57 protein-coding genes (2 of these 57 cut by a window edge) are annotated in these 54,955 nt (G+C 74.2%); 21 read left to right on the top strand and 36 right to left on the bottom strand.

The window, feature by feature from the left end; all coding sequences use genetic code 11:
* From IG94_RS0105305 to IG94_RS0105280, 6 genes are all read left to right on the top strand, one after another.
* Positions 1 to 310: the 3' portion of an ATP-binding protein gene (locus tag IG94_RS0105305; protein WP_372459472.1), read on the top strand. 80 nt of this gene lie to the left of the window's left edge; the window shows 310 of its 390 coding nt (coding positions 81–390); the start codon falls outside the window, past its left edge; it ends in the stop codon at positions 308 to 310.
* 28 nt (positions 311 to 338) lie between these two features.
* Positions 339 to 887 (top strand): hypothetical protein, encoded by a 549-nt coding sequence (locus IG94_RS0105300; protein WP_031031767.1) that lies wholly within the window; start codon positions 339 to 341, stop codon positions 885 to 887.
* A 211-nt stretch (positions 888 to 1,098) separates the two neighbouring features.
* Positions 1,099 to 2,868, top strand: a complete 1,770-nt coding sequence (locus IG94_RS0105295; protein WP_031031765.1) for an ABC transporter ATP-binding protein — start codon at positions 1,099 to 1,101, stop codon at positions 2,866 to 2,868.
* Positions 2,869 to 3,049: 181 nt separating this feature from the next.
* Entirely contained in the window at positions 3,050 to 3,316 is a 267-nt protein-coding gene (locus tag IG94_RS0105290) for a DUF5133 domain-containing protein (RefSeq protein ID WP_031031763.1), read from the top strand.
* Positions 3,317 to 3,610: 294 nt separating this feature from the next.
* The gene (locus IG94_RS0105285) at positions 3,611 to 4,111 is read left to right on the top strand and encodes a hypothetical protein (RefSeq protein WP_031031761.1); all 501 of its coding nucleotides are present in this window, start codon (positions 3,611 to 3,613) and stop codon (positions 4,109 to 4,111) included.
* Between the two features lie 124 nt (positions 4,112 to 4,235).
* A complete protein-coding gene (locus IG94_RS0105280) occupies positions 4,236 to 4,445 on the top strand; it encodes a hypothetical protein (protein WP_031031758.1) in 210 nt (69 codons plus the stop codon).
* A 66-nt stretch (positions 4,446 to 4,511) separates the two neighbouring features.
* On the opposite strand, the gene tgmB is transcribed toward IG94_RS0105280, so the two are convergent.
* The 3 genes from tgmB to IG94_RS0105265 form a co-directional block, all read right to left on the bottom strand.
* On the bottom strand, positions 4,512 to 5,495 hold the full coding sequence (gene tgmB / locus IG94_RS0105275) for an ATP-grasp ribosomal peptide maturase (RefSeq protein WP_031031755.1): 984 nt from the start codon (positions 5,493 to 5,495) through the stop codon (positions 4,512 to 4,514).
* A 16-nt stretch (positions 5,496 to 5,511) separates the two neighbouring features.
* On the bottom strand, positions 5,512 to 5,703 hold the full coding sequence (gene tgmA / locus IG94_RS0105270) for a putative ATP-grasp-modified RiPP (RefSeq protein WP_031031753.1): 192 nt from the start codon (positions 5,701 to 5,703) through the stop codon (positions 5,512 to 5,514).
* Positions 5,704 to 5,822: 119 nt separating this feature from the next.
* Positions 5,823 to 6,149 (bottom strand): YkvA family protein, encoded by a 327-nt coding sequence (locus IG94_RS0105265; RefSeq protein WP_031031750.1) that lies wholly within the window; start codon positions 6,147 to 6,149, stop codon positions 5,823 to 5,825.
* Between the two features lie 206 nt (positions 6,150 to 6,355).
* Here IG94_RS0105265 and IG94_RS0105260 point away from each other — a divergent pair, with 206 nt between their 5' ends.
* Positions 6,356 to 7,837 carry a hypothetical protein gene (locus IG94_RS0105260; protein ID WP_107060437.1) on the top strand — a complete coding sequence of 494 codons (1,482 nt, stop codon included), beginning with the start codon at positions 6,356 to 6,358 and terminating at the stop codon, positions 7,835 to 7,837.
* Positions 7,838 to 7,940: 103 nt separating this feature from the next.
* Here IG94_RS0105260 and IG94_RS0105255 read toward each other — a convergent pair whose 3' ends face one another.
* From IG94_RS0105255 to IG94_RS0105240, 4 genes are all read right to left on the bottom strand, one after another.
* On the bottom strand, positions 7,941 to 10,070 hold the full coding sequence (locus IG94_RS0105255) for a xanthine dehydrogenase family protein molybdopterin-binding subunit (RefSeq protein WP_043482964.1): 2,130 nt from the start codon (positions 10,068 to 10,070) through the stop codon (positions 7,941 to 7,943).
* A 26-nt stretch (positions 10,071 to 10,096) separates the two neighbouring features.
* Positions 10,097 to 11,089 carry an FAD binding domain-containing protein gene (locus IG94_RS0105250; protein ID WP_031031742.1) on the bottom strand — a complete coding sequence of 331 codons (993 nt, stop codon included), beginning with the start codon at positions 11,087 to 11,089 and terminating at the stop codon, positions 10,097 to 10,099.
* A complete protein-coding gene (locus IG94_RS0105245; protein ID WP_031031739.1) occupies positions 11,086 to 11,649 on the bottom strand; it encodes a (2Fe-2S)-binding protein in 564 nt (187 codons plus the stop codon). Before IG94_RS0105245 ends, IG94_RS0105250 begins: the two co-directional genes overlap by 4 nt.
* Positions 11,650 to 12,005: 356 nt before the next feature.
* Positions 12,006 to 13,163, bottom strand: coding sequence for a hypothetical protein (locus tag IG94_RS0105240; protein WP_107060436.1), 1,158 nt, complete (start codon positions 13,161 to 13,163; stop codon positions 12,006 to 12,008).
* A 194-nt stretch (positions 13,164 to 13,357) separates the two neighbouring features.
* On the opposite strand from IG94_RS0105240, the gene IG94_RS0105235 reads away from it, so the two are divergent.
* The 5 genes from IG94_RS0105235 to IG94_RS0105215 all read left to right on the top strand — a co-directional run bounded on the left by IG94_RS0105235 (position 13,358) and on the right by IG94_RS0105215 (position 16,629).
* Entirely contained in the window at positions 13,358 to 14,152 is a 795-nt protein-coding gene (locus IG94_RS0105235; RefSeq protein WP_031031733.1) for an SDR family NAD(P)-dependent oxidoreductase, read from the top strand.
* Positions 14,153 to 14,411: 259 nt separating this feature from the next.
* Positions 14,412 to 14,816, top strand: coding sequence for a hypothetical protein (locus IG94_RS0105230; RefSeq protein WP_031031730.1), 405 nt, complete (start codon positions 14,412 to 14,414; stop codon positions 14,814 to 14,816).
* On the top strand, positions 14,813 to 15,598 hold the full coding sequence (locus IG94_RS0105225) for a hypothetical protein (protein ID WP_031031728.1): 786 nt from the start codon (positions 14,813 to 14,815) through the stop codon (positions 15,596 to 15,598). Before IG94_RS0105230 ends, IG94_RS0105225 begins: the two co-directional genes overlap by 4 nt.
* Before the next feature lie 38 nt (positions 15,599 to 15,636).
* The gene (locus tag IG94_RS0105220) at positions 15,637 to 16,164 is read left to right on the top strand and encodes a roadblock/LC7 domain-containing protein (protein ID WP_031031725.1); all 528 of its coding nucleotides are present in this window, start codon (positions 15,637 to 15,639) and stop codon (positions 16,162 to 16,164) included.
* Between the two features lie 90 nt (positions 16,165 to 16,254).
* Complete coding sequence (locus tag IG94_RS0105215) at positions 16,255 to 16,629, top strand: roadblock/LC7 domain-containing protein (protein WP_031031722.1); 375 nt, start codon at positions 16,255 to 16,257, stop codon at positions 16,627 to 16,629.
* 82 nt (positions 16,630 to 16,711) lie between these two features.
* Here the strand turns inward: IG94_RS0105215 and IG94_RS0105210 are convergent, their stop codons facing one another.
* Positions 16,712 to 18,076: an FAD-dependent oxidoreductase gene (locus IG94_RS0105210; protein WP_031031720.1), complete on the bottom strand. Its 1,365-nt coding sequence runs from the start codon at positions 18,074 to 18,076 to the stop codon at positions 16,712 to 16,714.
* A 326-nt stretch (positions 18,077 to 18,402) separates the two neighbouring features.
* On the opposite strand from IG94_RS0105210, the gene IG94_RS0105205 reads away from it, so the two are divergent.
* The gene (locus tag IG94_RS0105205; RefSeq protein WP_031031718.1) at positions 18,403 to 19,878 is read left to right on the top strand and encodes an MFS transporter; all 1,476 of its coding nucleotides are present in this window, start codon (positions 18,403 to 18,405) and stop codon (positions 19,876 to 19,878) included.
* 19 nt (positions 19,879 to 19,897) lie between these two features.
* Here IG94_RS0105205 and IG94_RS41505 read toward each other — a convergent pair whose 3' ends face one another.
* On the bottom strand, positions 19,898 to 20,044 hold the full coding sequence (locus IG94_RS41505) for a hypothetical protein (protein ID WP_164711433.1): 147 nt from the start codon (positions 20,042 to 20,044) through the stop codon (positions 19,898 to 19,900).
* Positions 20,045 to 20,197: 153 nt separating this feature from the next.
* Here IG94_RS41505 and IG94_RS40200 point away from each other — a divergent pair, with 153 nt between their 5' ends.
* Complete coding sequence (locus IG94_RS40200; protein WP_070389931.1) at positions 20,198 to 20,371, top strand: CsbD family protein; 174 nt, start codon at positions 20,198 to 20,200, stop codon at positions 20,369 to 20,371.
* Positions 20,372 to 20,488: 117 nt separating this feature from the next.
* Here the strand turns inward: IG94_RS40200 and IG94_RS0105190 are convergent, their stop codons facing one another.
* The 3 genes from IG94_RS0105190 to IG94_RS0105180 form a co-directional block, all read right to left on the bottom strand.
* Positions 20,489 to 21,331, bottom strand: coding sequence for a chitosanase (locus IG94_RS0105190; RefSeq protein WP_031031716.1), 843 nt, complete (start codon positions 21,329 to 21,331; stop codon positions 20,489 to 20,491).
* Between the two features lie 133 nt (positions 21,332 to 21,464).
* A complete protein-coding gene (locus IG94_RS0105185; RefSeq protein WP_211269652.1) occupies positions 21,465 to 24,212 on the bottom strand; it encodes a SpoIIE family protein phosphatase in 2,748 nt (915 codons plus the stop codon).
* Positions 24,213 to 24,300: 88 nt separating this feature from the next.
* Positions 24,301 to 26,838, bottom strand: coding sequence for a SpoIIE family protein phosphatase (locus tag IG94_RS0105180; protein ID WP_031031713.1), 2,538 nt, complete (start codon positions 26,836 to 26,838; stop codon positions 24,301 to 24,303).
* A gap of 471 nt (positions 26,839 to 27,309) precedes the next feature.
* On the opposite strand from IG94_RS0105180, the gene IG94_RS0105175 reads away from it, so the two are divergent.
* Positions 27,310 to 27,738: an ATP-binding protein gene (locus IG94_RS0105175; protein ID WP_031031710.1), complete on the top strand. Its 429-nt coding sequence runs from the start codon at positions 27,310 to 27,312 to the stop codon at positions 27,736 to 27,738.
* 4 nt (positions 27,739 to 27,742) lie between these two features.
* Here IG94_RS0105175 and IG94_RS0105170 read toward each other — a convergent pair whose 3' ends face one another.
* Entirely contained in the window at positions 27,743 to 28,108 is a 366-nt protein-coding gene (locus IG94_RS0105170) for an STAS domain-containing protein (RefSeq protein ID WP_031031709.1), read from the bottom strand.
* 213 nt (positions 28,109 to 28,321) lie between these two features.
* Between IG94_RS0105170 and IG94_RS0105165 the strand changes: the two genes are divergently transcribed.
* Entirely contained in the window at positions 28,322 to 28,600 is a 279-nt protein-coding gene (locus IG94_RS0105165) for a hypothetical protein (protein WP_031031707.1), read from the top strand.
* A 52-nt stretch (positions 28,601 to 28,652) separates the two neighbouring features.
* Here the strand turns inward: IG94_RS0105165 and IG94_RS0105160 are convergent, their stop codons facing one another.
* Together IG94_RS0105160 and IG94_RS0105155 are read right to left on the bottom strand one after the other, a co-directional pair.
* Complete coding sequence (locus IG94_RS0105160) at positions 28,653 to 30,233, bottom strand: glycerol-3-phosphate dehydrogenase/oxidase (protein WP_031031703.1); 1,581 nt, start codon at positions 30,231 to 30,233, stop codon at positions 28,653 to 28,655.
* Positions 30,230 to 30,847 carry a TetR/AcrR family transcriptional regulator gene (locus IG94_RS0105155; protein WP_031031699.1) on the bottom strand — a complete coding sequence of 206 codons (618 nt, stop codon included), beginning with the start codon at positions 30,845 to 30,847 and terminating at the stop codon, positions 30,230 to 30,232. The genes IG94_RS0105160 and IG94_RS0105155 overlap by 4 nt, the downstream gene beginning before the upstream one ends.
* Positions 30,848 to 30,919: 72 nt before the next feature.
* Here IG94_RS0105155 and IG94_RS0105150 point away from each other — a divergent pair, with 72 nt between their 5' ends.
* Both IG94_RS0105150 and IG94_RS0105145 read left to right on the top strand, forming a co-directional pair.
* Positions 30,920 to 32,515, top strand: a complete 1,596-nt coding sequence (locus IG94_RS0105150) for an FAD-binding oxidoreductase (protein ID WP_031031696.1) — start codon at positions 30,920 to 30,922, stop codon at positions 32,513 to 32,515.
* A gap of 71 nt (positions 32,516 to 32,586) precedes the next feature.
* Positions 32,587 to 33,468, top strand: coding sequence for a diacylglycerol kinase family protein (locus tag IG94_RS0105145; RefSeq protein WP_031031694.1), 882 nt, complete (start codon positions 32,587 to 32,589; stop codon positions 33,466 to 33,468).
* A 167-nt stretch (positions 33,469 to 33,635) separates the two neighbouring features.
* Here the strand turns inward: IG94_RS0105145 and catB are convergent, their stop codons facing one another.
* The 20 genes from catB to IG94_RS0105040 form a co-directional block, all read right to left on the bottom strand.
* A complete protein-coding gene (catB, locus tag IG94_RS0105140; protein WP_031031691.1) occupies positions 33,636 to 35,915 on the bottom strand; it encodes a catalase CatB in 2,280 nt (759 codons plus the stop codon).
* Between the two features lie 140 nt (positions 35,916 to 36,055).
* A complete protein-coding gene (locus tag IG94_RS0105135; protein ID WP_031031688.1) occupies positions 36,056 to 36,310 on the bottom strand; it encodes a hypothetical protein in 255 nt (84 codons plus the stop codon).
* Between the two features lie 208 nt (positions 36,311 to 36,518).
* Positions 36,519 to 38,414, bottom strand: a complete 1,896-nt coding sequence (locus IG94_RS0105130) for a DUF2264 domain-containing protein (RefSeq protein ID WP_031031686.1) — start codon at positions 38,412 to 38,414, stop codon at positions 36,519 to 36,521.
* Positions 38,411 to 39,442, bottom strand: coding sequence for a hydroxyacid dehydrogenase (locus tag IG94_RS0105125; protein WP_031031684.1), 1,032 nt, complete (start codon positions 39,440 to 39,442; stop codon positions 38,411 to 38,413). Before IG94_RS0105125 ends, IG94_RS0105130 begins: the two co-directional genes overlap by 4 nt.
* Entirely contained in the window at positions 39,439 to 40,302 is an 864-nt protein-coding gene (locus tag IG94_RS0105120) for a carbohydrate ABC transporter permease (RefSeq protein WP_031031681.1), read from the bottom strand. The genes IG94_RS0105125 and IG94_RS0105120 overlap by 4 nt, the downstream gene beginning before the upstream one ends.
* The gene (locus IG94_RS0105115) at positions 40,299 to 41,291 is read right to left on the bottom strand and encodes a carbohydrate ABC transporter permease (RefSeq protein ID WP_031031678.1); all 993 of its coding nucleotides are present in this window, start codon (positions 41,289 to 41,291) and stop codon (positions 40,299 to 40,301) included. The genes IG94_RS0105120 and IG94_RS0105115 overlap by 4 nt, the downstream gene beginning before the upstream one ends.
* Positions 41,292 to 41,317: 26 nt before the next feature.
* On the bottom strand, positions 41,318 to 42,649 hold the full coding sequence (locus tag IG94_RS0105110; protein WP_031031676.1) for an ABC transporter substrate-binding protein: 1,332 nt from the start codon (positions 42,647 to 42,649) through the stop codon (positions 41,318 to 41,320).
* 126 nt (positions 42,650 to 42,775) lie between these two features.
* Entirely contained in the window at positions 42,776 to 43,870 is a 1,095-nt protein-coding gene (locus tag IG94_RS0105100; protein WP_031031673.1) for a substrate-binding domain-containing protein, read from the bottom strand.
* 169 nt (positions 43,871 to 44,039) lie between these two features.
* Complete coding sequence (locus tag IG94_RS0105095; protein ID WP_031031671.1) at positions 44,040 to 44,333, bottom strand: gas vesicle protein K; 294 nt, start codon at positions 44,331 to 44,333, stop codon at positions 44,040 to 44,042.
* A complete protein-coding gene (locus tag IG94_RS0105090; RefSeq protein ID WP_224222266.1) occupies positions 44,330 to 44,578 on the bottom strand; it encodes a gas vesicle protein in 249 nt (82 codons plus the stop codon). The genes IG94_RS0105095 and IG94_RS0105090 overlap by 4 nt, the downstream gene beginning before the upstream one ends.
* A complete protein-coding gene (locus tag IG94_RS0105085) occupies positions 44,575 to 45,408 on the bottom strand; it encodes a GvpL/GvpF family gas vesicle protein (RefSeq protein WP_043482953.1) in 834 nt (277 codons plus the stop codon). The genes IG94_RS0105090 and IG94_RS0105085 overlap by 4 nt, the downstream gene beginning before the upstream one ends.
* Positions 45,405 to 45,749, bottom strand: a complete 345-nt coding sequence (locus tag IG94_RS0105080; RefSeq protein WP_031031660.1) for a gas vesicle protein — start codon at positions 45,747 to 45,749, stop codon at positions 45,405 to 45,407. Before IG94_RS0105080 ends, IG94_RS0105085 begins: the two co-directional genes overlap by 4 nt.
* An 18-nt stretch (positions 45,750 to 45,767) precedes the next feature.
* The gene (locus IG94_RS0105075; protein ID WP_031031656.1) at positions 45,768 to 46,724 is read right to left on the bottom strand and encodes an SRPBCC family protein; all 957 of its coding nucleotides are present in this window, start codon (positions 46,722 to 46,724) and stop codon (positions 45,768 to 45,770) included.
* Complete coding sequence (locus tag IG94_RS0105070) at positions 46,721 to 47,284, bottom strand: hypothetical protein (RefSeq protein WP_031031652.1); 564 nt, start codon at positions 47,282 to 47,284, stop codon at positions 46,721 to 46,723. The genes IG94_RS0105075 and IG94_RS0105070 overlap by 4 nt, the downstream gene beginning before the upstream one ends.
* Positions 47,281 to 47,559 (bottom strand): gas vesicle protein GvpG, encoded by a 279-nt coding sequence (locus IG94_RS0105065; RefSeq protein ID WP_031031647.1) that lies wholly within the window; start codon positions 47,557 to 47,559, stop codon positions 47,281 to 47,283. The genes IG94_RS0105070 and IG94_RS0105065 overlap by 4 nt, the downstream gene beginning before the upstream one ends.
* Positions 47,560 to 47,562: 3 nt before the next feature.
* Positions 47,563 to 48,351: a GvpL/GvpF family gas vesicle protein gene (locus IG94_RS0105060; RefSeq protein WP_031031644.1), complete on the bottom strand. Its 789-nt coding sequence runs from the start codon at positions 48,349 to 48,351 to the stop codon at positions 47,563 to 47,565.
* Positions 48,348 to 48,872, bottom strand: a complete 525-nt coding sequence (locus tag IG94_RS0105055; RefSeq protein WP_031031642.1) for a gas vesicle structural protein GvpA — start codon at positions 48,870 to 48,872, stop codon at positions 48,348 to 48,350. Before IG94_RS0105055 ends, IG94_RS0105060 begins: the two co-directional genes overlap by 4 nt.
* A 36-nt stretch (positions 48,873 to 48,908) precedes the next feature.
* Entirely contained in the window at positions 48,909 to 49,226 is a 318-nt protein-coding gene (locus tag IG94_RS0105050) for a gas vesicle protein GvpO (protein ID WP_031031640.1), read from the bottom strand.
* A gap of 80 nt (positions 49,227 to 49,306) precedes the next feature.
* A complete protein-coding gene (locus tag IG94_RS0105045) occupies positions 49,307 to 50,002 on the bottom strand; it encodes a class I SAM-dependent methyltransferase (RefSeq protein WP_031031637.1) in 696 nt (231 codons plus the stop codon).
* Between the two features lie 90 nt (positions 50,003 to 50,092).
* Positions 50,093 to 50,893, bottom strand: coding sequence for an SDR family NAD(P)-dependent oxidoreductase (locus IG94_RS0105040; RefSeq protein ID WP_031031634.1), 801 nt, complete (start codon positions 50,891 to 50,893; stop codon positions 50,093 to 50,095).
* Positions 50,894 to 51,082: 189 nt separating this feature from the next.
* Between IG94_RS0105040 and IG94_RS0105035 the strand changes: the two genes are divergently transcribed.
* Both IG94_RS0105035 and IG94_RS0105030 read left to right on the top strand, forming a co-directional pair.
* Positions 51,083 to 53,185 carry a DUF1996 domain-containing protein gene (locus tag IG94_RS0105035; protein ID WP_078892164.1) on the top strand — a complete coding sequence of 701 codons (2,103 nt, stop codon included), beginning with the start codon at positions 51,083 to 51,085 and terminating at the stop codon, positions 53,183 to 53,185.
* A gap of 202 nt (positions 53,186 to 53,387) precedes the next feature.
* Positions 53,388 to 54,095 carry a lytic polysaccharide monooxygenase auxiliary activity family 9 protein gene (locus tag IG94_RS0105030; RefSeq protein ID WP_031031628.1) on the top strand — a complete coding sequence of 236 codons (708 nt, stop codon included), beginning with the start codon at positions 53,388 to 53,390 and terminating at the stop codon, positions 54,093 to 54,095.
* 71 nt (positions 54,096 to 54,166) lie between these two features.
* Here IG94_RS0105030 and IG94_RS0105025 read toward each other — a convergent pair whose 3' ends face one another.
* A complete protein-coding gene (locus IG94_RS0105025) occupies positions 54,167 to 54,742 on the bottom strand; it encodes a TerD family protein (RefSeq protein ID WP_031031624.1) in 576 nt (191 codons plus the stop codon).
* 206 nt (positions 54,743 to 54,948) lie between these two features.
* On the opposite strand from IG94_RS0105025, the gene IG94_RS0105020 reads away from it, so the two are divergent.
* On the top strand, positions 54,949 to 54,955 hold the 5' end (the start) of the coding sequence (locus tag IG94_RS0105020) for a BlaI/MecI/CopY family transcriptional regulator (RefSeq protein WP_031031620.1). It continues 380 nt past the right edge of the window; only the first 7 of its 387 coding nucleotides appear in the window; its start codon is at positions 54,949 to 54,951; the stop codon falls past the right edge of the window.

Here is a 54,955-nt window from a genome sequence, read left to right as displayed (position 1 = left end):
CGGCGACGACGCCGCTCTCGTGGTCACCGAACTCGTCACCAACGCCGTCACCCACGCGGTGCCGTCGGCGGCGGCCGGTGCGCCGGAGGTCAGGCTGGGCCTCGTACGGGACCCCGGTCACCTGACTCTGGCCGTCTCCGATTCCGGGGACAACGTGCCGGTGTTCGACCCGTCCGACGACGCCGCATTCGGCGAACACGGACGTGGCCTGGGCATCGTCGACGCCCTCGCCGAGGAGTGGGGCTGGACCCCGAGGCCTCCGGCGGGCAAGACGGTCTGGGCCAAGCTGCCGACCCGTCCCCTCATCTGACCCGACTGCCGCGGAAGGGCCCCACACCATGCGCAGCGCTCCGACACCCGAGCCGAGCATCCGGCGCACCGACCTTCACCCGCAGCCGCCCGGCGCGCCCCGCGCCGCCGCCCTCCTGGCGGGGCTGGACAGTGTGCCCTGGGGCGACATCCAGGACTCCAGCGGATCGGCGGCCGCCATCCCGCGGCTGCTCCGCAAGGTGGCCCGGGGCGACGCCGAGACCGCCCGCGCCGCACTCGGCGACCTGCGCAAGCGCATCTGCCAGTACGGATTCGTCGTCGAGCAGGCGACCGCCGCCACCGTCCCCTTCCTCTGGGAACTGGCGCAGCGGCCCCAGGTGAGCTGCCGGGCGCAGATCATCCAGCTGCTGAAGAACATCGCCGACGCACGGCAGTGGGAGACCACGGCCACCGCCTACCCCAAGCTGCTCAACCACCGGGAGAACCCGGTGGCGTGGGAGCGCGCGGCACGCCAGGCGGTCCGCGCCCGGCGCGGCGAGCTGGACCGGCTGCTGACCGAGGGCGACAGCGAGGTCGCACGGGCCACCACCGAACTCGCCCGCACACTCGGCGACTGAACCGGCCGCCCCGGGGACCCGGCGGCTGCCCGGAGACCGGGACCCGCGCCCTCCACGGGGGAGAAGGCGCGGGTCCCTTCCGAGGCGCCGGTCGACTGCGGCCCGACGGCACCTCCAGGACGCGGGACGGTGTGGTCATCGCCTGCCGACCGGGTAGGAAAGCGCGTGGAGAAAGCGCTTGCCCACCCTGGTCACCTGGAGGACCACGCCGATGGCGTCGTCGATGGAAAAGCCGCTCGATCACCGCTACCGGGGCGAACACCCGATACGCACGCTCGTCTACCTCTTCCGCGCCGACCGCCACCGGCTGGCGGGCGCGGTGCTCGTGTTCACCGTCAAGCACAGCCCCGTCTGGCTGCTTCCGCTCGTCACCGCGTCCATCATCGACACCGTCGTCCAGCACGGCCCGCTCGCTGATCTGTGGACCAGCACTGGCGTGATCATGTTCATCCTGCTGGTCAACTACCCGCTGCACCTGCTCTACGTCCGTCTCCTGTACGGCAGCGTGCGCCGCATGGGCACCACGCTGCGCTCCGCGCTCTGCACGCGCATGCAGCAGCTCTCCATCGGCTACCACGCGCGGGTCAGCGCAGGGGTCCTGCAGGCCAAGGTCGTGCGGGACGTGGAGACGGTGGAACAGATGGTGCAGCAGACCGCCGAGACCGGACTCGGCGCGCTCACCGTCCTCACCGGCGGACTGGTCATCATCGCCGTGCGCACCCCGGAGTTCCTGCCCGTCTTCCTCGTCGTCGTGCCGGCCGCCTCGCTGCTCGTCGCCCGGCTGCGGGCCCGGCTGCGCAGCCACAACGAGCACTTCAGGCACGAGGTCGAGACCCTGTCGTCCCGGGTGACGGAGATGACCCGCCTCATCCCCGTCACCCGCGCCCACGGCCTGGAGGGCAAGGCCCTGAGCCGCATGGACGGCACCCTGGGCCGCCTGCTCACCTCCGGCCTGCGCCTGGACCTCGTGAACGGCCGCTTCGCCTCGCTGTCCTGGGTCGTGCTCAACGTGGTGGGCGTCCTGGTCCTCGCGGGCGCCGCGCTGATCTCGTACCACGGCGTCTGGGGAGTCACCGCCGGCGACGTCGTCATGCTGAGCGCCTTCCTGACCACGCTCACCACCTCCACCACGACCCTGGCGGGGCTGGCCCCGGTCATCACCAAGGGCCTGGAGTCCGTCCGTTCGGTCGGCGAGGTCCTCCAGGCGCCCGAACTGGAGGAGAACGAGGGCAAGACGGAACTCACCGCCCTGCGCGGCGCCGTGGCCTTCGAGGGAGTCGGCCACGTCTACGAGAGTGACGGCCGGCCCGCGGTCGGCGACTTCACCCTGACCGTCGAACCCGGCGAGACGATCGCCCTGGTGGGAGCGTCCGGCGCCGGCAAGTCCACCGTCCTCAACCTGCTCATCGGCTTCCTGCGCCCCACCTCGGGCCGCCTCTTGCTGGACGGCACCGACATGACCGCCCTCGACCTGCGCACCTACCGGCGCTTCGTCTCCGTGGTGCCGCAGGAGTCCGTCCTCTTCGACGGCACGGTCCGGGAGAACGTCGCCTACGGCATGGACGACGCCGACGAGGAGTCGGTGCGCGGCGCACTGCGCGACGCCAACGCGCTGGAGTTCGTGGACCGGTTGCCCCGGGGCCTCGACACCCTGGTCGGGGAGCACGGGGCCCGGTTGTCCGGCGGGCAGCGCCAGCGCCTGGCCATCGCCCGCGCCCTGATCCGCGACCCCCGGGTGCTGATCCTGGACGAGGCGACCTCCGCCCTGGACACCCGCTCCGAGGCGCTCGTCCAGCAGGCGCTGGCCCGGCTGCTGCGGGGACGCACGACGTTCGTCGTGGCCCACCGGCTGTCCACCGTGCGGGGCGCCGACCGCATCGTGGTGATGGGCGAGGGCCGCGTCCTGGAGACCGGCACCCACGAGGAACTCATGGCCGGGGGAGGGGCGTACACGGCGCTGCACGGCGGGCAGGTCGCCTGACCGCGACCCCTGCCGTCCGCCCGGCCGTCGCACCCGCTCCCCACCGAGTCGTCCGCTGTTTCCGATGGCACTCGGACACCGGACGACGGAATCTGGTCAAACGTGCGCCGGCGCGTGCGCGGTGTGATTGTTCCGAGCGGGTCCGGGCATACGCAGCGAAAACCCGAGAGAGGGGCGCTTCGTGCTCGAGCCGGACCCGAAGGTCGTCAGGGAGTTGCTGACGCGGTACGCGTCGCTGCGGATCGCTCAGGCGGAACGGGAGACGCCCGCGGCCGCGAGGGAACTGGCGGACGCCAGTTACACGCTGTGCGTGATGATGGCGACGACCAGCGTGCACGACGCGGTGCGCAAGGCGGACGCGCTGCTGCTCGCCAAGGGGCGCACGGCCCCGGAGGCAGGCGCGGCGGCGGACCCCGAGGCCGAGAGCGGCCTGTCACTGGCCGTCTGACACAGCTGGACCGCACCTTCCCGGGCCCGCGTCGGGGCCGGCGCGCCACTCGCCGCGCCGATCCCCGTCGCGGGCCCGTCGTGTTCCTCCGCGCGCCGTCGGACGCTCCCGCCGAGTGCCCTGGTGGGAGCCCCGACAGCGGTGCCGGGACGGTGCCGCGCACGTGCTGGGGGAGTGCTGGCGAGAACCCGTTGGAAGCTGTCGTTTTCGCCCCTGGGCGATCACCCGGCGGATTTCTAGCGTTGCTTCCCGAGCACCGCACGCCGACCCTCCCGCCTCCCGGAGCCCCGAACGATGACCAAGATCCTGCTGTCCCTCCACGTCCTTGCCGCCATCATCGCCGTCGGCCCCGTCACCGTGGCCGCCAGCATGTTCCCGGCGGCCGCGCGGAAGGCGACGGCGGCCCTGCCCGCCGTCGTACCCGCGACCCCGGCCGCGAGTGCGGACACGGCCGGGGAGGCGGGCACGGTCCGGCTCCTGCACCGCATCTGCCGGGTCTACGCGGGGCTCGGCATCGCGGTGCCCGTCCTCGGCTTCGCCACGGCCGCCGCGATGGGCGTGCTGCAGGACGCCTGGCTCATCGCCTCCATCACGCTGACCGCCGTCGCCGCCGGTCTGCTCGCCGCCTTCGTCCTGCCGCGCCAGGAGGAGCTGCTGGAACAGCTCACCGGAGGGCGCCCCGTCGAGCGCGCCGCGACGGCCCGGCTGGCCATGTTCACCGGTCTGTTCAACCTGCTGTGGGCCACGGTGACGATCCTCATGATCGTGCGGCCCGGCTCCACCACGGGCGCCTGAGCCGACCGCGGACCGGACCGTCGTTCACATCCTGACGGAATGCGCACCGCGGCGTGAACGGACGCCTAGACTGCTCAGTCGCGCCTCCGAGCGGGGGCGGACGACACGAAAGGCGCGTTGACGGGTGTTCCAGGATTCCCCCATCTACGACCGACTCGTCGCCGAACGCGGTGACATTCCCGAGCAGGTGCGGCGGGACGCCGAGCGCGTGAGCAGGGAACTGGAGGTGGCGATGCGTCCGTTGCACGCGCCCGGGCACCTGCCCGGCGCCGAACGGCAGCCGTCGCCGGGCGGCGGCTGGCAGCGCACGGCCATGCTGCCCGGCCCGCGCTGACGGGCCGCCACCCGGGAGGCGCCCGGTAACGGCCCCGGGGCCGGCGCCCTCACACGTGAGGCCCGCTCAGCCCACTGCCGTGGCGCCCGGGGGCCCGGACGGCATCGCGTCGCCCGGCCCCGGCCGGGCCAGCCACTCGGCGATGGTGCGGGCGATCGGCTGGCCCGTGTCCACCTCGACGAAGCCGAACTGCCCCGACTGGTTGCACTCCAGGAACCACCAGGTGCCGTCCCCGTCCTCGGCGAAGTCGAGAGCGCCGTACGCCAGTTCCGCGGCCCGGAGATAGGACCGGACCGACTCGGCGACCCGCGGGGGGACCTCGACGGGCCGCCACGGCTCGGCCGACGCCGCGAAGCGCACGTCCACCTCGTCGGGATCCGGGTGCGCGGTCGTCTTGCGGGCGGCCAGCAGCTCGTCGCCGACAGCCGTCAGCCGGATGTCGGCACGTTTGGCGACCCGGCGCTGCAGCAGCGTCGGTCCGTGCGCGACGGCGGAGAAGTCGGCCTCGGGTGGAACCCGGCTGGTCGGCACCGCCAGGGGCGGGTCCTGCGGATGCGCACCCGAGACGGGTTTGACCACCAGGTCCGGATAGCGTTCGGCGAACTCCCGTGCCGCCCGCGGAAACGTCGTGATCAGCGTGGCGGGCACCGGCAGCCCGCACTGCTGGGCCAGCCGCAGCTGCCAGGGCTTGTAGCGGGCCCGGTGCGCGGCGTCGGGCTGGTTCATCCAGCGTGCCCCGCTGCCCCGGAGCATGCCGTAGAGGGCCTGGCCCGACTCCTCGGTCAGCCACGCCGACGGTTCGGCGGCCCGCGCGGCCGGGCCGCCCGGCCGGCGCAGCCAGACGGACCGCAGCCCGCCGATGCTCACCAGGCGCTCCCCGGCGGACAGATGGCCCCGGAAGGAGCCGTGCACGAACTCGCCCGAGAGCGCCACCGATTCGGTCAGGTCCGCGGGGTCCAGTCGGACCACCGGGACCGACGACGCGTTCAGGTGCACCACCACCATGTCGGCGGTGACGTCCTCTTCGCTGGTCAGGATCAGTACGGTCATTCCGGTCGGCCCGTGTTCAGTCGTCGAAGTGGGTCTTCGACCCCGCGGTGGAGGTCGTCGTGCCCAGCTCTCTCAGCAGGGCGTGGTCGCAGGCGGCCGCCCGCCCGTCCCACAACACGTTCAACTGCTGCCCGGAGTCGTAGACGTACGGAGTGGTCGCTTCCAACTCCACGGCCGGCCGGGCGTAGTTCAGCGCGAACGGTTGCATCGTCTCTCCCTGGTCGGTGCTCCCCGAAGTGGAGGACGGCCGCTGCGCGTCGCCTCCCGGTAGGCCGACTTTCGCCGGCTCCCAAGGACTTATACGATTCGAACGGGTGATTGGTTTCCTTACTTTGCGTAACCATCCGGCGGGCATGATCGTCCCCGCTGCAGGTCGACGCCACCGTTCGAGCCGCCCAGCGGGCCGCGCAGGGACCGCAGTGCGACGAACAACACACCGATGTCGTCGAGATAGACCGGATCGGGCAGCAGGTCCGCCGGGAGCACCAGATAGAGGACGGCACCCCAGAAGACCCAGCGCGGGCCCGTGGGAAGTCCGGCCCGCCTGAGGTCCCGCCGGGTGCGCACCAGCCGCACCAGGAGCGCCACGGCCCCTGCCAGGGCCAGCGCCGCCAGCAGCACCACCGCCACCAACACCACCGTGGTCGTGTCCACCGGGCCCTCCTCCTCGGCGCGCGGCGCGCGCCTCCTCCAGCGGATGCCCGCTCGGGGCGGCGGCAAGACCGGCGGCCGGGTCCTCTCATCCCTGTGGCCCACCCGGAGTGGCAGGGCGGCGTAGACGTGCTTAGTAATGGTCAGCACACAGCGCGTGTCGCATGTCGGGGACGCAGGGCGGCCGCACCCCAACACACGGAGAGATCATGACCACAGGCTCTTCATCACCCCGTTCGCCCGAGTACTCCATATCCGCCCTGGATCTGCCCACGGGCGAGACGACCACGACGACCGGTACGGCACGGCCGCCCGGCACGCGGCCGCGGACCACCGCCCAGCCGGACGGCCGGGACGCGGACGTCTGGGGGACCGGCCTGGACGACGACGACCTCCTCGATCTCGATCCCGATCCCGACCTGCGCGAACCCGAGTTCAGCGCCCCCGACCCCGCCGGCCGCGGGCTCCCCGGCGCCGACCGCCCCGGCCCCGGTGGGACGGCCGCACCGCGAGCGGAGGACCGCCGCGAGGCCCCCGAGGCAGACCCGGCGGACCGGGCGTACGGAGACCCCGTCGGTGACCTGGTACGCGCCGCCGTCGCCGACCGGCCGCTGGAGGAGGTCGTCGACCTCATCACGACGCTGGAGCAGTCCCCGAAATACGCGCAGGCCACCGTCGACGCGCTCCGCGCGGTCGGGGTCAACAGGTCCGTGGAGGACGTGACCCGGCTGGTCGGCCTGCTGACCAGGCCGCCGCGCCACCCGGACAGCGCGGACGAGGCGATCCGGGCCGCGGCGGAGAGCCGCTCCGTGGAGGACGTGACCAGGCTGATGGGCCTGCTGCACCGCACGTCCCTGGAACCGCACTGCGGGCAGGCCGCCGTACAGGCGGCGGCCACCGGGCGGCCCGTCGAGGAACTCGTCGAACTGATCGGCCGGCTCGGCGAGGACGGCCACGTACGCGAGGAGAGCCCCGACGCCCGGCAGTTGCGGGCGGCCCGCGACGCGGCCGAGGCCCCCGGGGCGGAGGACGCCGGTGAAGGCGACCAACACCCGCCGCGCGACGGCGTCTTCGCCGCCGCGGCCCGTCGGGGCCGCGAGCGCCGCGGACTCCGGCGCACCGGCCGCCGCGGCCCGGATGACGACCGGGCACAGGACCGTGCGGCCGACGGAAGTCCGGCGGCGCGCGACCGCGACCCGAATGCTACGGAGCGTGACGTTGGCATGAGTCGTCCGGCACGTGCCGATGGCAAGAAATCTCCGGTGCGCCGATCGGCCCGGGGACCGGCCTGGCCCGCCTGGCTCACCGTCGCCGTTCTCGCCGGATGCGGCGTGGCCTTCTTCCCCCTGCACCGCGCCGACGCCTCGGCCCGCGCCTACGGGGTCGCCCTCGGCCTGTCGGCACTCTGCCTGGTGCTGGCCCTGCTCCTGACGGTGCGCCCGGCCGTCCCGCTGCTCGCCGCGGCGGTCGTGGCACCGGCGGCACTGGCGGCGGCGAAGCTCTACGGCGGCGCGACGCCCACGGCACGGGTCTCCCCGGTCACCGACCTGGCCATGGCCCCCGCCTGGCTCGCCGTCGCCGTGGCCGTGGCCGCCGCGCTCGTCGCGCTGACGGCTCTGTGCGTACGGGTGGCCTCGCAGGACACCGCGCGGCGCCGGCCCGTCCGCCGCCGGGTGGCAGCGGCAAAGTAGCGGCGCCCGGAACACCGCGGCATCAGCGCCCGGACCCTGCGGCACGGTGTGGTCCGCGCCGGGAAGAAGGCCGCCCGGCGCGGACCACACCGCCGTGCCGCGCTCACACTCCCAGCGTGCCCGCGGGGTGCCCGTGCTCCAGCAGTGCCGTGAGCACCCGGTCGGGCGTGAGCGGCAGTTCGCGGAACCGGATGCCGGTCGCGTGGTGGACGGCGTTGCCGACGGCCGCCGCCGAGCCCACGATCCCGATCTCACCGATCCCCTTGCTGCCCATGGGGTTGAGGTGACCGTCCTCCTCGTCGATCCAGTGGGCCTCCACGGCCGCGACGTCGGCGTGCGCGGGCACGTGGTAGGCGGCCAGGTCGCGCTGGACGAAGTCGCCGAACTCCGGGTCCACCGTGCTGTCCTCGGTCAGCGCCATGCCCAGGCCCATCGTCATGCCCCCGATGAACTGGGAGCGCGCCGTACGGGCGTTCAGGATGCGCCCCGCGGCGAACACGCCCAGGAGCCGGGTCACCCGGACCTCGCCGGAGACGGTGTCCACGCCCACCTCGGCGAAGTGGGCGCCGAACGCGTGCCGGGCGTAGGGGCTCTCGGCGTCCACCGTCCCGGAGGTGTCGGCCTCGGCCGAGACCCCCTCGTCGGGCAGCGGCCCCGAGCGCTCCGCCAGCATTCCGGCCAACCGGGCGCACGCCTCGTGCACGGCCGACCCCCAGGACGCCGTGCCCGAGGAGCCGCCCGCCATCGGGGCGAACCCGATACCGCTGTCGGCGACCTCGATCCGCACCCGCTCCAGCGGGCTGCCCAGGGCGTCCGCCGCCACCTGCGCGAGCACCGTCCGGGCGCCCGTGCCGATGTCGGTGGCGTTGACCCGTACCAGGAAACCGCCCTCGGGCAGGGCCCGCGCCGACGCCACGCACGGCGACACCAGCACCGGATAGGTGGCCGAGGCCACCCCGCTGCCGATCAGCAGGGAGCCGGCGGCGCCGGAGCGGGGCCGCGGATCGCGCCCCTCCCAGCCGAAGCGGCGGGCGCCCTCGCGCAGACACTCCACCAGATGGCGGCTGCTGTAGGGCTTCCCGCTGTCGGGCTCGGTCTCCGGTTCGTTGCGGACCCTCAGCTCCACCGGGTCCACGCCGAGTTCGACGGCCAGTTCGTCCATGGCCGACTCCAGGGCGTACATGCCGGGGCACTCGCCCGGGGCCCGCATCCAGGAGGGCGTGGGTACGTCCAGCGCCGCCACGCGGTGGACCGTGCGCAGGGCGGGAGCGGCGTACATGACCCGCGCGGGGACCGCCGCCTGCTCCACGAACTCCTTGACCCGCGACGTGTGGGTCGTCACCTCGTGCACGAGCGAGGTGAGCCGGCCCCCGCCGTCGGCGCCGAGGCGCAGCCGGTGCAGGGTCGGGGCGCGGTGCCCGACCACGGCGGGCAGGTAGCGGCGCGGCAGCGCGACGGTCACCGGTCGCCCGGTGGCCCGCGCCGCCATCGCCGCGAGCACCACATCGGGGCGCGGCGTCCCCTTGGAGCCGAACCCGCCGCCCACGTGCTCCGCGCGCACCGTGATCCGGTCCTCGGCCAGCCGGAACAGGCGCGCCAGTTCCTTCTGCACCGCCGTGGTGCCCTGGCTGGAGGAGTGCACGACCAGCCGGTCGCCGTCCCAGTGCGCCGTGCTGGTGTGCGGCTCCATCGGGTGGTTGTGCAGCGGCGGCACCGTGTACTCGACGTCGACCCGGTGCGCCGAGGAGGCGAAGGCGCCGTCGGGGTCTCCGTGCTCGGTGGCGGCGGGGAAGCCTCCGTTCGCCGACTCGGGCACGTACGCCCCCGAGTGCGCGGCGGTGAGCGTCACGTCGTGGGGCTCGGTCTCGTAGGCGACCCGTACGGCGGCGGCGCCGGCCCGGGCCGCCTCCAGCGTCTCGGCCACCACCAGGCCCACGAACCAGCCCCGGTGCGGGACGTGCGGTCCCTGCAGTACGGACAGGGTCGGGTCGTCGGGGTCGCCGAGGCGGGGCGCGTTCTCGTGCGTGAGCACCGCGAGAACGCCGGGCAGCGCGAGTGCGGGAGCGGCGTCGACACCGGTGACCCGGCCGCGCGCGACCGTCGCCGGCACCGGCCAGGCCTGCGCGCGGCCCGGCGCGTCGTACTCGGCGGCGTACGGGGCGGCGCCGGTGACCTTCTCCCGCCCCTCCCGGCGCTCGACGGGAGCGCCCAGGACGGCATCGCTGGCGGTCATGGAGTCCTCCTCGTGGACGCCGGGGTTCAGGTCGTGGCCGGCGGGGCGAGCCGGCCCAGTACGTCCAGGGCGATCCGGCGGGCCAGCGGCACCTTGTAGGCGTTGTCCCGCAGCGGCTCGGCGGCGGCCAGTTCCAGGTCGAGGGCGTGCTCGAACGCCGCCGTCGTGGGCGCAGCGCCCAGCAGCGCGTCCTCGGCCCGCCGCGCCCGCCAGGGCCGGTGCGCCAGCGCCCCGAAGGCGATCCCGGCCCGCTCCACCACGCCGTCGGCCAGCTGCAGCACGACGGCGACGGAGGCGAGCGCGAAGGCGTACGACGCCCGGTCGCGCGCCTTGCGGTACGCCGAGGGAAGCCCGGCGGTGGCGGCCGGCAGGACCACGCCGGTGATCAGCTCACCGGCGTGGATCTCCGTGTCCCGCTCCGGGTGCATGCCGGGCAGCCGGTGGAAGTCGGCGGCGGGCACGCTCCGGGTGCCCTCGGGGCCCCGCAGCTCCACGTGCGCGTCGAGGGCGGCCAGCGCCACCGCCATGTCCGAGGGGTGGGTGGCGATGCACTGGTCGGAGTGGCCCAGCACCGCGTGGTCCCGGTGCACGCCCTGCAGGGCGCCGCAACCGGTGCCGGGCTCCCGCTTGTTGCACGGCTTGGACAGGTCCTGGAAGTAGGGGCAGCGGGTGCGCTGCAGCAGGTTGCCGCCGGTGGTGGCGGCGTTGCGCAGCTGCCCCGACGCCCCCGCGAGGAGCGCCTGGGACAGCGCGGGGTAGCGGTCGCGGACGACGGGATGGGCGGCGAGATCGCTGTTGCGGACCGTCGCGCCGACCCGCAGCCCGCCGTCGGGCAGCTCCTCCACCCCGTCCAGCGGCAGCCGGGAGACGTCGACGAGGGCCGCCGGCGTCTCCACGCCGAGCTTCATCAGGTCGACGAGGTTGGTGCCGCCCCCGAGGTAGCGGGCGCCGGGATGGGCCGCGAAGGCGTCGGTTGCCTCCTCGACGCTGGCGGCGCGTACGTAGGCGAAGGATTTCACGGGATCACGTCCTCGACCGCGTCGGCGATGCACATGTACGCCCCGCACCGGCACAGGTTGCCGCTGAGCCGCTCCCGGATCTCCTCCCGGTCCAGCGCGACCGGCTCGCCGGAGGGCACCGCCGGGTCGGTGACGTGGGACGGGTGCCCGGCCGCGGCCTCCGCGAGCGCGCCCACCGCCGAGCAGATCTGGCCCGGGGTGCAGTACCCGCACTGGAAGGCGTCGCGGTCCAGGAAGGCGCGCTGCACCGGGTGCAGTTCCTCGCCGTCACCGGCGAGCCCCTCGACGGTGGTGATCTCGCAGCCGTCCAGGGCGACGGCGAACAGCAGGCAGCTGTTCACGCGCCTGCCGTCCACCAGGACCGTGCAGGCGCCGCACTGGCCGTGGTCGCAGCCCTTCTTGGCCCCCGCGAGCCCGAGGTCCTCACGCAGCAGGTCCAGCAGGACGCGCCGGTGGTCGACGGTGAGGGTGTGCGGCTTGCCGTTGACGCGGAGCGTGGTCTGCGAGTGGGACGACTCGGGCGGGGATGCGGGCGCGGCGCCCTCGTGCTGGCTGTCCATGGCGTCGGTGACCTTCCGGGACGGGCCGTGCTGCTGGGGCTTCCGCGTATCCACCTGCCGTCGGATGACACGTGAGGGTGCCCTCAGTAGCCGCGGGCCGGCGCCGCCCGGACGGCCCGCGGGGGCCCGACTCGCGCCGCCCGGCACGTGGGTGCGCCGGGGCGGTCGGGCCGGTACGCGGGTGCGCCGGGGCGGTCGGGCCGGTGCCGGTCCCGGCAGCAGGGCTCAACGGGGGGCAGAGCACGGAACCGGTGGCGCGGGGCCCGGTCCCGGTCGCCGGTGGCAGCACAATCGTCGGCATCGGTGGGGAGCGGTTCCTGTCACCGCGATCCCGGATGCCGCAAGGGGACGGGACGTCAGCTGCCGGAGCCGGGCGGCGGGCCGGACTCCTGCCCGGCCTCCGGGGGCCGGCGTTGCGGCCGGCCGCTTCCCTTGAACCGTTCCAGCGTGCGGGTCAGCCCCCGCAGCGGGGACGGCGCCGGTGTCTCGGAGGGGGGTGCGGCGGCGTCCGCCGCTCCGGCGGACTCCCGGTAGACGGCCAGAGCCTCCGCCGCGCGTTCGGCGGCCTCCCGGTACAGGTCGCGGGACTGCGTCATGGCCTCCAGCGCCTCGGCGTACATCGCCACCAGCCTGCGCTCGCGCTCCAGCTCCTCCTGGAGCGTCAGCAGCCGCCAGTCCTCCCGCAGCGAGGTGAGCGCCGCCACCGCGTCGTCCGGCAGCGGCCTGGGCAGCGCGGCGAAGGAGGTCACCGCCGCGATCAGGGCGGTGGGCTCGGAACCGTCCAGGTACACGGTGCGCACGGAGAACTCGGCCGCGTCGTGGCCGGCCGGGGCCGGAGTGCCCGGCAGCATCGTGGCGCCGCCGCGCGGCACCTGGACGCCGAAGTCCTCCAGCGCCCAGTTCACCACCCGCAGCTGCTGCGGTGCGGCGCGGTGCTCGACCACCCGGTGCCGCAGCCCGGGAGGCAGCAGCCGGGCCAGCGGCACCCGGCCGCGGTGGTCGGGCGTCATCGCCTCGTGCACGACGACGTGGATGTTCCACGGACTGCGCCCGGCCTCCTTGAGCAGCCGGCGCACGGCCTTGTCGTCGTCCGGCAGGGTGTTGAGACCGCGCAGCCGCAGTCCCGTGGCGGCGTCGCGGTCCCAGGTGACGTCCGGGTCGTCGGGCCAGAACATGGTGGCGGGGGAGGGCCACTCCAGGTCCCACGCCTCCTCGGCCTCGGCGAGCAGCGTCCAGTCCTGTCCGCCCCCCGAACCGGGCTCCAGGATCAGCCGGGCGCGCACGGTCACGGCCCCCGGCGCCTTCCAGCGCGCCTCGAAGATCCGGGGGGCGGCCGCGGCCGGGTCGGCCGCCGGCTCGTCGGGCGGTTCCAGGAAGTCGTCCAGGACCTGGTCGTCCTTGAGCCGCTGCAGCGTGTGGCGGACGGTGTCCTCGGCCGCGGAGCCGACATGGCGGCCGCGAGCGGCCCACAGGGTGGGCGGAGTCGTGGGGCGGGCGGTGGATGAGGTCGGCATGGGTCCATCGGGCAGCAGGGGCACGGACGTAGGCAAGTATCGTCGCCGCAGGTCAGCCGAGAGCATCCGGGGTCCGCCGACCGGGCGGGCCGCGGCCCGGCACACGGTGCGGCCGACGGGGACGCGGGTGCGTCGTGGGCGAGGGTGGGCAGAAGCTGTCCGACCGACCGTACGGCACGACAAGGAGCGAACTGATGAACCTCGACCTCGGAGGGCGTACCGCGCTGGTGACGGGCTCGACCCAGGGCATCGGGGCGGCCATCGCCGCCGGACTGGCCCGCGCCGGCGCCACCGTCGGCGTCAACGGGCGCGACGCCGGCCGCCTGGAGGAGAGCGTCGCGAAACTGCGGGCCGAGGTGCCGGACGGCGCGTTCGTGCCGGTGGCGGCCGACCTCGGCACCGAGGAGGGCGCCGCGGCCGCGGTGGGCGCGCTGCCCGACGTCGACATCCTGGTGAACAACCTCGGTGTCTTCGGCGCCGCCCCCGCCCTGGAGATCAGCGACGACGAGTGGCGCCGCTACTTCGAGATCAACGTCCTCGCGGGCGTCAGGCTGACGCGTGCCCATCTCCCCCGGATGAGGGAACGCGGCTGGGGACGGGTGCTGTACATCGCGAGCGACTCGGCGGTCGTGATCCCCGCCGAGATGATCCACTACGGGGTGTCGAAGACGGCCCTGCTCGGCGTCGGCCGCGGCTTCGCCAAGGAGGCGGCGGGCAGCGGCGTCACGGTGAACTGCGTGATCGCCGGACCCACCCACACCGAGGGCGTCGAGGACTTCGTGTACCAGCTGGTCGACCGGGACCTGCCCTGGGACGAGGCCCAGCGGGTCTTCATGCGCGAGCACCGCCCGCAGTCGCTGATCCAGCGGCTGATCGAGCCGGAGGAGATCGCCAACCTCGTCGTGTACCTCAGCTCCCCCCTGGCGTCCGCCACCACCGGCGCGGCCGTCCGCGTGGACGGCGGGTACGTCGACTCGATCCTCCCGTAGCGGCCCCCGAGCCCCCGGCGGTCCCCCGACGGTCCCGGGCCCGCGGCGGTCCCGGGCCCCCGGCGGGGCCGTGCCTCGCGGGCTGCCCGTCCCGCCCGGCGCGAGTCCGCGGAGCCCTTCGCGCGGTCGAAATACCGCAGTATGCCGCAGCGCGCGCACGTTCCCCTGGAAAATGCCAAAGCGCTCACCGGACGCGTGCACTTTCCGTAGTCTCGGCGTCACGTTCGCGGTACGGCCGTGCATGGGGAGGGGATCCGGCGTGCCCGGAATCGACGAGAGTCTGCTGGAGGCCATGCGTCTGCCCGGTGCGCGGGGCGCGTCCCTGGTCGACTGGATCAGCGGGCTTGCCCTGGGCGCCGTCGGCGAGGCGCCGGGCGGCGACTGGGAGGCGACGGCGGCCGAGACGGCCGAACTGGCCCGGCACGTCGCGGAGAGCGGCTCCCTGTCCGCGGGCGGCGCCCAAGCGGCCGCGGAGCCCGGGAAGGCGCCCGAGGTCGAGGACCTGATCGCGACCACCGCCGACGCCTACCACCTCCTCAGGTTCGTCAGCACCCCCTTCGACAGCACTGTCTTCCTGCACCTGTGGCTCGGCCGGCACGACGGGAACCTCGCCCTGGCCCGCATCCGGCTGGCCGGGATGGCAGAGCGCCTGGTGCTCGGATGACCGGGGCGACGGCCACCTGGACCGCGTACGAGACGACGTCGGCCGCGCTCGGCGCCCTCGCGGCCGAGGGGGCGACCGGCGCCCTGTCGGGCGAGCGCGGCATCGTCTACCTCTCGGCCGGCCGCGTCGTCCACGCCGAGTCGGCCTTCACCCCCGACCTCGGTGCCCTGCTCACCCGGAGCGGCGCCGTCGCGCCGGACGGCTGGTGGGACGCGGTCGACCGGGGCGGGGCCCAGCACCGGGTCGGACACCGGCTGGTGGACAGCGGGCGGCTCGCGGCCGGCGCGCTGGAGGTCTGCCACCTGGGGGCGTTGTTCGACGCCGCGTACTTCGTGCTCGCCCACGACACGCGCGCGCACCGCTTCCGGCCGGGTGCGGCGCACTGGCTGGGCGCGGTGCGGTCCGTGCCGGTGGACGCGGTCGTCCGTGAGTCCGGGCGCCGGCGCGCCCTCCTGGACCGCATCTGGCCGGACTCCGCCGTGGACACCGCGCCGCTGGCCCGGGTGCCGGGCGCGGGCGGGGCCGATCTGCCGGTGCGGCGCGTCCGGACCCTGACGCAGGTCGACGGCGTCCGCACCGCCGCCCAGATCGCCTCGGCGCTCGCCTGCCGGACGTACCACACGCTCGTCGAACTGCGCCGCCTGGCCGCCGCCGGTCTCGTCGCCCCCGCACCGGCACCCGCCCCGCCCCGCACGCGGGCCCCGGATCCGGGCGGCGGCGGATGGCAGGACCCGGACACCGCCCTGCTGCGGCGGCTGCGAGACGCCTTGGAGGCCCTGTGATCCGCGCGCGCCGCCGGCGTGACGAAAGGAGACTGCTCATGGCCGTCGAGAGCGACGTGCTGGAGGAACTGCACCGACTGCGCAACCGCGTACCCCAGCTGACGGGGTCGCTCGCGGCCACCGTGGACGGGCTGGTCCTCGCCCACGACGCGCCGGGCACCGAACCCGAGGGCCTCGCCGCGCTCACCGCCGCCGCGCTCGGCGTCGCGCACCGCATGGCCGACGCCACCGCGCGCGGTGGCTTCCGCGAGCTGCTGCTGCGCGGCGCCGACGGCTACGTCGCCACGTACGCCGCCGGCGGGTCCGTCGTGCTCACCCTGCTTGCCGACGGCCGGGTCAACGTCGGCCGGCTGCATCTGGAGGGCCGGCGCAGCGGTGCGCGGATCGGCGAACTCTTCGCCGCGCGCTCCGGCCCCGACCGCACCGCCTCCGGGACCGGCGAACACGTGCCGACGACCGTCGCGGATCCGGCCGCCCGGCCCATCGGCACCCTGCCGGTGCGCACCCCGCAGCGGCCCGCCCACCAGCCGGCACCCCGGGGCGGCGGACACCGCCGCCCGACCTGACCGGCCCGCACGTCCCGACCGACCCGACCGCCTGACCGACCCGACCGACCGATCGCCTACGGACACATCCGGAAGGAAAAGGAACCCACCATGGCCAACCTGGAGACCTCGCTCAAGGAATGCCTCAGCGCCATCGACGGAGCGACCGCCGCCGCGCTGGTCGACTACACCAGCGGCATGGCCCTCGGCACGCTGGGCGGGACCAAGGACTTCAACCTGGAGGTCGCCGCCGCCGGAAACACCGACGTCGTACGGGCCAAGCTGCGGACGATGGAGCACCTCGGTCTGAACGAGGAGATCGAGGACATACTCATCACCCTGAGCAGCCAGTACCACATGATCCGCCTGCTCAAGAGCCGCGGCGGCAACGGCCTGTTCCTCTACCTGGTGCTCGACTCGAGCCGCGCCAACCTGGCGATGGCCCGCCACCAGCTGCGCCGGATCGAGTCCGAACTGGAGGTCTGAGCGCGCACGTGCGCCCGACCGCCGCGGGCCCGGCGACTCCGGTGACGGGGTCGCCGGGCCCGCGACGGCACGGCCGTACGGCTCAGGCCCCGCTCTCCCGGAGCATGTCCTCGCGCTCGACGTACTTCACGCGCTCGCGGCCGTGCGGCTCGCCCTGCGCCTTCTCCGCGGCGTCCAGCCGGTACCAGCCGTCCCAGGTGGTGAAGCGGACGTTGCGCTCGGCGAGGAACGCGTCCACGGCCTCGGGCGCGGGCGAGCCGGGCGTCCGCAGACGGCCGTTCGCGTAGTCGTCCAGCAGGTTGGACACCGTCTCGTTGGCGTCGCCCTTGGTGTGGCCGATCAGGCCGACCGGGCCGCGCCGGATCCAGCCGGTGACGTATGTCGACTCCAGGTGCTCGCCGGACTCCTGCACGACCCGGCCGCCCACGTCCGGGACGGTGCCCGAGTCGATGTCCCACGGCAGCTTGGGCAGCTGGTCGGAGAGGTAGCCGACGGCCCGGTAGACGGCCTGGACGTCCCAGTCCTTGAACTCGCCGGTGCCCTTCACGTTGCCGGTACCGTCCAGCGCGGTGCGCTCGGTGCGCAGCCCGACGACCCGGCCGTCCTGGCCGAGGATCTCGGCGGGGGACTCGAAGAAGTGCAGGAACAACTTGTGCGGGCGGTCGCCGACGTCGCGGATCGCCCAGTTCTCCAGGGTCTTGGCGACCATGTCGGCCTGCTTGTTGCCGCGCCGGACCGCGATCGAGCCGTCGTCGTAGTCGATGTCCTCGGGGTCGACGATCACCTCGATGTTGGGGGAGTGGTCCAGCTCCCGCAGCTCCATCGGGCTGAACTTCGCCTGCGCCGGGCCGCGGCGGCCGAAGACATGGACCTCCAACGCCTTGTTGGCCTTCAGGCCCTCGTAGACGTTCGGCGGGATCTCGGTCGGCAGCAGCTCGTCGGCGGTCTTGGCGAGGACGCGCGCGATGTCCAGGGCGACGTTGCCGACGCCGAGGACGGCGACCTTCTCCGCCTCCAGCGGCCAGGTGCGCGGGAAGTCGGGGTGGCCGTCGTACCAGGCGACGAAGTCGGCCGCGCCGTAGGAGCCGTCCAGCTCGGCGCCGGGGACCGAGAGGTCGCGGTCCGCCGTCGCGCCCGTGGCGAAGATCACACCGTCGTAGAAGGTGCGGAGGTCGTCCAGGCTGATGTCGGTCGGGTAGTTCACGTTGCCGAAGAGACGGATCTGCGGCTTGTCGAGCACCTGGTGCAGGGCCGTGATGATGCCCTTGATGCGCGGGTGGTCGGGCGCGACGCCGTAACGGATGAGTCCGAACGGGGCGGGCATGCGCTCGAAGATGTCGATGGATACACCGGGCTCGGCGGCCACGTCGGACTTCAGCAGGGCGTCGGCGGCGTAGATCCCGGCGGGGCCGGATCCGACGATGGCCACCCGCAGAGGGCGGGGCATGGTGGGGTTCCCTTCGAGCGGTAACAGATCGACTCTCGGCGAAGCCTAAGCTAAGGCAAGCCTAAGTCGGTACGCGGGTCCGATCTATGAGGCCATAAGGGCGGCTTATGGGAGGGCATGTCCCCGGCTTATGGGCCTCTTCGGGCCGCCCGCTGGCCTCTCCGTACCGCTCGCTCATCTCTTCCCACCCTACGGGTCTTCGCGCGCCGCCTCGTGTGCCGGTGCGGTGCCGGTCGCGCCCCGGAGGGTTTGAACCCCCGGTCCCGGGTGACGCAGGCGTGAGGCGCGGCGACCGCGTTCCGCGCCGTCCCACGAGGGGAGAGCGCGTGCAGCGTCCGGACGACGGTACGGACCCCAACCGGTGGCGAGCCCTGTGGGTGACCCTCGTCGCGGGCTTCATGACCCTGCTGGACGTGACGATCGTGGCCGTCGCCCTGCCGTCCATGCAACACGAGCTGCACGCCTCGGCGGCGGCCGTGCAGTGGGTCGTGTCCGGGTACGCCCTCGCGTTCGCCCTGTCCCTGGTGACCGCCGGCCGGATCGGCGACGCCTTCGGCAGGCGCCGCGTCTTCCTGGCCGCCCTGGCCGCCTTCGTGCTCTTCAGCGCCGCGGCGGGCGCCGCACCGGGGATCGGGCTGCTGATCGTCGCCCGGCTCGCCCAGGGGGTGGCCGCGGGCTGCCTCGCCCCGCAGAACTCGGCGCTGATCCAGCAGCTGTTCCGGGGCGCGGAACGCGGGCGGGCGTTCGGGCTCTTCGGGGCCACCGTGGGCGTGTCCAGCGCCGTGGGCCCGGTCGTCGGCGGCCTGATCCTGGCCCTGGCCGGGCCCGCCGGCTGGCGGTGGATCTTCTACGTGAACGTGCCGGTCGGCGCGGTCGCGCTGCTGCTCGGCCTCCGGCTGCTGCCCCGGGTCGAGCCAGGCGGGCGGGGGCGGCTCGACCCGGTGGGGGTGGGGCTCCTCGGCTGCGGGATCCTCGCCCTGATGCTGCCGCTGGTGCTCGCCGAGGGCGGCGGGCTGACCAGGACCTGGTGGCTGTTCCCGGTCGGGGCCGTGGTGCTCGGCGCCTTCGCGCGCTGGGAGCGCCGGATCGCCCGCCGGGGCGGGGAGCCCCTCCTGGACCCCCGGCTGCTGACCGAGACCCGCGGCTACGCCACCGGCGCGGGACTCGCCGCCCTGTACTTCGTCGGGTTCAGCGGGGTGTGGCTCGTCTTCGCGCTGTTCTTCCAGAACGGGCTGGGCTACTCGCCCCTGATGTCCGGCCTGGCGGTGACCCCGTTCGCCGTGGGGTCGGCCGTCGCCGCTGCCGTGGCGGGCCGCTTGGTCGAGCGGCTGGGACGGCTGCTGACGGTCTGCGGGCTCGTCGCGGTCATGGCGGGCCTCGGCACGACCGCCGTGCTGCTCTGGCTCGCGCCCGCCGACCGCGCCGCCTGGCTCGCCGCCCCGGCCCTGCTGCTCGGCGGCCTCGGCAGCGGCTGCGTGATCTCGCCGAACATCACCATGACGCTGCGCGAGGTCCCGGTGCGGATGGCCGGGGCGGCCGGTGGCGCCCTGCAGACGGGGCAGCGCCTGGGCGGTGCCGTGGGCACCGCCGCGCTGCCCGGCCTCTTCTACCTCACCCTGAACGAGACCCACGAGGACTACCAGGACGCCGTGGCCCTCTCGGTGGGGTGCGGTGTCGCCGCGATGCTGTGCGCGCTGACCGTCGCGGTCCGCGACTGGCGCCGGGACCGGCCCGGGAAAGAGGGCGACGAGGGCTGTCCGCCGGAGACCTCCCACAGCCACACCCACGCGGGCCAGAACTGACGCGCCCGGCCGGAGCCGATCAGCGGCGCTTGCCGAACTTCCGCAGCATCTGCTGCGCCTGGGCGCGCCGGCGCGGGTCCGAGGCGGCGCGGCGCACCTGGTCGGCCGCCCGCCGCCCCTGCGGGCTCCGCGCGAACTGCTTGATCCGGTCCAGTACTCCGGCCATGACGTTCCTCCGAGTCGACGACACACCTGCTTCGCCGTCCTCCTACCCCGCGCTCCCCCGGCCACCCCCGGCGCGATCCGCGTGTTTGAGGGCGCCGGGAACGGCGACCCGCAGGGGCAGTACATCGCAAGCCAACGCCGAGAGGTGAAAACAGTGGCCGACAACCAGAAGTCCAGGGCCAAGACGGAGCAGGCCAAGGGGAAGGCCAAGGAAGTGCTCGGACGGGCCGTCGGCAACGAGCGGATGACGGCCGAGGGCCGTGCCGAGCAGTCCAAGGGCGACGTCCGGCAGGCCAAGGAGAAGGGCAAGGACGCGTTCCGGCGCTGACTCGGCACGCACCCCGCAGCGTACGGGCCGCGGAATCCGGCACACGGCCGGTTCCGCGGCCCGCGCCGTGCCCGGCGGGCCCCGGCGAGGGGGCGGTGGTTCCGTTCGGTCGGCGGCTCAGCCGATGTGGTAGCTGTCCCCGTAGACCTGCCAGTCCAGCGGCGGTTCGAGGTCCAGGTTGCCCGCGCGCAGGAAGACGCGCTGGGCCGTGTCGACCCGGCTGGTGTCGCTGTGCGCCTCCTCCTGCTTCATGGCCCACACCCGCTCGTCGAGGAAGGCGTCCAGGTAGGCCACCTCGTCGCCGCCCTGGGCCGGCGGCCGGGCCCGGCCCAGGGCCCGCGCGCGGATGCTGCCGAAGCCGAGGGCGTCGCCGCCGTTGCCGTGCATGACGATCGCGTCGTAGTACGCGAACTGCCCCAGCGTGCGCAGCCCGTCCGCCCGGCCCTGTTCCACGGCCGGGTCGAAGTAGACGCGGTCCCGCTCGTCGTCCTGCGCGCGGCGGAACTCCGGGTCCTCCGCGGCCCGGCGCCAGTCGTCCGGGAAACCGGGATCGAGCCCCTCGTGCGAGTCGGTGCCGTCCACCGCGCGCAGCGCCGGCAGATAGCCCGCCAGCGCGTTGCCGGGACTGCGGTCGGCGTACAGCTGCACCAGGTCGAGCATGTCCCCGGTGCCGGAGCAGAAGCCGATGATGCCCGCGGTGTAGCCGCGGCCGTCGCCGATGTCCTCGATGTAGCCGTACTGCGCCTTCCAGTCGAGCGAGGAGTTCTCCGCGCTCGACACCAGTTGCATGGCGATCTCCTTCTTCGCCGGGTCGTCGAGTCCCGCCGCCCGCGCGGGCGCCGCCGCGGCCCGCGAGGGGGTGAACAGGGGTACTGCCGCCAGGGACGCGCATGCCATGGCGAGCACGGTACGGCGCGAGGTGCCTTCCGGGCGCGCCGGGTCGGTGTGGGGGTGCCTCACGGAATCTCCAGACGGGTGTGGGGGGTGGGGGGAGTGCCGGGCACTGACAGGAAAGTTTCCTACCAGAAAAACGGCGCACTGGGCACCCGTCGGGACCGGAATCGGTACGGACCGGGGCCACCGCCCGGGTCCGTCAGGGCATCGGCTGCTCGGCCCAGATGATCTTGCCGCCCGGCGTGTAGCGGGTGCCCCAGCGCTCGGCGAGCTGCGCGACGAGGAACAGGCCGCGTCCGCCCTCGTCGGTCATGGCCGCGTACCGCAGGTGCGGGGAGGTGCTGCTGCTGTCGAACACCTCGCAGATCAGGCTGCGGTCGAGGAGCACCCGGACGTGGACCGTTTCGCCGCCGTACCGGATCGCGTTGGTGACCAGCTCGCTCAGGATCAGCTCGGTGGTGAACGCCAGCTCGTCCAGGCCCCACTCCGCCAGCCGTTCGGTGACCTGGGAGCGCACCTCGCCGACCGCCGCCGGATCGTTCGGCACCTCCCAGTCGGCGACCCGGCCGGGTCCGAGCATGCGGGTGCGAGCGACGAGCAGCGCGATGTCGTCGCCCGGCCGGTCCGGCAGCCGGGCGTCCAGGACGGTGCGGCAGGTCTCCTCGGGTGTCTCGCCGGCCGTCTCCAGCGCCCGGCGCAGCTGTTCGAGACCGACGTCGATGTCGTGCTGCCGGTCCTCGACAAGCCCGTCGGTGTAGAGGACCAGCCGGCTGCCCTCCGCCAGCTCCAGCTCGGTCGTCTCGAACGGGAGGCCGCCCAGGCCCAGCGGCGGACCGGCCGGCACCTCGGGGAACTCCACACCGCCGTCGGGCCGGATCAGTGCCGGCGGCGGATGGCCCGCGCGGGCGACGGCACAGGTGCCGGACGCCGGGTCGTAGATCGCGTACAGACAGGTCGCGCCGGTCACCGGGGCGGTGCCGTCGTCGGTCGGCTCGTCCTGGTCGATGCGGCCGACCAGCTCGTCGAGCAGACCGAGCAGTTCGTCGGGCGGCAGGTCCAGGGCGGTGAAGTTGTGCACCGCCGTCCGCAGCCGCCCCATGGTGGCCGCGGCGTGCAGCCCGTGCCCGACGACGTCCCCGACCACGAGCGCGACCCGCGCCCCGGACAGCGGCAGTACGTCGAACCAGTCCCCGCCGACCCCGGCCTGCGCGGGCAGGTACCGGTAGGCGACGTCCAGGGCGTTCTGGTCGGGCATCCGGCGGGGCAGCAGGCTGCGCTGGAGGGTCACCGCCATGCTGTGCTCGCGGGTGTAGCGGCGGGCGTTGTCGATGGAGATCGCGGCCCGCGCGACCAGCTCCTCGGCGAGGGCCAGCTCGTCCTCGTCGAACGCGTCCGGCTGCCGGGAACGCCAGAAGCAGACCACCCCGAGCACCAGGGCGCCGGCCCGCAGCGGCACGGCGACCAGCGAGTGGACGCCGTACTCCACCACCTGCGCGGAGCGCTCCAGGTCCTGCGCCTGCCAGCCGGGCGCGTCGGCGAGGCGCGGCGTCAGCTGGGGACGCGCGGTCTCAAGGGCCCGGCCCTGCGGCGAGGAGGACACGAAGCGGATCTGCCGGCCGACCGGATAGAGCGGCACGTCCTCGCTGATGCCGCCGAGCGCGCAGCGGCGCAGCGGCGTCGCCTCCTGCGGCTGGCCGCCCGCCAGCACGGCGTCGAACAGGTCCACGCTGACGTAGTCCGCGAACCGCGGCACGGCCAGCTCCGCCAGCTCCTCGGCGGTGCGCGTCACGTCCAGGCTGGTCCCGATGCCCACACCGGCGGAGTAGAGCATGTCCAGCCGTTCCCGGGCGGTCTCGGCCCGCCCGGACAGGGCCCGCAGCTCCGTGGAGTCGCGCAGCGTGGCCACACTGCCCGCCGGGCCGCCCCGTACGTCCGTCGGCCGCTGGTTGACGGCCAGCAGCCGGTCCTTGACCAGGTGCACCTCGTCGGTCGCCACGCGTCCGGAGGCCAGCAGCTCGGCCGTGTCGTCCGGCAGGCCGAGCCCGGTGACGGGCCGGCCCTCGGCGTCGGCGGGCAGGTCGAGCAGGCGCTGCGCCTCGTCGTTGGCGAGGAGGAGGCGGCCGTCCGGACCCGTGATGAGCACGCCCTCGCGGACGCTGTGCAGAACCGCGTCGTGGTGTTCGTACATCCGGGTCATCTCGTGCGGACCCAGGCCGTGCGTCTGCCGCAGCAGCCGCCGGGCCACGAGCGCCGTCCCCGCCGTCGCCAGCGCGAGGCCGACGCCCGCCACGATCAGCACCAGTGGCAGCTGCCGCTCCGCGGCGCCGCCCACGTTCTCGGTGGTGATGCCGGCCGACACCAGGCCGACGACCGTGCCGTCGGGCGCCTTCACCGGGACGATCGCCTGCACCAGCTGGCCGATCGTCCCGTCGACCTCCTCGGTCACCGTCTTCCCGGCCAGCGCCGGGCCGATGTTCCCGACGAACTGCCTGCCGATGCGGTCGGGCTTGGGGTGGGTGTAGCGGACGCCGCGGGTGTCGGTGACGACCACGAAGTCCACGCCGGTGGCCTCGCGCGCCGCCTCGGCCCGGGGCTGGAGCACCGCCGAGGGGTCGGAGCCGCGCAGCGCCTCCACGATGCCGGGGGAGTCGGCGAACGTCGCGGCCACGGCGACGGACCGGTTGCGGGCCTCGACCGTGCTGTCGTGCCGTACCTGGAGCACCAGCGCGACGGCCGCGGCCACCACCAGCAGCAGCACGATGACCACGTTCATGACGAAGACCTGGCCGGCCACGCTGCGGCCGGACAGCGCCCAGCGCAGGGCCGAGGCGTGCCGCACCGCCCCCGCTCCCCGTCGCGGCCGGTCCGCGTCCCGGGGGTGCCGGGCGTGCGAGCCGCTGGGGCGACGGGGTGACCGCTCTCCCGATCGACCCATCAGTCGGACCATGTGCCCATGTCTACACTGCCGGGCCACCGGAGGCGAGGGGCACCCCCCGTACCGCGGCGGTGTGCCGGAGCCCGGCCGGACACCGTGCTCACCTGGAACGTCCGGGCCCCGGACGGCGGGTGGCGAGCAGCAGGGCGATGTCGTCGCGGCGGTCCGCGGTGTGCCGGGCGCTCACGACGAGACGGTCCGCCACCCCCGCCAGTGCACGGCTGCCGGGACGCGGGGCGGGTGAGCCGGCCCCGCCCAGCGCCCGCCGCAGGGCGGTGATGCCCTCGTCGATGTCGGTGCCCGGCCGTTCCACCAGCCCGTCCGTGTAGAGGGCGAGGACGGCGCCGGGCTCCACCAGGAACTCGGTCAGCGGGTAGGCCGCGCGGGGGTCCACACCGAGCACCACCCCGCCGGGCAGGTCCAGCGTCTCGGTGCGCCCGTCCGGGTGGCGCAGGAGCGGCGGCGGGTGACCGGCCCGGGCCGCGCGGGCCCGTCCGGTGGCCGGGTCGAGCCGGATGTAGCAGCAGCTGGCGAACAGGCCCGGGTCCAGGTCGGCCAGCAGGTGGTTGACGCCGCCCATGACCTCGTCGGGCGGCCGGTCGCCGAGGGCGAAGGCCCGTACGGCGCTGCGCAGTTGCCCCATCGTCGCCGCCGCCTGCACGCCGTGCCCCTGGACGTCGCCGATGACCAGGGCCATGCCGTCCCCGGAGACGACCACGTCGTACCAGTCGCCCCCCACCTCCATGCCCTGCGTCCCCGGCAGATAGCGCCCCGCCGTCTCCAGCAGGGGGTGGGCGGGCAGTCGCCGGGGCAGCAGCACGCCCTGGAGCCCCCGGGCGAGCGCGGTCTCGGACTCGTAGCGGCGGGCCTTCTCCATCGCGTGGGCGATCAGACCGGCGAGTGCGGTGAGCACCGAGCGCTCCTCGGCGCTGAAGCCGCGGGCGCGGTCGAAGCCGAGGATGCAGGAGCCGACCGGCCGCCCGGAGGCGATCAGCGGCAGGAAGGCGCGGGCACCCTCCGCGGCGTCGAGCGCCATCTCCGGGTAGGCGGCGGCCAGGTCGTGCATCGAGTCGAAGAAGAGCGGCCGGCCGCTGGTCAGCGCCTCGACGCCGGGCAGCCGGGCGTCGAGCGGGACGTCCTTGAAGGGTGCGAGGAACCCGGGCGGGAAGCCCGTCTCCCACGCCAGGTGCATGTGCCGGTCCTGCAGCAGGTACAGGGCGAGCCGGCGGCCTCCGAAAGCCGACTGCAACTCCCGGAAGACCACGGCCGACACCTGGTGCGCGGTGACCGCCTCGGTCAGGGCCACGGCCAGGACGATGGGCCGGTACCTCGGCGCGGTCGAGACGATCGGCGGCCCCGGCTCGCCCGCCCCCGACTCCTCCTCCGGCGCCCCGTGTTCGGGTGTGAGCCCGGCGGAGGCGTCGGCCACCCGGTTGGCCGGGCGGAGGGTGCCCGTCAGGAAGTCCGGGCCGGGATAAAGGGAGGTGGCCAGCCAGTCGCCCTCGAAGGGCCGCGGGACCGTGCGGGGGCCGGCGTCCGGCGGGCGCCGGACATGGAAGCGGACCGGTTCGGGGGAGAGCAGGGCGCCGCGCAGGTGGTCCCCGTAGGCGGGCTGGTCGAGCCAGGGCACGGCCTCCCACAGGGTGTGGCCGAGCAGCTCCGCCCGGGGCCGGCCCAGCAGCTCGGCGGCGCGCGGATTGGCGTACACCAGCGTGCCCAGCCGGTCCAGGCAGAAGACGCCCTCGGGCAGCAGGTCGGCCGCGGCGTCGGCCACGGCGGTGGACTCGCGCACGGCGCCCCGCACCGGGCCGCCGGCGGGCGGCGCGCCCCGCGGCTGCCACAGCTCCACCAGACGCGGCGCCCCGTCCGCCGACCGCACGTGCAGCGGCAGGTGGGGCGGCCGGCCCGCGGCCGTCTCGCGCAGCGCCGCCGCGATCCGGTGGCCGTCGCCGGGGGCCAGTACGGCGGTGAGTGCCGGGAGCGGGACGGCGGGGCCCACCGCAGGACCGAGCAGGGCGCGCAGCGGCTCGTCGAGGGTGACGGAGTCCGTCTCCGGGTCCCACGCGAAGCTTCCGACGCGCTGCGGGGGCCGGCCGGAGGCGGGCGGCCGGACGCACAGCGGCTCGCTCTCCCAGGCGACCGCCGGCTCCTCCCGGCCGGCCTCCAGCCGGTCCAGAGCGGTGCCCAGCTCCTGCGCGATCCCCGCCATCCGGTCGGCGCCCTCCAGCAGTTCGGCCGTGTCCGCGGCGGCCGGGCGCAGCACGGTCAGCACCCCGTAGGTGTGCTCCGCCCCGGCGACGGGCACGTACAGGGACCCGAACGGGAAGGGGAGGCCCGCCGCGAACTGCGGGTAACGGCGCATGGTCTCGGCGGCGTCCGGCAGCAGCACGCGCACCCCGCGCCGGAAGGCGTCGGCGACCGGGAACCGGCTGTCGCGGTGCAGGCGCCACCAGGGCCGGAACAGCGGTCCCGGCAGTCCGGAGAGGACGGCCAGCCGCAGCAGTCCGGGCGTGCGGGACCGCAGGTACACGCCGCCCACCCGGCCGTCCGCCGCGCCGATCGCCCGGGCGCAGGCGTCGGTCAGCAGGGCCGTCAGCCGTCCGGGCGTCCGGCCCTCGTCCTCGGCGCCTGCACTCATCCGGTTCCACCTCGTCCGTGCGCCCGCGCGTGCGACACAGCAAGAATGCGTCCTTTCGCCCGGATGCGCGCACGCGGTCGGTCCCAACGGGTGAGCGCGGGCGGCGTCGAGCCGGCGGACGTGAGTCCGCGACCTGCTCCGCGGTCTGCTCCGTGGCCTGCTCCGTGGCCTGCTCCGCGGCCTGCGGAATCACCGTCGACGCTTTCGGCTACCGGCAGACCCTCCGGCGCTTCGCGGACCTCGGTGCGCCGACGCGCGGATCACGGAACCCGGCGTCGACGGCTCCGGCGACTACGCCGCGGAGTCCGAATCGGCTCGGATCTCACCGGCCCGGCGAGCGTCGCCCGCGGCCGGAAAACGGCGCGTCCGGCGGAAGTTGGGGCAAACGGATCGGAGCGACCCCGCCGATGCGTAAGGTGAGGGGCCGGAACCTCCGGACCCCTTGGCCCCGACCGGACGGTGAGGCTCTGTATGACTCCGGCGCACGGACCCGATGCCGCGGGCGCCTCCGCCGTGTCCACGGCGGTGGAGTTCAGGGGCGGATCGGCGATGATCCCGGCCTCACGGGACGTGGTGCACGGTTTCGTCGCACGGCTCGCCGCGACGGGCGTCGAGCCGGCCGACTCCTTCCTGGACGCGGCCCGGCTGGTCACCAGCGAACTGGTGACGAACGCGCTGCGGCACGCTCCGGGCCCCTGCAGGCTGCGGCTGACCCTGGTCGACGACCGGGTGGAGATCGCCGTTTCGGACACGGGGGACGGCTTCCCCACCTTCCTGCCCCGCGACCCGCAGCGGGTCGGCCGGCACGGTCTGGAGATCGTGACGCGCCTGTGCGACGAGGTCGTCACGAGGCCGCACGCGAAGGGGAAGACGGTATGCGCGCGCCTGCCGCTGAGGTGACTGCTCAGACGGACAGGGCCTGTTCGACGCTCGGGTAGCAGGCGATCAGCGCGTCGACGCCCACGAGCCGCAGCACCCGCTCGACGGCGTCCCGCGGTGCGGCCAGCCGGAACCACACGTCGCGCGCCTCGGCCTCCCGGTGCGCGGTGATGAGCACGTTGATGCCGCTGGAGTCCAGGAAGCCGACCTCGCGGAAGTCCACCACCGTGCCCGGTGCCGACCGCACCGAGGACAGCAGGACGTCACGGAGGTGGCGGCTGCCGTCGAGATCGACCTCTCCGGCGAGGACGACGACGCAGACGCCGTCACCCGTGGTGGTACGGGTGATCAGCAGCCGCTCCGGAACCGCCGCTCCCTCGATCTCCGCCACGCTGTCCTCACTTCTCGCACATGCCCGGGCCTCGGTGGTGGCTTGATGTTAAGGCTCCACCCGCCCGCCGCGGACCACTTGTGCGCAGCCCGCGCGGACCGCTCGCGCAGACCGCTCGCGCAGACCGCTCGCGCAGACCGGGCCCGGCCGGCCGGGTGCTCGGATCGGGCTCGACGCGCGCGACGGCGCTCCGCTGACTACCGTCGAGGTGTGGTGGCACACACATTCGAGGAGCTCGTGCACAAACGCCGCGCGGCAGACCTGGCACAGCACCGGGTCGAGGAGCTGCGCGACTCGTACGGGCCGCCCACGCAGCACCGGTGGACCCCGCGGCAGTCGCACACCTACGAGACCGCCGTACGGGCCTGGCGCGACCTGGACCGGGACGCGCGGACCGCGATGACGGACTACGTCAAGGAGGGAGGCCAGTCCCGCCACAAGATCGAGGCAAGCGTCCGCAAGGCGGTGCGGGACGGCGGCCGGGACGCCTGAACCGCCCCGGCCCGCCGCACCGCTCCCCGCCGCGCGGAACCCGTCTCTCAGCTCAGCTCAGCGGTGCCGCGGCCTCGCCGACGAGGTCGCGCACCGCCTCCACGGCCGCGGCCCGGTCCTCGGGCACCAGGCCGATGCGGGTGCGCCGGTCGAGGAGGTCCGACGCGTCGAGTGCGCCCTCGTGGCGCAGCGCCCACAGCAGTTCGGCCCCGGTGACGGGGTGGTCCGGCAGCACCCGCTCGGCCAGCCGGGGGTCCTCTGCGGCGAGCGCCCGGACCTCGGGCGCCTCGGTCCCGTAGCGCCGCACCAGCCGGCCGGGGGCGCGCACCCGGGCCAGGGCGGCCGGTGCGGCGGCGCCGACCAGGGGCAGGGCGGCCGTGGGGGAGGGTCCCGCGGACAGGCGCCGGGCGGCCACGGCGGCGTCCACCGCGTCCTCCGCCATGCGACGGTACGTGGTGAGCTTGCCGCCGACCACGGTGATCACCCCCTCGGACGAGGTGAGCACGGCGTGCCGCCGTGAGACGTCCGCTGTGCGGGGACCGGCACCGGGGCGGTTCGGCGAGGCGGTGTCGAGCAGCGGGCGCAGGCCCGCGAAGGCGCCCACCACGTCCTCGCGGCGCACGGGCACGTCCAGTACCGAGCCGAGCACGTCGAGCAGGAAGCCGATGTCGGTCTCCGGCGCCCGGGGGACGTCCGGGACCTCTCCCTCGACCGGTTCGTCCGTCAGACCCACGTACACGCGGCCGTCGCCCTGGGGCAGGACCAGGACGAAACGGTTGGTCTCGCCGGGGATCGGCACGTGCAGGCCCGCCGGGAGCGGGCCCAGGTCCTCGGAGCGCAGGACGAGGTGGGTGCCGCGGGAGGGGCGGATGCGGATGCCGTCCACGAGGTCGCCGGCCCACACGCCGGAGGCGTTGACCACCGCGCGGGCCCGGATCACGCCCTCCTCGCCGGTGGTCTCGTCGCGGACCCGGGCGCCGGACGCCGTCAGCTCCAGCGCCCTGACCCGCGTCAGGATGCGGGCCCCGCGGGCGGCGGCCGTCCGCGCCAGCGCGGTCACCAGCCGGGCGTCGTCGGTGAGCCGGCCGTCCCAGGAGAGCAGTCCGCCGCGCAGCCGCTCGGAGCGCAGCGCGGGGGCGAGGTGGCGGGTCTCGACGGCGGACAGCCGGCGCGGAGCGGGCAGCGTGGCCCGGGCGGTGCGCGCCGCGAGCCGCAGGGCGTCGCCGGCCCGGAAACCGGCCCAGGCCAGCGCCGCCTGGCTCCGGGAGACCAGGGGCGTCAGGGGCAGTACGAAGGGCTGGGCGCTGACCAGGTGCGGCGCCGTCCGCTCCATCAGCACCCCGCGCTCCACGGCGCTCTCGTGGGCCACGTCGAGCTGGGCGGAGGCGAGGTAGCGCAGGCCGCCGTGGACGAGCTTGGAACTCCAGCGGGAGGTGCCGAAGGCCAGGTCGTGGGCGTCCACGGCGACGACACTCAGGCCGCGCGCCGCGGCGTCCAGGGCGGCGCCTGCGCCGGTCGCGCCGAGACCGACGACCAGGACGTCCACCTCGGGTCCGCCGACGGTGCCGGTCAGTTCGCGGGCGCGCCGCTCGGCGGACAGGGACGCCCCGGCGGGGCTGGGGGCGGTGCTCATGGGGCGAGGATCCTCTCCAGGATGGTGCGCAGCTCCGCGAGGAGGGCGGCGGAGGTCAGCTCGGCGTCGTCCTCGTCGGTCATGGTCCGCAGCGACAGGGCGTGGGACTGGACGACCAGCAGCAGGGACCGTGCCTGCCGCTGCGGGTGGGCCCGGCGCACCGACCCGTCGGCGTGGCCCTCGCGCAGCGCGTCGGCCAGCAGGTCGAGCAGCGCCTCCTGGCTCGCGCCGCGCCGGTCGAGGACATAGGGCAGGAGCAGCTCGGGGTCGACATCGACGATCTTGCGGAAGAGCGGGTGGGCGCGGAACGCCTCGACCCCGGCGACCATGCCGTCGACGATGCGCGGGCGCGTGCCGGCACCCGGCCGGGCCTCCGGCACGGCGCCGGTCGCCACCGCGATCCACTCCCTGGTCATCAGGTCGCCGACCAGGGACCGCACGTCCGGCCAGCGTCGGTACAGCGTCATCCGGGAGACACCCGCGCGGCGGGCGACGTCGGTCATCGTCGTACGGCGGACTCCGACGGCCAGCACGCAGTCGCGCACGGCGTCGAGCACCGTGTCGTTGTCCGAGGAGGCCGGCCGGCTCGAGTGGTTGTGACGGTTGGGCGTCATGTGTAACAGTGTAACGCCCCGTGGGGCGGTGCGGACGGCACGCCTCGAAAACGACCGTGAGGACGACAGGCCATGGACATGCTGTGGAACGGCTGGGGCGACCCGGCCCGGGCGACGCCGCTGCCCGACACGGTGACCGGACTGCTTCGCGAGATGCTCGGCGTCGAGCCCCGCGACCGGGCCCTGCCGTTGGAGGAGATCGACGTCCCCGAGTCCCCGCTGGGCGAAGCGGCCCGCCGGGCCCTGGAGTCGGCGGTCGGCGACCGGCCGGAGCACGTGCGCACGGACGCCGGGACCCGCATCCGGCACACCCGCGGCAAGTCCACCCCCGACCTGCTGCGGATGCGGACCGGCGACACCGCCGACGCCCCGGCCGCGGTCGTCCTGCCGGACGGCCACGACGAGGTCCTGGCCGTGCTGGACGCCTGCGCCGAGCACGGGCTGTCCGTCGTCCCCTTCGGCGGCGGCACCTCCGTGGTCGGGGGCCTCGCCCCGCAGCTGCGCGGTGCCTTCGTCGCCCTCGACCTGCGGCGCATGAACCGCCTGCTCGAACTCGACGAGATCTCCCGCACCGCCCGCCTGCAGCCCGGCCTGCGCGCCCCCGAGGCCGAGGCCCTGCTCGCCGAGCGCGGCTACACCCTCGGCCACTTCCCCCAGTCCTACGAGTGGGCCACCATCGGCGGCTTCGCCGCGACCCGCTCCAGCGGCCAGGCCTCCGCCGGGCACGGCCGCTTCGACGAGATGGTCCTCGGCCTGACCCTCGCTACCCCCGGCGGCACCCTCGTCACCGGCAGCGCCCCGCGCTCGGCGGCCGGTCCCGACCTGCGCCAGCTCGTCCTCGGCTCGGAGGGCGCCTTCGGCGTCATCACGTCGGTCACCGTCCGCGTGCGGCCCGTGCCCCGGGTCCGGCGCTACGAGGGCTGGCGCTTCGCCTCCTTCGACGAGGGAGCCGCCGCCCTGCGCCGGCTCGCCCAGGACGGACCGCTCCCCACGGTGCTGCGGCTCTCCGACGAGACCGAGACCCTCATCGGGCTCGCCCAGCCCGACGCCGTCGGCGCCTCCCTGGACCGGCAGGACGCCGGCTGCCTGGCCGTCGTCGGCTTCGAGGGCACCGAGGAGGACACCGCGCACCGCCGCGAGGGCGCCGCCGCGGTGCTGGGCGCGCTCGGCGGCACCTTCGCCGGCGAGGAGCCGGGGGAGCGCTGGGCCCACGGCCGGTACTCGGCGCCGTACCTGCGCGACTCCCTGCTCGACGCGGGCGCGCTCGCCGAGACCCTGGAGACCGCGACGTACTGGTCCCGCCTCCCCGCCCTCTACTCGGCCGTCCGGGACGCGCTCACCGCCACCCTCACCGAGGCAGGCACTCCGCCGCTGGTCATGTGCCACATCTCGCACGTCTACGAGAACGGCGCCTCCCTCTACTTCACCGTCGTCTCCGCCCAGGGCGACGACGCCGTGACGCACTGGGCCCGCGCCAAGCACGCCGCGAGCGAGGCGATCCTCGCCGCGGGCGGCACCATCACCCACCACCACGGCGTCGGCACCGACCACCGCGACTGGTACGTCCGGGAGGCCGGCCCCCTCGGAGTCCAGGCGCTGCGCGCCGTCAAGCGGAGCCTGGACCCCGCCGGACTGCTCAGCCCCGGCGTCCTGCTGCCGGCCGACTGACCCGCCGACCCGTGCGCAGCCACCCCGTGAGACAACAGTCCGGTACCACCCGCCAGCCCGGAGGCACACCGATGCGACAGTTCACCGCAGTCGTCAACCCCACCGCGGGCGGCGCCACCTCGGCCGCCGCACTGCTCGGGGTGGCCCGGCTGCTGCGGGAGGCGGGAGCCGGGCTGGAGACCGAGTACAGCCACAGCCTCGCGCACGCCCGCGAACTGGCCCGGCGGGCGGGGGAGCGGGGCCGGGTGGTGCTCGCCGTCGGCGGCGACGGCATGGCGGGCGGCATCGGCGGCGCCCTCAGCGGCACCGGGGCCGTCCTCGGACTGGTCCCGGCCGGGCGCGGCAACGACTTCGCCCGCGCCCTGAAGCTGCCCACCGAACCGGCGGCGCTGGCCCGCGTGCTGCTGGACGGCGAGGCCCGGCCCGTCGACACGATCGAGGTCACCTCGGCCGTCCACGACCGCACCGTCGTGCTCGGCAGCGTCTACGCCGGTGTCGACGCGCTCGCCAACCGGCATGCCAACACCACGCGCCTGCTGCGGGGTTCCGCCTCCTACTACGCGGGGGCCGTGCGGGCCGTCGCGGGCTGGCGCACGACGCGCTACCGCGTCACGGTCGACGGCACGGAGCACGCCTTCACCGGCTACACGGCGGTGGCCGCCAACTCCGGCTACTACGGCTTCAACCGCCTCATCGCCCCCTCCGCCCGCGTGGACGACGGCCTGCTGGACGTGGTGATGGTCCACCGGGCGCCGCGACGGCTGTTCTTCGCGCTGATGAACGAACTCCCCACCGGCGCCCACGTCGACCGGCCGCAGGTCCACGTCCTGCGCGGACGGGAGGTCCGCATCGAGTCGGACCGGGCGATACCCTTCGGCGCCGACGGAGAGGTCGAGGCCGCCGTCCCCGTGACCGCGAAGGTACTGCCCGGCGCGCTGCGCGTCCTGTGCTGAACACCCCGCAGCGGCACCCCGGACCGGCACACCCGGCAACCGCCCCCCGGCCGACACCTCCGGACACACCCGACGGGCACCCCGGCCGACACCTCCGGATGCACACGCGCGTGGGCCGGCCGCCGGTCCGGCGGCCGGCCCACGGGCCGTAGGGGGTGCCGTACGGGTCAGCCCCGGGGCGTGGTGAAGCGTTCCCACACCCGGTGCGAGCCCATCAGCTGCGTGACCTGTTCGAGCGCCGCGGTGCCCGACTCGGCGACGACCACGCCCGCGGAGCCGGCGGGCACGCCGGACGCCTCCAGCGCGGTCTCCCCTCCCGCCCAGACGCCGATCGCCTTGCCGTGCCGGAACGCCTCCGACACCAGCAGACTCACCCGCGGGTCGATCGTCGCCTGCCCCGCGGGCGCCGGTCCTGCCTTGTAGTCCCGCGGCGTGTAGGCGTCCCCGCCCATGTCGGGGGCGCCCGCCAGCAGCACGGCGTCGAACTCCACGGAGCGCGCGGTGACATAGCTGCGCTGGACGGTCAGCGCGGCGTCGCCCGAGCCGAGGGTGCCGCCGGTGGGCGCCACGACCAGCGGCACCATGCCGGCGTTCAGCACGGCCTCCCGCACCGCCCCCACGCCCTCCAGATCCGCCCCGCCGGTCACGATGCCGACGACCCTGCCGTCCAGCGGCCAGGTACCGCCCACCTGGGACAGCGCCGGGCTGGGCTCGACGTCGGCCAGCGGCACGGTCGGTGCCGGGGCGGGCAGGCCGAGGCCCTCGGCGACGCCCGCGCACAGCTCGGGGTCGATGTTGGCCAGCACCTGGAGCGTGCGCTCCCTGATCGCCTGCTCGTAGCACTTGGCCAGCTCGAACGTGTAGGCGCCGATGATGTGTTCGCGCTCCACCGGGCTCATGCTCAGCCAGAACCGGCGCGGCTGGCTGAAGTGGTCCGCGAACGACTCCGGTGCCTCACGGACCTTGCGTCCCTCGGGCACCCGTACCGGCGCCTCGACGAACGCGCTCATGTCCGCGCCCGCCGTGAACGGGCAGCCGCCGTCCAGCGAGTTGGGCCGGTACGGCGCCACACCCCGGTGCACGGCCGTCTGGTGCATGCCGTCGCGCAGCATGTCGTTGACCGGCGCCTGCGGCCGGTTGATCGGCAGCTGCGGGAAGTTGGGACCGCCGAGCCGCGTCAGCTGCGTGTCCAGGTACGAGAACAGCCGCCCCGCCAGCAGCGGGTCGTCGGTGACGTCGATGCCGGGCACGAGGTGGCCGACGTGGAAGGCGATCTGCTCGGTCTCGGCGAAGTAGTTGGACGGGTTGCGGTCGAGGGTCAGCAGGCCGACCGGCTGCACCGGCGCCAGCTCCTCGGGCACGAGGTTGGTCGGGTCCAGCAGGTCGATGCCCTCGAAAGTCTGCTCCGGGTTGTCGGGGAAGGTCTGGATGCCCAGCTCCCACTGCGGGTACGCGCCCGCCTCGATGGCGTCGGCCAGGTCCCGGCGGTGGAAGTCCGGGTCGACGCCGTTGGTGAGCTGTGCCTCGTCCCAGACCAGGGAGTGCACGCCCAGCTTGGGCTTCCAGTGGAACTTCACCAGCGTCGTCGCGCCCTCGGCGTTCACCAGCCGGAAGGTGTGGACGCCGAAGCCCTCCATCATCCGGTACGAGCGCGGGATGCCGCGGTCGCCCATGAAGAAGATGGTGTGGTGCGTCGCCTCGGTGTGCAGCGACACGAAGTCCCAGAAGGTGTCGTGCGCGCTCTGGGCCTGCGGGATCTCCCGGTCCGGGTGCGGCTTCGCGGCGTGCACCACGTCCGGGAACTTGATGGCGTCCTGGATGAAGAAGACCGGGATGTTGTTGCCGACCAGGTCGAAGACGCCCTCGCTGGTGTAGAACTTCGTGGCGAAGCCGCGGGTGTCCCGCACGGTGTCCGAGGAGCCCCGCGAGCCCACCACCGTGGAGAACCGCGTGAACACCGGCGTCTCCACGTCCGCGGCCAGGAACCCCGCCTTGGTCACCGACGCCGCCGTGCCGTAGCTCTGGAACACGCCGTGCGCGCCCGCGCCCCGGGCGTGCACCACGCGCTCCGGGATGCGCTCGTGGTCGAAGTGCATGACCTTCTCGCGCAGATGGTGGTCCTGCAGCAGTACCGGGCCGCGCGGCCCGGCCTTCAGCGAGTGGTCGGTGTCGTACAGCCGGGTGCCCTGAGCATCCGTCAGGTAGGCGCCGGACTGCGCCACCCGCGCCTGGTCGGCGCCCGTGGGCTGGCCGGTCGGCGACACGGTGTCCGGGCCGCTCTGGTCCGGCTTCGGCGGCAGCGGCTCGCGGGGCTCGGTGGGTTCGGCGACGGGAGGCGACTCGGGGGAGGGCCTGCCGGGGATCCCGTCCGGCGGTCCGCCGCCCTCGCCCTGCAGGCTCTCGGCGACCTTGTGAGCCGCTCGCTTGAGGGGGTTGGCCTCACTCATCGGCCATTCTCCGTTCTGGGCGGTCCGTTTGCACACGCCCGGTCGTTTCGGTGTACCGACTGCGGTGGTGGGCCGAGACCGCGTACCCGGCGTGCGGAAGTCAAGGCATGGGAGCGGGGGACGGATCGGCCGGCCCGGGCTCAGGTGACGGTCTGCCCGTCGTGGACACCGCCCCGGCACACCTGTGTGAAGGAGTCCGGGTCCGCCACGTCGGCCGAGAACACGACCGGCCCGCCGCCGCGCAGGCACGCGTCGGCCGTGACGTCGCGCGGAGCGTGGGGAGCGAGCGGAGCGCGCGGGGAGTACGGGACATGCGCCGCGGCGGCCGGCGCCGCGGCGGCGCACAGGACCGACACGGCCAGGGCCGCGCCCGCGTCCCAGGACGACTCGCGCATGACGGGATACTCCTTCTCACCGGTGTCCGTACCAGCGTCACCGCCCGGGCCGGGGCCCGCCACCGGAGGAGCGCGCACGGAGGAGCCCCGCATGGAGGAGCCCGCATGGAGAAGGCGCATGGAGGAGCGCGCACGGGGGAGGGCCCCGGCCGGCTTACCGACCGGGGCCCTCGGCCCACGCCCACGCGGGCTCTCCCGCGTGGGCGTCCTACGCCGCCGTGTGCGTCACCCGTACCGGGTCGAACAGCACCCGGGTGCGGGCCCCGTCGTCCGCCCAGACCACGTCGACGCCCTCCGCACCGGGCACCACCTCCGTGACGGCTTCGGCCTCCCGGACGCCGCCCGGCTCACCGGTCAGCACGGCCAGGGCGACGTGCAGCGAGGTGCCGCCCGCCGGTCCGGACAGCCGGGGCAGCTCCGCCCACGACACGTACGCGGTGCCCTGCGGCGCGCGCACGGTCTCCGGTTCGGGCTCCCAGCCGTGCAGGCCGTGCAGCGCGGAGGTCAGGGGCTCCTCGGGGCCCGTGGCCCACCCGGTGAGCGTGACCCGGGCCCCGGCCGGTGCCCCGACCACCCGGTGCACCCGCAGCTCGTACGGACCACGGGCCACCGTCACGCTCTCCACCCTCAGCCCCGGCACCATCGGCGCCCCGGTGGCGAAGACGGGCCGGTGCCAGGACGCCGCCCAGCCCCAGCCCTCGCCCTGCCCGGCGTCCAGCGGGTGGACGCGGCGCCGCACACTGGGCCGGCCGCTCACCTCGACCGACAGGTGGTTGTCCGCCACGTTCTCCGCCGACGTCGGACCCGTCCGGGTCGAGTAGGCCTGCCGGCCGTAGTGCGGGTCGTCTTCGTCCGCCGACTCGCCCTCGTGCGGCCGGACGTGGTCGCTGCCGTGGTTGTGCAGCCGTACGATCCCGTCGGCGCGGGTCGCCTGCACCAGCAGCCCCGGCGCGGTCAGCGCCAGGACCCGGTCCGCCTCCTCCACCGGTGCGGGCTCCTCCGGCGCCGTCCACAGCGGGTGGTCCGGCGGAGCGAGGAGCGACACGAACGCCTTCGACGCCCAGTACGGCGACGCCGGTCCCGAGTACCGCTGCAGGGTCGCCGCGTGCGGCCCGTACCAGCCCAGGCTCAGCAGCCCCTCGTCCGCCAGCGCCCCGCGGTCCACGAAGTACCGCAGGCTGCCGCTCACCAGCCGCCGCGAGGCCCCGGGCGTCAGCGGCGTGTGCCCGGTCGCCGCGCCCAGGCCCACGGCCGCCGACGCGGCGAAGCGGTAGGTGAGGGAGCGGCCGAAGTGCAGCGGCGCGCCGTCGGAGCCGAACATCAGGGCGAAGCCGTCGAGATGGGCGCGGAGCCGGTCCCCGTACCGGGCCAAGGCGTCGGCGTCGCCGCCGAGACGGGCGTCGAGCACCGGGTACAGGTGCAGCGCCCAGCCGTTGTAGTGGTCGAAGGCGCGTCCGTCGCCGTCGGCGTACCAGCCCCCGCCCCGGTACCAGCCCTCCAGCAGCTCCAGCGCGCGTACCCGGGCCGCGGCCGTCTCCGCGTCGCCGCGGCCGACCGACTCCAGGAACCCGGCCACCGTGTACGGGAACAGGTACCAGTTGTTCGGCGCCGGCACGTGCCGCAGCGCACCGCGCAGCCACTCCTCCACCCGGTCCTGCACCCCGGGGCCGAGGTTCTTCCACAGCCACGGCGCGGTCAGCCGCAGGCCCAGCGCGACCGACGCCGACTCGACCATCGGCTGGCCCTGCACGTCGTGGTCGAGGATCAGCGGCCAGGACTCGGTGTCGTCGCGGCCCGGCGTGCGGGTGCCCGAGGCGAGGCCCTCGGCGTAGCGGTCCAGCCAGCCGTGCGGGTCCGCGCCGTCCGCACCGGCGACGCGGAAGCCCGCCGCGAGGAACGTCCGCGCGAAGCCTTCGAGGCCGTCGGAGCGCACGCCCGAGCGCGAGGGCCGTCCCGGCAGGTCGAGGAGGGCGCGGCCCGGGGTGCTCCAGCGCCACGCGGCCCACAGCAGCCCGTCCGCGACGGCCTCCCAGTGGGCGCGGGTGTAACCGGTGTACGGGCTCGACGCACGGTCCTCGGTGGGCAGTTCGAACGGGATGCTCATGCCAGGAACGCCAGCCTTTCGCGTCGTACGGGATGGAGGAAGCCGGAACCGGAGGCCCAGCGGGTCGTCTCGGCGAGCGCGAGGTCGGCGAGCCGGCGCCACTCGTTGCCCTCGGACCCGGCGAGGTGCGGGGTGATGAGCGCGTGCTCGCAGTCCCACAGCGGGTGGTCCGGCGCCAGCGCCTCGGGGTCGGTGACGTCCAGCACGGCCCGGATGCGGCCGGCCAGCACGGCGTCGGTCAGCGCGTCCTGGTCGACGACCGCCCCGCGCGAGGTGTTGATCAGCACCGCGTCCGGACGCATCGCCTCGATCAGCGCCCGGCCGACCAGGTGCCGGGTCGCGGGCAGCAGAGGGGTGTGCACGCTGACGGTGTCGCAGCGCGCGAACAGCTCCGGCAGCGCCACGTTCTCGACGCCCAGCTCGGCGGCCTCCGCGTCACTCACGTACGGGTCGTGCAGCAGGACCTCCACGTCGTGCGGCCGCAGCAGCTCCACGACCCGGCGGCCGATCAGCGAGGCCGACAGGATGCCGACCGTGCGCCGGTAGTTGCCGACGCCGCGCGAGGTGCGCAGCCAGTTGCCGCGCACCCGGGCGGCCCGGTAGTCGCGGGCCCGCTCCAGGACCCGCTTGCCGCTCAGCAGGATCATGGCCAGGGTGTACTCGGCCACCGGCAGCGCGTTGGCCGCCGCGGCCGACGACACCTCCACGCCCCGCTCCCAGCAGGCGTCGGTGACATGCCCCCGGACACTGCCCGCCGTGTGCACCACGGCCCGCAGCCGCGGCGCCGCCCGCAGCACGTCCGCGTCCAGCGGCGGACACCCCCACCCGGTGATCAGCAGCTCCACGTCGCCCAGCACGGAGGCGGCCCGCGGGCCGGACAGGTCGTCGAGCACCGGGAGCGGCGCGAGGTCGCAGACCCGGCGGAAGGCGGCGAGGGACTCGGGGTCGAGGACGGCCGAGGCGGCGTCCGGGGACATGGCCACCGCGGCACGGGGCCGGCGGCCGGTTCCGGGGGCGTGCACGGTCACTTGACGGCTCCGGCGGTCAGGCCGCTGCGCCAGAAACGCTGGAGCAGCACGAAGGCGAGGATGAGCGGCAGTACGGCGAGCAGCGAACCCATGATCACCGCGGGGTAGTACTCGGGCGACACGGACGCCGAACTGTTCCACTGGTAGAGGCCGAGGCTGACGGGATACAGGTCCTGGTCGGACAGCATCACCATGGGCAGGAAGAAGTTGTTCCAGATCGCGGTCAGCTGGAAGAGGAAGACGGTGACCAGTCCCGGCCCCAGCATCCTGAGCGCCACCCGGGTGTACATCGTCAGCTCCCCGGCCCCGTCCACGCGCGCGGCCTCCAGGACCTCGTCGGGCACGTAGCCCCGCGCGAAGATCCGGCCGAGGTAGACGCCGAACGGATTGAACAGGACGGGGATGAAGACCGCCCAGAAGGTGTTGACCAGGCCGGCCTCGGACGCCATCAGGTACAGCGGCAGCGCGAGCACCGTCTGCGGCACCATCACCGCCGCGAGGACCAGGCCGAACAGCTTCTCCTTGTGCCGGAAGCGGTACTTGTCGAAGGCGTAGCCGCAGGCCACGCTCACCAGGGCGCCCACGGCGGCGCCGAGCACCGCGTAGAGCAGGCTGTTGACGTACCAGCGGCCGTAGAGCCCGCCGTCCATGGCGAACAGGTCCCCGATGTTCTGCAGGAAGGAGAAGTCGCTCAGCGACAGCAGGTCGCTGCTGAACAGCGCGTCGCGGTTCTTGGTCGAGGCCAGCACCAGCCACAGCACCGGCAGCAGCGTGTAGAGCACGGAGACGGCGACGACCACGTTGACGGTCGTGCGGCCCAGCACCCCCGGGCGGAGCCGGTTGCTGTCGGCGGCGCTCATCGGACCTCCTCGGAGTCGGCGCGGCTGGTGAAGCGGGTGACGCCGTAGGACAGGGCGATGGTGCACACCAGCAGGACCACCGAGGCGGCCGCGGCGAGACCGTAGTTGTTGCGGGTGAAGGCCGCGTCGTAGATGTACATGCTGGGCGAGAAGCGCGAGCTGATCATCGGCGAGGACTGGCTGAGCAGCATCGGCTCGGTGAACAGCTGGAGCGCCCAGATCAGGGTGAAGATCGAGACCATCACGATGGAGGCCCGCACCAGTGGCGTCTTGACCTGGAGCGCCGTGCGCACCGGCCCCGCGCCGTCGACGACGGACGCCTCGATCACCTCGCGCGGCACGGCCTGGAGGGCGGCGTAGAAGACCACCATGTTGTAGCCGAGATTGCTCCACAGGGCGATGTTCACGATGGACGGGACGACCGTGTGCACGCCCAGGAAGTCGATCGTGATGTCGCCCTTCGCGAACAGCTCGATCACCGGACTGATGCCGGGCGTGTAGAGGTACAGCCAGATCAGCGCGGCGATGATGCCGGGCACCGCGTGCGGCAGGAACAGGCCGAGCTGCGCGAGCCCCCGCAGCCGCACCACGCCGGAGTCGAGGAGCAGGGCGAGCACGAGCGCGCCGAGGACCATCAGCGGGAGGTAGATCAGGCAGTACAGGGCGACGGTGCCGAGCCCGCCGAGGAAGGTGGGGTCGGTGAGCACGGCCGCGTAGGAGCGCAGCCCGACGAAGACCTGGCGCTCCGGGCCGAAGCCGAGACCGGGCTGGTCGTCGCTGAAGAAGCTGAGATAGACGGCGGTGCCGACGGGGATCAGGAAGACGGTGACCAGCAGCGCGAAGAACGGCGTCATCAGGACGCCGGCGGCGGTCAGCCGGCGGCGTCCGGCCGCTCTGCGGGCGCGCAGGCCCGAGGTGGAGGGAGCCGGTGGTGCGGCGTGCGGCGCGCCGGCCGGCACCCGGGAGTGGGTGGTCGTGGTCGTGTTCATGGGGGCCTCACCTGCCTTTCGTCGGCTCAGGTGCTGTGCTGGGTGGTGGACAGGCCGAGGGCCCGGAGGTCGGGCATGGTGCCCTCCTGGGCGGCCCGCAGGGACTCGACGAGGCTCCCCTGGCCGCCGCCGACGCGGGCGAAGGAGTCCTGCATGACCTTCTGGGTCGCGCTCATCCGCGGCCCCCACAGCCACTGCTCGCCGATCTTCTGCGCCTCCTGGTCGAAGAGGGCGTAGATGTCCTGGCCGCCGTAGTACGACCGGTCGAAGGCCTCGCTGCCCGCGGAGACCAGGCCGGGCGCGGCCGGGTACTGGCTGCTGGCACCGCTGGAGAGCCGGGCCCGCAGGGCGTCGGGGTGGGTGACCTGCCACTCGATGAACTCCATGGCGGCCTCGGGGTGCCGGCTGTCCTCGGTGACCGCGAAGGTCGAGCCGCCGTGCGTGCCGACGGAGGGGCTGCCGGTGTCCCACTGCGGCAGCGGCGCGATCCGCCACTGGCCCTTCTGCCCTGGCCGCGCCTTCATCTGCGCGCCCGCGTCCCAGGCGCCGCTGAGCCGGGTGAGGACCAGTCCGTCCGCGATCTGCGCGTCGGACTGCCTGCTCTCCACGGCGTTCATGAAGACGTCGTCGCGGTCGATGAGCCGCTGCCAGTACTCCGCGACCCGCCGGGACGGCGCGTCGGCGAGGGAGACGTTCCAGGCGCCCTTCGAGGTGTCGAACCACTGGGCGCCCGCCTGCCAGGCGTAACAAGCGAACTGCGTCATCCCGTCGGAGGGGAAGAGCACCAGCCGGCGCCCGGGGGCCTCGCGGTGCACGCGCGCGGCCTGCTCGGCGAACTCGTCCCAGGTGCCGGCGGTCCGCAGGCCGTAGTGGTCGAACAGGTCGGCGCGGTAGTGCATCACCATCGGCTCGACGTCCAGCGGCACGGCGAACACCCGGCGCTCGAAAGTGGTCAGGCCGAGCGCCTGCGGCAGCAGCTTGCGGCGCAGCCCGTCACTCATCAGGCCGGTGAGGTCGCGGGCCACGCCGTCGATGGCGTACCCCGGTACCTGCGGGTATTCGAGGGTGGCGACGTCGGGCGCGTTGCCGGCCCGGGCGGCGTTGCTGAGCTTCGCGTATCCGCCCTGCCCGCCCGAGGGGATCTGCTGGAACTCCACCTGGATGCTGCGGTGCGTGCGGTTGAACTCGTCCACCACTTCCTGGCTGCCGCGCAGGGCGGACCAGAAGGTGACGCGCGTCGTGGTTCCGGTGCGGGCCGACGATGCGCCGTCTCCTCCGCTGCAGGCGCTCACGGCTCCTGTCAGAGGTACGGCGGCCATCGCGGCGAGCACGGAACGACGGCTGTGTCGTCCGGGCATGGCGCCTCCCGCGGCTCCTGCGGACCCGCGGCTGCGCGGGCCCGGCTGTTCGGGACACGGGAATCCTGAACCGCCCGCCGCAAACGGTCAATAGATCGATCAGAAGAAAATTAAACGCTCAAACGATCACTCGGCCAGGCGGTCGGTCGACCCCCGCACCATCAGCCGCGGCAGCAGTTCGATCCGCCGGCCCGGACGGGCGCCCGGCGCCTCGGCCAACCGCCGCAGCAGCAGTTCCGCCGCCGTGCGCCCGACCTCGGCCTTCGGCGGGGCGACGGCCGTCAGCGGCGGCGAGCCGAGACCGGCCACCACGTCGTCGTAGGCCACGACCGAGCAGTCCTGCGGCACCCGCACCGACTCCTCCGCCAGCCGCTGCACGATCATCAGCGCGTCCACGTCGCCGTGCAGCACCACCGCCGTGGCCCCCACCTTGCGCATCAGTGCGGGCAGTTCGGCCGTCTCGTCCGCCGTGTACGGCCCGTCGGACCCGGCCTCCGGCGCCACGAGCGCCCACGCCCACTGCTCCACCAGCGGATGCGCACCGGCGATCTCCGCGAACGCGGCCCGCAGCGAGCGCGCGGTGGGGCTGTCGTGCCGGGTGGCGAAGACCATGCGCCGGTGCCCGAGGCCCACCAGGTGTTCCACCGCCAGGTGCGCGCCGTACCAGTGGTCCGAGCAGACCGAGTCCAGGGCGTGCAGCGCGCTCCCGCGCCACGGGCGGCGCTCCATCAGCACCGTCGGCACCCCGGTCGCGGCCAGCCACTCGTGGTCGGCCTCCTCCTCGGCCCGGCCCCGCCAGCGCGGCGCGATCAGCAGCCCGTGTGCTCCGTCCGCCAACGCCCGCTCCACCAGCGGGCGTTCCGTGCCGGCCGCCTGCGGCGCGAGGTGCAGGGCGATGCGCAGCCCGGCCCCCTCGAGGACGGTGCGGGCGCCGTGCAGGGCCTCGTTCAGATACGAGTGCCGTACGGGCACCACCACGGCCACCCGGTCGTCGTCCGGGGCGGCGGCAGCCTCGGCGGGCGCCTCCTGGACCGGCACCGTGGAGCGCACGACCCCGTGCCCGCGCCGCAGCCTGCCCTCGCGCGTCAGCTCCTCCACGTCCCGGCGCACGGTCACCACCGAGACCTGCAACTCCTCGGCGAGGTCGCGCACCCGCGCGCTGCCGCGCGACTGCACCGCCGCCAGGATCCGCTGGCGCCTGAGATCGACCGGCTCCCGCATCAGGTCTCCCCACCCGTGAATGTTCGTTTGAGCGATTCAGCGCCATCATAGCGATCGCTCATGAACGACGGGGCTCTCGGTCGCGGAACGGGCGGACGCGCCGGCAGTCGCACCGCCAGACGCACCGTCCCCGCGGACGGCCTGCGGGGACGGCGCGCCGGGTGGCTCGCTACGGTTCGGGATCTGCGAGGAGGGAGCCCAGGGGGCCCAGGTCGAGGTTCAGGTCGGAGCGGCTCAGGCCGTGCTGCGCGCACAGGTCGTCCATCCGCTCGTCGAGCAGCATGAGCGCCGTGCCGAGCCGGTCCTCCTGCGCGGTGCTCAGGGTGCCCTCGTCGAAGCGGCGCACGGCCTGGCGCTCCATGAGCTGGCGCAGCAGCTCGACCACGGTGAGGACCAGCGCGGCCAGGTCGTTGGTGACCCGCTCCGGATCCAGGTCGAGGGCGTGCGCCCGGGGCGCGTTCACAGCGGCCCGCTGTCCGGCCAGGGGGCGGGCACCCGCTCGTTCACCGACGACAGCAGGGCGTGCAGGGAGATCCGCACCAGCGGCACGTCCGCGATGGCCAGGACCAGGTCGCCGCTGACCACGACTCCGGTCGCCAGTACCCGGTCGAGGAGGTCGACGAGGGGCACCCCGACCGGCGCGTACTGCTCCGGGCCGCCCCACGGCACGGGTGCCGGGCCCGGCGTACGGGTGTCCGGGAGCGTCATGCGGGGGCCTCCCGGCGGTGAGCGGCGGCCGGTTCCGGTTCCTCGTCCCAGCGGGCGAAGGAGTACGGGATCCAGGGACCGGACGCCTCCACCCGCACCCCCGGGTACCGGCCGTCGGCGGTGATCCGGTCCAGGGCGCGGGTGAAGGCGGTGCGGTCCGCGTCGTTCACCAGGTAGGCGCCGTTGAGCAGTTGCGGGGTGCGGCGGCCCGTCAGCCGGTCGCTCTGCGGGCGGTGCCGCGTCGCGGCGACGGCGAACCGCCGCAGCTCCGTGTCAACCGCCTCCGCCTCGCCCAGGGCCCTGCCGTGCGCGTGCCGCTGGTCGCGGCGGCGCGCACTGGCCCGGCTGAGGTAGCCGCGGCCACCGGTGGCCGACGCCTCGGCCTGTGCCGAGGCGTCCGCGGCCCGCTCGGCGGCGTGCACCTTCACCGCCCATTCCGTACGGTCCCGCAACCGGTCGAGCAGCGACTCCAGTACCGGCCGCCGGGAAGCGACGGCCCGCACGGCGGACGCGTCACCGTGGTACAGGGTCGCCATCGGCAGCGGCACCACCGGGCCCCGCCCTGCCGCGGCCGCCACCCCCCGGTGGTGGGCACGGGCCAGGCGTTCGAGGTCTTCGGGTCGGTTGAGCCGCTCCGCGAGTGCCTCCTCGCCGAACGACGCGGCCGGAACGTCCTGGACGACCAGGCACAGGCCGCCCGCGGGCAGCACGCGCAGCGGGCCGCCCTCCTCGTGACCGGCCGCCGACGCGAGCGCGCCGGGGTCCGGCGGGGCCCCGGTGACGGCGAACACGCAGACCACCCCGGGAGCCGTTGCCGAGGGCCCGTTCACCGCGCTGCTCCCGAGGACTCGGCGGTGGCTTCCTCCAGGGCGTCGAGACGGGCCCGCAGCCGTTCGTTCTCCTCGGCGAGCGCGTCCCGAGCCGCCCGCGACGACAGCGCGGGGTCGGTCTCCCACCAGTCGATGCCGGCCTTCTTCGCGGTGTCCACGGAGGCGATGAACAGCCGCAGCCGGATGGTGAGCAACTCGATGTCGAGCAGGTCGATCTTGATGTCGCCGGCGATGACGATGCCCTTGTCGAGGACCCGTTCGAGCAGGTCGGCGAGGCTCCCGGAGGGGGGCCCGTACGGCTCCGCCTCCAGGTTCGCCGGGCGGTGGTCGAGGTCGGTCACGGCTTGCTCTCCACGGGATCAGCGACGCCGGCGGGGGCGTTCGTCGTCCTCGCCCTCCGGCTCGTCGTCGTCCTCGTCGTCGTACCCGTCCTCCTGCTCCGGGTCCTCGTCGTACTCCCCGTCGTCCTCGTCCTCCTCGTCCTCATCCTCGTACTCCTCCTCGTCCTCGCCGTGTTCGTCCTCCAGGGCCTCCTCGTGGCTCCTGACGACCTCGCCGTCGCGGATCTCGCCGCGCCACCCCTCGATCTCGTCGTCCTCGCCCACGAGCGTCACGTGCCGGGCGAAGTGCTTGAGGTCAAGCCGCAGTCGGCGGCCCTGGGCCCGCCAGAGGTTGCCGGTCTTCTCGAAGAAGCCCGCCGGGTAGTACTCCACGACCACGACCACCCGGGTCAGGCGGGGCGTCAGTTCGTGGAAGGTGACCACGCCACGGGTACTGCCCTTGGCGCCCTCCGAGGTCCAGGCGATCCGTTCGTCGGGCACCTGCTCCTGGACGGTCGCCTTCCAACTGCGGCTCGACGGACCGACCTTGACGTTCCAGTCCGACGTCACTTCGTCGGCGGTGTTGACGCTGCGGACGCCCTTGGTGAAGTCGCTGAAGTCCTGGATCTGCGTCCACTGGTCATAGACGGTGCGCAGGGGGACGCCGATGTCGACGGTCTCCATGATGTGCGTGGCCTTGACGCTGCCACCACTGCTACCACTGCTCCCGGAACCACCCCGGCCCCCGGAGCCGTTCCCGCCCCCACCGCCGGAACCACCGCCGGAACCACCGCCGGAACCACCGCCGGAACCACCGCCGGAACCACCGCCGGAACCACCGCCGTCGGCGGAGGAGGTGAGGCGCTCGGTCAGCCCGCCGATCCGTTCCCCCGCTTTGCCGACGAGGCTGTGCCCCGAGGCCGAGAGGTAACCGCCGAGCGCTTCCTTGAGGTCGGCGAGGGGAGAGGGGCCGCCGCCCTGCCCGCCGGGGCTCATCGGAGGCCCCCCGGCCTGCCCGGGCTCGCGGCCCGCTTCGCGGTCTTCTTCGCCGGAACCGCCTTCTTCACGGTCTTCTTCGCGGCCTTCCTGACCGGCGGCGTCGCCTCGCGCGGTGGAGCCTTCCGGGCCGTCTGCGGGGTTGTGCGGGTCGGCGGCGGAGCGGGGCTGCGGTCCTCGTCCCGGTCCTCCTCGTCGAAGTAGGCGTCCTCGTCCGGAGGCTCGCCGTACCCGTCGTCGCGCCCGCCCCCGCCGTCCAGCGCGTCGGTACGGTCCCGGAGGCCGTCCGCGAGTGAGGTGAGGCGGCGGTTGGCCGCCGCGGTGACCGCCGCGCGCCCCGCGGTGAGCAGTTCGCCGCGCATCTGCTCGGTCAACTCCCGCAACTGCGGGACCTGCTGGAGGCCGCTGAGGCGCTGGGACAGCACCTGGCCGGGCGAGACGCCCATGCGCCTGCCCACGAGGTAGGAGCCGACCGCGAAGGCCAGCCTGGCCTTCTTCGTACGGCCCAGGAGGTAGCCACCCGCCACGGCCGCGGCCATGGCCGATCTGCTGTCGTTCATGCGTGTGTTCTCCGTGTTCGCTGCGTGGTCGCCGCGCGGCCGGTCGGCCCGGCCGGGCGTTCGAGGAGGGTGAGCAGGCGCTCCTCCTCACGTTCGAAGGACGCCTCGTCGATGGCACCCTCGTCCAGGGCACGGTTCAGCGCGGCGAGCCGGGCCCGGACGGCGCGCGGGTCGTGCGCCTGTCTTCTGGCCTCCTGGAGCAGATGGTCGGCGATCCAGGCCGTGCCGCGCACCGGCGCGAGGGGCAGCAGCAGGAGTCCGCTCACGATGCCCATCGGTCACCGACCGGCCGGTACGGCAGTCGGATCGACGAAGCTGTAGCACGGCAGGGGGCCGGTCACGCTGAGCGCCAGCCGGTCCCCGCAGGCACGGGCCCGCGCGTCCACCGCCTCCCGGAACCGCCGTTCGTCGGCGGCCCGCAACAGGAACGACGCGCTCAGCACCTGCTCGTCGTCGGTCGTCCCCGGCACCGTACGCACCGCGAGCGGCGTCAGGTGGTCCAGGACCCCGCGGGCGGCACGGCGCGCCTCGCGGCGCACCCCGAGCGCGAGTGCCTCGCCCAGCCGCACGTTGGCCTCGTAGTCCGGACGGCGCCGGGTCCGCAGGGCCAGGGCCCGCAGGCCCTCGTCCCGGCGCACCAGCTCTGCGAAGTGCCCCTGTACCACCGTGCCCTTGACGTTCAGTTCGACGCAGCCGCGTACGTCCTCGAGCTGCCGCGTCAAGTGTTCCGCGTCCGCGCCCAGTTGGGCGAGCAGGGTGTCGGCTCGGGGGCTGAGGACGGCGAACCGCATGGGCAGGAGCGGCCCCTGTTCCCCCAGTTCCTCCAGGACGGCCTGGTGAGCCAGCAGATCGCGGCGCCGGGGCCGGAGCCGAGCGGGCGCGTCCGACACGGCCGCGCACAGTCCCGCCCCGGTCAGCAGCCGCACGGGCGCGCCGTCGACACCGGGGGAGCGGGGGGTGCGCACGCCGGAGGGCGTGATGCCGTAGACGTAGAGCGCCTGACGGAGCGGGCCGGCGGCGGGCGCGGTGGCCGCGGCGGTGGTGGCGGCGGTGGCGGAGGTGGTCATGCGTCCTCCGCCCGGGGGCGCCGGCGGGGACGGGCGTGCGGGCGGTCGTCCTCGTCACGCGCGTCACGGGCGCGGGCGGCGGGCCTGCCGCGCGGCCGCTCCGCGCTCCGGCCGTGCGACCCGCGCCCGCGGGGGAGGGCTTCCTCTTCCTCCGCCGTTGCCTCCCCGGCCTCCTGCTCCGGAGTGAGGACGTCCCGCACCTTTTCGGTCAGGGAGCGCGCGGTCCGCTTGGCACCCGCCCGGCCCACGGTCCTGGCCACCGGGCTGCCGAACATCTCCGGTACGGTCTTGGAGCGCACGTCGTGCTCCAGGTCCAGCCGGTTGCAGGCCTCGGCGAACCGCAGGTAGGTGTCGACGCTCGCCACCACGATGCGGGCGTCCACCTTGAGGATCTCGATGCCGACGAGGGAGACGCGCACGAAGACGTCGATCACCATGCCGCGGTCGAGGATGAGTTCGAGTACGTCGTAGAGGGTTCCGGCGCGGGGCGCGCACACGACCTCGTCGTCGTAGGTGATCATGCGGAGGTCCTTCCGGGCGCGGGCGGCACGGCCCGCTCACTGGTCCTGGGCACCGCGCCGGTAGCGCGCGATCCTGCGGTACTGGATCAGGTCGCCCGCCGCATCGAGTTCGACCTCGTAGGTGGCGAGCAGACTGGTGGTGTCGGGAATGCGGGCCACTTCCAGTACGTCCACGTTCACGATCCAGCCGCCGTCCTCGCTGCGGCACACCGCGGAGACTCCCTCCACGTCGTGCCGGACCAGCTCGGACAGGGCGTCCGCGGCACGCCGGGCGGCGTCCTGGGCGCCCCGCACGGCACGCTCGTGCGTGGGGGCGGAAGTCGTACGGCGCGGCCGTACGCCGGGTGCTGTCATGCTGCCCACTCTGGCGGCGGCGCTCGCGGAGCGCGTGCGCAGTTACCCCATCCGGGGACCGGGCCGGGGAGAGGGGAAGGTCAGGCGTCCGGCGCGGCGGTCGCCCGGCGTCGGCAGTGCAGGAAGAGGTGCGGTTCGGGCCGGGCGTCCGGGTGGGTCGGGGTGAACATCGACGCCTCCTGGTCCAGCACCTCCAGGCCGGCCTCCTCGGCCAGGGCGACGAGGCGCTGTGCGGGGAAGCTGGAGACGCGCACGGGCTGGCCCATGAAGGTGGCGTCGACCCCCTCCACGTCCAGCGGCACCGTGGCCAGCACCAGGTACCCCTCCGGTCGCAGCAAGCGCACGAGGCGCCCGACCAGTTCGGTCTGCTCCCGCCGGTCCAGCTGGAGCAGCGAGAAGTACACGCACACCGCGTCGAACGAACCGTCGTCGAGCGGTGCGTCACGGATGTCGGCGCACTGGAAGACGGCATCCGGCACCTGCCGGGCCGCCAACTCCACCATGACCGGCGAGACATCCACGCCCAGCACGTCGTGACCGGCCGCGGCGAGGGTCCCGGCGGTGGGCCTCCCCGTGCCGCTGCCCACGTCCAGCACCCGGCTGCCCGGCGCCAGCCGGCCGAGCAGCCACTCCAGCGAACGCCGGTGCGTCCGGGACCCGGCGAACGCCCTCTCGTACTCGGCGCCCAGCGCGTCGAACGCGGCTGCGGCCCGTGGCCGTCGCTGCTCGTCGCTCACGTGGAATCCCTCCGGTGCGGTGGCCGGTGCCGACGGCATCGTTCCACCGGGGGCGAGCCGCCGACAAGCACCCCGCCGGGCGAACGGCGCGGGGCGGGTGCCCGCCGGGGCGGATCCGCGAGCGGTGGGCTACCGGCCGCCGTCGTCCCGGGCCGTCCCCGGTTCCGCCATCCGGCGGTGCACGGCGGCCTTGACGCGGTCCGGCAGCACCTTGTCCGCGACCCCCTGCGCCTTCGTCTTCGCCGATCCGGTGACCAGCTTCCCGCGGCCCTTCATGACCGCGTCGTACGCCTGCCGGGCGACCTGCGCCGGGTCGTCCTTCGGCATGGTGCCGACCTTGGTGTCCGTCATGCCGGCCCGCCGGAAGAAGTCGGTCTCCGTGGGGCCCGGCATGAACGACGTGACCGTGACGCCGGTGCCCTCGACCTCCTCCTGGAGCGCCTGGGCGAAGGACTGCACGAAGGACTTCGACGCGTTGTAGACCGATTGGAAGGACCCGGGCATCGTGGCGGCGACCGACGACGTGAACATCAGGCGCCCCACTCCGCGGTCGACCATGTCCCGCAGCAGGGGCTTGGTGAGCCGTACGGTCGACGTGACGTTGAGGTCGATGACCGACCGGTCGTCGTCGGGGTCGGTGTCGACGAAGGCGCCTCCCTGCCCCACTCCCGCGTTGAGGGCGGCGACGTCCAGGGCGAGCCCGGTGAGCGCGGCGACCAGGTGGTCCACCCCGTCGGGCGACCGCAGGTCCGCCCCTACGGCCCGCACCTCGACGCCGGACTCCCGGAGCCGGCGGGCGGCGTGCTCCAGCCGGTCGTCCTCGGCGTTGATCACGAGGTCGTGGCCGTGCTCGGCGAAGAGAGCGGCCAGCTCGTACCCGATCCCGCCGGAGGCCCCGGTGACCAGGGCGAGCGGCCGGCTGCTGTCCATGGCTCCTCCTAGGGCGCGTCCACGCCCGCGACGGCCTTCCGGGTTCCCCGATCGCGGGCTCCGAACAGTGCGACCGGAGGTCGGGGAGGAGGGCGGGGAGCGGGTGCCCGCGAGGTGAGGGAATCCTGACAATTCCCGACCGGGCTGAACGCTCCGCCCCGCCGCCGCGTATGGAGCCGGGGGCATTCCATGTCCGAGTCCGTCACGACACAGGAGCACGTCTTGGGACACAACAGGCGCAGACGCCCGACCGGGGCGCGGCGCGCGACCTTCGGAGCGGTCGCGCTGATACTGGGGGGCGGCGGCCTGGTGGCCGTCAACGTCTTCGCCTCCGCGACCGAGTCCGGCAACACGGCCGTTCCCCTGGGTAGTTCCGGCATCGCGGCGACCGTCGACTGCCCCGACCCGGCCGAGCGGCTGACGACCGTGCCGGAGCAGGCGCGGCCGGAGGTCGACACCGAACTGGCCCAGTTGGACCAGCAGATCGCCACCGCCTACCGCCAACTCCAGGAAGCGGCCCGCACCGCGGACGACGGCAGCCTCGACGAGGGCGCCGTCCTCGATCCGCTGGAGAAGGAGCGGGCGGCCACGATCGGGCGGATCGTCGCCGCCGTCGAGAAGGCCGGCGACCGCCCGGAGGGCCTGGACGCCCTCGCGCCGTGCACGCTGCGCCGTACCGAGATCACCACGGACCAGGCCGCAGGCGACGGCCCCGATCAGCAGGAAAAACAGCAGGACGGCAGTGGTGAGGACGCCGGTGCGGGCAAGGACGCCGGAAACGGCGACGGCGCCGGAGACGGTGCGAACGCCGGAGACGGTGCGGGCGACGGCGGGCAGCAGACCGGCAACGGCGGACAGGCGGGCAACGGCCCCGTGGCGGCGGACTACGCCGACATCGAGTCCGTCCAGCCGAACGTGCGCAAGGCCGACCGGCAGAAGGGCGCCTCGAACGGCTCCTTCGCCACCAGCTGCGGAGTCAACGCCGACGGCCTGTTCAACTCGGACAACCTGATCGCCGCCCCCGGCGTCGGCAACGGCGCCCACCACTTCCACGACTACGTCGGCAACCAGGCCAACGACGCCTTCGCCAGCGACGACGACCTGGCCGCAGGCGACACCAGCTGCGCCGACCAGGGCGACAAGTCCTCGTACTACTGGCCCGTGCTCCGCCTCCAGAACGGCACCGTCGAGCAGGACGCGCAGTCGCCCGGCGGCGGCGTCGAGGGCAACGCGGGGGAGATCGTCACCCCGGCCGAGGTCACGCTCACCTTCGAGGGCAACGAACGAGCCAAGGTCACCGGCATGCCGCGGCTGCTGCGCATCATCACCGGTGACGCGAAGGCCTTCGTCAACGGCAACACCAACGCGAACGCCTCCTGGAGCTGCACCGGGTTCGAGGACCGCCAGCTCAAGGACAAGTACCCGCTCTGCCCCTCCGGCAGCGACGTGGTGCGCACCTTCACCTTCCAGAGCTGCTGGGACGGCCGCAACATCGACAGCGCCAACCACCGCACCCACATGGCCTTCGCCGCCGCCGACGGCGCCTGCCCGGACGGTTTCAAGCCCATCCCGCGCCTGGTGCAGCGCGTGGTGTACGACGTGGCGGCACCCAGCCTCCAGGACGGCGGCAAAACGGTGCCGCTGTTCGCCGTGGACTCGTTCCCCGAGCAGTTGCACAAGCCGGTCACGGACCACAGCGACTTCATCAACGTCTTCGACGAGGACCTGATGCGGGAGATGGTCGACTGCGTCAACTCCGGTCGTGAGTGCGGCCCGGACACGCCCCCCGGTGCCGAGCCGGGCCAGGGCGAGGACCCCGGCGCGACCGAGGCCCCGGACGACGGCAAGGGCCGGGAAGACGGCAAGGGGGAGGAGCAGCCGGCCGGGGACGACGCCGGGAAGGACACGGGCGACGACGCCGGGAAGGATGCCGGAAAGGGCAACGGCGACGACTCCGCGCAGAGCGGTGGGGATCCCCAGCAGAACGGCGGTGAGCAGCCCGCGCCTCCTGCCGCCGGGCAGGACGCCGACGCCTCCCCGGACGCCGAACCCAGGGCCGCCACGACGCCCGCCGACACCGCCGACGAGGTGGGAAGCGCCGTGGCCGCACCCGCCCCGGCCGGGGACACCGGCGACGGTGGCGACGGCGCCGGATCGGCCCCGGGGCAGCAGGCACAGGGCGGCCTCGCCGAGACCGGCTCCGGACTCGGCCTGTGGCCCGCCGCGATCGGCGGCGTCCTCTTCGCCGGCGGCTGCGTGCTGCTGATCCGCTCCAGGCGGAGTTCCGCGTGACACCGGCATGACGGCGGGTGGACGGGAGGCCCCTCCCGTCCACCCGCTTTGCCCGCCGCGGGAACTGGCTTATTCGGAATGTTGCCAATCCGTGAACCCGGGCGCAGCCTGTTCTCCGAAGGCGTTTGGGAGCGCTCCCATCGTGTGTCGCGCTCCCGGCCGTCGAACTCCGCCGACGTCCCCCCACCCGGAAGAAGGCACCATGAGTTGTCATGATCACGGCAGTATGGTCGGGCCCGCCCGCACCCGCGGACACGCACCGGCCGTCCGGCGCGCCACGACCCTGGTCCTCAGCGCTCTGACCGCGGTCCTGCTCGCCCTGGTCCCGTGGAGCGGTACCGCCTTCGCCCACGGCTCGGTCGTCGACCCCGCCTCCCGGAACTACGGGTGCTGGGACCGCTGGGGAGACGACTTCCAGAACCCCGCGATGGCCGACGAGGACCCCATGTGCTGGCAGGCCTGGCAGGCCGACCCCAACGCCATGTGGAACTGGAACGGCCTCTACCGCAACGGCTCCGCCGGTGACTTCCAGGCGGTCGTGCCCGACGGGCAGCTGTGCAGCGGCGGCCGGGCCGAGAGCGGGCGCTACAACGCCCTGGACACCGTCGGCGCGTGGCAGACCAGCGACATCACCGACGACTTCACGGTCAAGCTGTACGACCAGGCCAGCCACGGCGCCGACTACTTCCTGGTCTACGTCACCCGGCAGGGCTTCGATCCGGCCACGCAGGCGCTGACCTGGGGCGACCTCCAGCAGGTCGCACGTACGGAAAGCTACGCGCCCAGTCAGAACTACGAGATCCCGGTGAGCACCTCGGGCCTGAGTGGCCGGCACGTGGTCTACACGATCTGGCAGGCGTCGCACATGGACCAGACGTACTTCCTGTGCAGCGACGTCGACTTCGGCTGACCCGCGCCACCCCGTCCCCCCACAGCCCCGCCGGACGCACCGCGTCCGGCGGGGCCCGGTCGGCGGCGGGGTCAGACGTTGACGCCGAAGTCCGCGGCGATCCCCGCGAGGCCCGAGGCGTAGCCCTGTCCGACCGCCCGGAACTTCCACTCGGCGCCGTGCCGGTACAGCTCGCCGAAGACCATCGCGGTCTCGGTCGAGGCGTCCTCGGACAGGTCGTAGCGGGCGAGCTCCTGGTCGTTCGCCTGGTTGACGACGCGGATGAACGCGTTGCGTACCTGGCCGAAGCTCTGGCCGCGGTTCTCCGCGTCGTGGATGGAGACCGGGAAGACGATCCGGTCGATCTCGGCGGGGACGGCGGCGAGGTTCACCTTGACCGCCTCGTCGTCGCCCTCGCCCTCACCCGTGAGGTTGTCGCCGGTGTGCTCGACCGACCCGTCCGGGCTGGTGAGATTGTTGTAGAAGACGAAGTGCCGGTCCGAGAGCACCTTGCCCGAGGTGTCGAGGAGCAGGGCCGAGGCGTCCAGGTCGTAGTCGGTGCCGGTCGTGGTGCGCACGTCCCAGCCCAGACCGACCAGCACGGCGGTCAGGCCGGGCGCCTCCTTGCTGAGCGAGACGTTGCCGCCCTTGGCCAGGGAAACTCCCACTGCGTTCTCCTTCGTCGTGTTCGCCTGTCACGGCTGCTGATCACGTTCCGTTGCGCACGTCCCGCCGATCACGACCGCCGGGCGCGTCCGTGCGCCCTGCTCGACAATCTACAACACTGTAGAAGTTCGCCCGCCGGCCGCCTTCCGGTCCGCCTTCTATACGATGTCGCTCCGGAAGGCGCACAGCGGCAGTGAGGAGGCGGGCCGTGACGG

This window comes from Streptomyces olivaceus (genome assembly GCF_000721235.1).
Classification (GTDB): Bacteria; Actinomycetota; Actinomycetes; order Streptomycetales; family Streptomycetaceae; genus Streptomyces; species Streptomyces olivaceus.
Note: the sequence above shows the minus strand (reverse complement) of the source record. Positions and strands in the feature narration are given on the sequence as shown.

Excerpts from the sequence above, each read along its gene's own strand:
- IG94_RS0105215 (WP_031031722.1), top strand. The coding sequence starts at position 16,255 with ATGGCCAACCTGGAGACCTCGCTCAAGGAATGCCTCAGCGCCATCGAC.
- IG94_RS0105030 (WP_031031628.1), top strand. The coding sequence starts at position 53,388 with ATGAGTTGTCATGATCACGGCAGTATGGTCGGGCCCGCCCGCACCCGC.
- IG94_RS0105245 (WP_031031739.1), bottom strand. The coding sequence starts at position 11,649 with ATGGACAGCCAGCACGAGGGCGCCGCGCCCGCATCCCCGCCCGAGTCG.
- IG94_RS0105100 (WP_031031673.1), bottom strand. The coding sequence starts at position 43,870 with ATGCGGGAGCCGGTCGATCTCAGGCGCCAGCGGATCCTGGCGGCGGTG.
- IG94_RS0105150 (WP_031031696.1), top strand. The coding sequence starts at position 30,920 with ATGGACATGCTGTGGAACGGCTGGGGCGACCCGGCCCGGGCGACGCCG.
- IG94_RS0105285 (WP_031031761.1), top strand. The coding sequence starts at position 3,611 with ATGACCAAGATCCTGCTGTCCCTCCACGTCCTTGCCGCCATCATCGCC.
- IG94_RS0105035 (WP_078892164.1), top strand. The coding sequence starts at position 51,083 with ATGTCCGAGTCCGTCACGACACAGGAGCACGTCTTGGGACACAACAGG.
- IG94_RS41505 (WP_164711433.1), bottom strand. The coding sequence starts at position 20,044 with ATGGCCGGAGTACTGGACCGGATCAAGCAGTTCGCGCGGAGCCCGCAG.
- IG94_RS0105225 (WP_031031728.1), top strand. The coding sequence starts at position 14,813 with ATGACCGGGGCGACGGCCACCTGGACCGCGTACGAGACGACGTCGGCC.
- IG94_RS0105155 (WP_031031699.1), bottom strand. The coding sequence starts at position 30,847 with ATGACGCCCAACCGTCACAACCACTCGAGCCGGCCGGCCTCCTCGGAC.
- tgmB (WP_031031755.1), bottom strand. The coding sequence starts at position 5,495 with ATGACCGTACTGATCCTGACCAGCGAAGAGGACGTCACCGCCGACATG.
- IG94_RS0105240 (WP_107060436.1), bottom strand. The coding sequence starts at position 13,163 with ATGCCGACCTCATCCACCGCCCGCCCCACGACTCCGCCCACCCTGTGG.
- IG94_RS0105185 (WP_211269652.1), bottom strand. The coding sequence starts at position 24,212 with ATGGTCCGACTGATGGGTCGATCGGGAGAGCGGTCACCCCGTCGCCCC.
- IG94_RS0105110 (WP_031031676.1), bottom strand. The coding sequence starts at position 42,649 with ATGCCCGGACGACACAGCCGTCGTTCCGTGCTCGCCGCGATGGCCGCC.
- IG94_RS0105235 (WP_031031733.1), top strand. The coding sequence starts at position 13,358 with ATGAACCTCGACCTCGGAGGGCGTACCGCGCTGGTGACGGGCTCGACC.
- IG94_RS0105220 (WP_031031725.1), top strand. The coding sequence starts at position 15,637 with ATGGCCGTCGAGAGCGACGTGCTGGAGGAACTGCACCGACTGCGCAAC.
- IG94_RS0105070 (WP_031031652.1), bottom strand. The coding sequence starts at position 47,284 with ATGAACGACAGCAGATCGGCCATGGCCGCGGCCGTGGCGGGTGGCTAC.
- IG94_RS0105120 (WP_031031681.1), bottom strand. The coding sequence starts at position 40,302 with ATGAGCGCCGCCGACAGCAACCGGCTCCGCCCGGGGGTGCTGGGCCGC.
- IG94_RS0105135 (WP_031031688.1), bottom strand. The coding sequence starts at position 36,310 with ATGCGCGAGTCGTCCTGGGACGCGGGCGCGGCCCTGGCCGTGTCGGTC.
- IG94_RS0105090 (WP_224222266.1), bottom strand. The coding sequence starts at position 44,578 with ATGACGCTCCCGGACACCCGTACGCCGGGCCCGGCACCCGTGCCGTGG.
- IG94_RS0105180 (WP_031031713.1), bottom strand. The coding sequence starts at position 26,838 with ATGAGTGCAGGCGCCGAGGACGAGGGCCGGACGCCCGGACGGCTGACG.
- IG94_RS0105130 (WP_031031686.1), bottom strand. The coding sequence starts at position 38,414 with ATGAGCATCCCGTTCGAACTGCCCACCGAGGACCGTGCGTCGAGCCCG.
- IG94_RS0105055 (WP_031031642.1), bottom strand. The coding sequence starts at position 48,872 with ATGATCACCTACGACGACGAGGTCGTGTGCGCGCCCCGCGCCGGAACC.
- IG94_RS0105160 (WP_031031703.1), bottom strand. The coding sequence starts at position 30,233 with ATGAGCACCGCCCCCAGCCCCGCCGGGGCGTCCCTGTCCGCCGAGCGG.
- IG94_RS0105145 (WP_031031694.1), top strand. The coding sequence starts at position 32,587 with ATGCGACAGTTCACCGCAGTCGTCAACCCCACCGCGGGCGGCGCCACC.
- IG94_RS0105175 (WP_031031710.1), top strand. The coding sequence starts at position 27,310 with ATGACTCCGGCGCACGGACCCGATGCCGCGGGCGCCTCCGCCGTGTCC.
- catB (WP_031031691.1), bottom strand. The coding sequence starts at position 35,915 with ATGAGTGAGGCCAACCCCCTCAAGCGAGCGGCTCACAAGGTCGCCGAG.
- IG94_RS0105300 (WP_031031767.1), top strand. The coding sequence starts at position 339 with ATGCGCAGCGCTCCGACACCCGAGCCGAGCATCCGGCGCACCGACCTT.
- IG94_RS0105255 (WP_043482964.1), bottom strand. The coding sequence starts at position 10,070 with ATGACCGCCAGCGATGCCGTCCTGGGCGCTCCCGTCGAGCGCCGGGAG.
- IG94_RS0105045 (WP_031031637.1), bottom strand. The coding sequence starts at position 50,002 with ATGCCGTCGGCACCGGCCACCGCACCGGAGGGATTCCACGTGAGCGAC.
- IG94_RS0105065 (WP_031031647.1), bottom strand. The coding sequence starts at position 47,559 with ATGGGCATCGTGAGCGGACTCCTGCTGCTGCCCCTCGCGCCGGTGCGC.
- IG94_RS0105040 (WP_031031634.1), bottom strand. The coding sequence starts at position 50,893 with ATGGACAGCAGCCGGCCGCTCGCCCTGGTCACCGGGGCCTCCGGCGGG.
- IG94_RS0105060 (WP_031031644.1), bottom strand. The coding sequence starts at position 48,351 with ATGACCACCTCCGCCACCGCCGCCACCACCGCCGCGGCCACCGCGCCC.
- IG94_RS0105295 (WP_031031765.1), top strand. The coding sequence starts at position 1,099 with ATGGCGTCGTCGATGGAAAAGCCGCTCGATCACCGCTACCGGGGCGAA.
- IG94_RS0105115 (WP_031031678.1), bottom strand. The coding sequence starts at position 41,291 with ATGAACACGACCACGACCACCCACTCCCGGGTGCCGGCCGGCGCGCCG.
- IG94_RS0105210 (WP_031031720.1), bottom strand. The coding sequence starts at position 18,076 with ATGCCCCGCCCTCTGCGGGTGGCCATCGTCGGATCCGGCCCCGCCGGG.
- IG94_RS0105075 (WP_031031656.1), bottom strand. The coding sequence starts at position 46,724 with ATGAGCCCCGGCGGGCAGGGCGGCGGCCCCTCTCCCCTCGCCGACCTC.
- IG94_RS0105260 (WP_107060437.1), top strand. The coding sequence starts at position 6,356 with ATGACCACAGGCTCTTCATCACCCCGTTCGCCCGAGTACTCCATATCC.
- tgmA (WP_031031753.1), bottom strand. The coding sequence starts at position 5,703 with ATGCAACCGTTCGCGCTGAACTACGCCCGGCCGGCCGTGGAGTTGGAA.
- IG94_RS0105050 (WP_031031640.1), bottom strand. The coding sequence starts at position 49,226 with ATGACAGCACCCGGCGTACGGCCGCGCCGTACGACTTCCGCCCCCACG.